General features: G+C 51.0%; 45 protein-coding genes (1 of these 45 running past the window's edge). 10 read left to right on the top strand and 35 right to left on the bottom strand.

What is annotated here, in order from left to right; translation table 11 throughout:
* The 3 genes from IEY46_RS30060 to IEY46_RS30050 all read left to right on the top strand — a co-directional run.
* Positions 1–1162, top strand: partial view of an AI-2E family transporter gene (locus IEY46_RS30060; RefSeq protein WP_188998191.1) — the 3' portion only. It extends 56 nt beyond the left edge of the window; 1162 of the gene's 1218 nt are visible here — the last part of the coding sequence; its start codon lies off the left edge, out of view; the stop codon is at positions 1160–1162.
* Between the two features lie 115 nt (positions 1163–1277).
* Positions 1278–2813 carry an MDR family MFS transporter gene (locus IEY46_RS30055; protein ID WP_188998188.1) on the top strand — a complete coding sequence of 512 codons (1536 nt, stop codon included), beginning with the start codon at positions 1278–1280 and terminating at the stop codon, positions 2811–2813.
* A 263-nt stretch (positions 2814–3076) separates the two neighbouring features.
* Positions 3077–5689 (top strand): winged helix-turn-helix domain-containing protein, encoded by a 2613-nt coding sequence (locus IEY46_RS30050; RefSeq protein WP_188998186.1) that lies wholly within the window; start codon positions 3077–3079, stop codon positions 5687–5689.
* 48 nt (positions 5690–5737) lie between these two features.
* On the opposite strand, the gene IEY46_RS30045 is transcribed toward IEY46_RS30050, so the two are convergent.
* The 3 genes from IEY46_RS30045 to IEY46_RS30035 all read right to left on the bottom strand — a co-directional run bounded on the left by IEY46_RS30045 (position 5738) and on the right by IEY46_RS30035 (position 9429).
* Positions 5738–6949: an MFS transporter gene (locus IEY46_RS30045; protein WP_188998183.1), complete on the bottom strand. Its 1212-nt coding sequence runs from the start codon at positions 6947–6949 to the stop codon at positions 5738–5740.
* A gap of 169 nt (positions 6950–7118) precedes the next feature.
* Complete coding sequence (locus IEY46_RS30040; RefSeq protein ID WP_188998180.1) at positions 7119–7985, bottom strand: MBL fold metallo-hydrolase; 867 nt, start codon at positions 7983–7985, stop codon at positions 7119–7121.
* Between the two features lie 118 nt (positions 7986–8103).
* Complete coding sequence (locus IEY46_RS30035) at positions 8104–9429, bottom strand: TrkH family potassium uptake protein (protein ID WP_188998178.1); 1326 nt, start codon at positions 9427–9429, stop codon at positions 8104–8106.
* Between the two features lie 245 nt (positions 9430–9674).
* Between IEY46_RS30035 and IEY46_RS30030 the strand changes: the two genes are divergently transcribed.
* Positions 9675–10100, top strand: a complete 426-nt coding sequence (locus tag IEY46_RS30030; protein WP_188998175.1) for a pyridoxamine 5'-phosphate oxidase family protein — start codon at positions 9675–9677, stop codon at positions 10098–10100.
* Positions 10101–10338: 238 nt separating this feature from the next.
* Here IEY46_RS30030 and IEY46_RS30025 read toward each other — a convergent pair whose 3' ends face one another.
* The 4 genes from IEY46_RS30025 to IEY46_RS30010 form a co-directional block, all read right to left on the bottom strand.
* Positions 10339–13881, bottom strand: a complete 3543-nt coding sequence (locus tag IEY46_RS30025) for an Npt1/Npt2 family nucleotide transporter (RefSeq protein ID WP_229750641.1) — start codon at positions 13879–13881, stop codon at positions 10339–10341.
* 107 nt (positions 13882–13988) lie between these two features.
* Positions 13989–14606: an NUDIX hydrolase gene (locus tag IEY46_RS30020; protein WP_188998170.1), complete on the bottom strand. Its 618-nt coding sequence runs from the start codon at positions 14604–14606 to the stop codon at positions 13989–13991.
* A gap of 13 nt (positions 14607–14619) precedes the next feature.
* Positions 14620–15210, bottom strand: coding sequence for a copper amine oxidase N-terminal domain-containing protein (locus tag IEY46_RS30015; RefSeq protein ID WP_188998167.1), 591 nt, complete (start codon positions 15208–15210; stop codon positions 14620–14622).
* A gap of 27 nt (positions 15211–15237) precedes the next feature.
* On the bottom strand, positions 15238–15786 hold the full coding sequence (locus IEY46_RS30010; protein ID WP_188998165.1) for a hypothetical protein: 549 nt from the start codon (positions 15784–15786) through the stop codon (positions 15238–15240).
* 426 nt (positions 15787–16212) lie between these two features.
* Between IEY46_RS30010 and IEY46_RS30005 the strand changes: the two genes are divergently transcribed.
* Positions 16213–17166 (top strand): acetylxylan esterase, encoded by a 954-nt coding sequence (locus IEY46_RS30005; RefSeq protein ID WP_188998164.1) that lies wholly within the window; start codon positions 16213–16215, stop codon positions 17164–17166.
* 193 nt (positions 17167–17359) lie between these two features.
* Here IEY46_RS30005 and IEY46_RS30000 read toward each other — a convergent pair whose 3' ends face one another.
* The 3 genes from IEY46_RS30000 to IEY46_RS29990 form a co-directional block, all read right to left on the bottom strand.
* Complete coding sequence (locus IEY46_RS30000; protein WP_188998162.1) at positions 17360–18268, bottom strand: phosphotransferase; 909 nt, start codon at positions 18266–18268, stop codon at positions 17360–17362.
* Positions 18269–18367: 99 nt separating this feature from the next.
* The gene (locus tag IEY46_RS29995; RefSeq protein WP_188998160.1) at positions 18368–18847 is read right to left on the bottom strand and encodes a GNAT family N-acetyltransferase; all 480 of its coding nucleotides are present in this window, start codon (positions 18845–18847) and stop codon (positions 18368–18370) included.
* 61 nt (positions 18848–18908) lie between these two features.
* Positions 18909–19784 (bottom strand): M15 family metallopeptidase, encoded by an 876-nt coding sequence (locus IEY46_RS29990; RefSeq protein WP_229750640.1) that lies wholly within the window; start codon positions 19782–19784, stop codon positions 18909–18911.
* A 229-nt stretch (positions 19785–20013) separates the two neighbouring features.
* Here IEY46_RS29990 and IEY46_RS29985 point away from each other — a divergent pair, with 229 nt between their 5' ends.
* Positions 20014–20931: a phosphotriesterase family protein gene (locus tag IEY46_RS29985; RefSeq protein WP_188998158.1), complete on the top strand. Its 918-nt coding sequence runs from the start codon at positions 20014–20016 to the stop codon at positions 20929–20931.
* Between the two features lie 200 nt (positions 20932–21131).
* Here IEY46_RS29985 and IEY46_RS29980 read toward each other — a convergent pair whose 3' ends face one another.
* The 5 genes from IEY46_RS29980 to IEY46_RS29960 all read right to left on the bottom strand — a co-directional run bounded on the left by IEY46_RS29980 (position 21132) and on the right by IEY46_RS29960 (position 24031).
* Entirely contained in the window at positions 21132–21812 is a 681-nt protein-coding gene (locus tag IEY46_RS29980; RefSeq protein ID WP_188998157.1) for a TIGR00266 family protein, read from the bottom strand.
* 128 nt (positions 21813–21940) lie between these two features.
* On the bottom strand, positions 21941–22420 hold the full coding sequence (locus tag IEY46_RS29975) for an anthrone oxygenase family protein (RefSeq protein ID WP_188998154.1): 480 nt from the start codon (positions 22418–22420) through the stop codon (positions 21941–21943).
* Positions 22417–22842, bottom strand: a complete 426-nt coding sequence (locus IEY46_RS29970) for an SDR family oxidoreductase (protein WP_188998152.1) — start codon at positions 22840–22842, stop codon at positions 22417–22419. Before IEY46_RS29970 ends, IEY46_RS29975 begins: the two co-directional genes overlap by 4 nt.
* 169 nt (positions 22843–23011) lie before the next feature.
* Positions 23012–23440, bottom strand: coding sequence for a MarR family winged helix-turn-helix transcriptional regulator (locus tag IEY46_RS29965; RefSeq protein ID WP_188998149.1), 429 nt, complete (start codon positions 23438–23440; stop codon positions 23012–23014).
* A gap of 213 nt (positions 23441–23653) precedes the next feature.
* Positions 23654–24031: a winged helix-turn-helix transcriptional regulator gene (locus tag IEY46_RS29960; RefSeq protein WP_188998146.1), complete on the bottom strand. Its 378-nt coding sequence runs from the start codon at positions 24029–24031 to the stop codon at positions 23654–23656.
* 169 nt (positions 24032–24200) lie between these two features.
* On the opposite strand from IEY46_RS29960, the gene IEY46_RS29955 reads away from it, so the two are divergent.
* Entirely contained in the window at positions 24201–24860 is a 660-nt protein-coding gene (locus IEY46_RS29955; protein WP_188998145.1) for an FMN-dependent NADH-azoreductase, read from the top strand.
* 175 nt (positions 24861–25035) lie between these two features.
* On the opposite strand, the gene IEY46_RS29950 is transcribed toward IEY46_RS29955, so the two are convergent.
* The 6 genes from IEY46_RS29950 to IEY46_RS29925 all read right to left on the bottom strand — a co-directional run bounded on the left by IEY46_RS29950 (position 25036) and on the right by IEY46_RS29925 (position 32942).
* Positions 25036–26388: a sulfatase family protein gene (locus IEY46_RS29950; RefSeq protein WP_188998142.1), complete on the bottom strand. Its 1353-nt coding sequence runs from the start codon at positions 26386–26388 to the stop codon at positions 25036–25038.
* Between the two features lie 28 nt (positions 26389–26416).
* Entirely contained in the window at positions 26417–27283 is an 867-nt protein-coding gene (locus tag IEY46_RS29945; RefSeq protein ID WP_229750639.1) for a carbohydrate ABC transporter permease, read from the bottom strand.
* A 13-nt stretch (positions 27284–27296) separates the two neighbouring features.
* Complete coding sequence (locus tag IEY46_RS29940) at positions 27297–28181, bottom strand: carbohydrate ABC transporter permease (RefSeq protein WP_188998136.1); 885 nt, start codon at positions 28179–28181, stop codon at positions 27297–27299.
* Positions 28182–28256: 75 nt separating this feature from the next.
* Positions 28257–29555, bottom strand: a complete 1299-nt coding sequence (locus IEY46_RS29935) for an ABC transporter substrate-binding protein (RefSeq protein WP_188998133.1) — start codon at positions 29553–29555, stop codon at positions 28257–28259.
* 138 nt (positions 29556–29693) lie between these two features.
* The gene (locus IEY46_RS29930) at positions 29694–31238 is read right to left on the bottom strand and encodes a response regulator transcription factor (RefSeq protein ID WP_188998130.1); all 1545 of its coding nucleotides are present in this window, start codon (positions 31236–31238) and stop codon (positions 29694–29696) included.
* Positions 31239–31250: 12 nt separating this feature from the next.
* A complete protein-coding gene (locus IEY46_RS29925) occupies positions 31251–32942 on the bottom strand; it encodes a cache domain-containing sensor histidine kinase (protein ID WP_188998127.1) in 1692 nt (563 codons plus the stop codon).
* Between the two features lie 838 nt (positions 32943–33780).
* Between IEY46_RS29925 and IEY46_RS29920 the strand changes: the two genes are divergently transcribed.
* The gene (locus tag IEY46_RS29920) at positions 33781–34170 is read left to right on the top strand and encodes a GNAT family N-acetyltransferase (protein WP_188998124.1); all 390 of its coding nucleotides are present in this window, start codon (positions 33781–33783) and stop codon (positions 34168–34170) included.
* A complete protein-coding gene (locus IEY46_RS37155; protein ID WP_188998618.1) occupies positions 34077–34322 on the top strand; it encodes a GNAT family N-acetyltransferase in 246 nt (81 codons plus the stop codon). Before IEY46_RS29920 ends, IEY46_RS37155 begins: the two co-directional genes overlap by 94 nt.
* 229 nt (positions 34323–34551) lie before the next feature.
* Here IEY46_RS37155 and IEY46_RS29910 read toward each other — a convergent pair whose 3' ends face one another.
* The 9 genes from IEY46_RS29910 to IEY46_RS29870 form a co-directional block, all read right to left on the bottom strand.
* Positions 34552–35907, bottom strand: coding sequence for a dipeptidase (locus IEY46_RS29910; protein WP_188998121.1), 1356 nt, complete (start codon positions 35905–35907; stop codon positions 34552–34554).
* Between the two features lie 73 nt (positions 35908–35980).
* On the bottom strand, positions 35981–36484 hold the full coding sequence (locus IEY46_RS29905) for a hypothetical protein (RefSeq protein WP_188998118.1): 504 nt from the start codon (positions 36482–36484) through the stop codon (positions 35981–35983).
* Between the two features lie 21 nt (positions 36485–36505).
* The gene (locus IEY46_RS29900) at positions 36506–37990 is read right to left on the bottom strand and encodes a nicotinate phosphoribosyltransferase (protein ID WP_188998115.1); all 1485 of its coding nucleotides are present in this window, start codon (positions 37988–37990) and stop codon (positions 36506–36508) included.
* Between the two features lies 1 nt (position 37991).
* Positions 37992–38801, bottom strand: a complete 810-nt coding sequence (locus IEY46_RS29895) for a phosphoribosyltransferase family protein (protein WP_188998112.1) — start codon at positions 38799–38801, stop codon at positions 37992–37994.
* A gap of 33 nt (positions 38802–38834) precedes the next feature.
* Positions 38835–39599 carry an NUDIX hydrolase gene (locus IEY46_RS29890; protein WP_188998109.1) on the bottom strand — a complete coding sequence of 255 codons (765 nt, stop codon included), beginning with the start codon at positions 39597–39599 and terminating at the stop codon, positions 38835–38837.
* Between the two features lie 260 nt (positions 39600–39859).
* Positions 39860–42790, bottom strand: coding sequence for a family 78 glycoside hydrolase catalytic domain (locus tag IEY46_RS29885; RefSeq protein ID WP_188998107.1), 2931 nt, complete (start codon positions 42788–42790; stop codon positions 39860–39862).
* Positions 42787–43611, bottom strand: a complete 825-nt coding sequence (locus tag IEY46_RS29880) for a carbohydrate ABC transporter permease (RefSeq protein WP_188998104.1) — start codon at positions 43609–43611, stop codon at positions 42787–42789. Before IEY46_RS29880 ends, IEY46_RS29885 begins: the two co-directional genes overlap by 4 nt.
* A gap of 1 nt (position 43612) precedes the next feature.
* Entirely contained in the window at positions 43613–44539 is a 927-nt protein-coding gene (locus tag IEY46_RS29875; RefSeq protein WP_188998102.1) for a carbohydrate ABC transporter permease, read from the bottom strand.
* 135 nt (positions 44540–44674) lie between these two features.
* On the bottom strand, positions 44675–45991 hold the full coding sequence (locus tag IEY46_RS29870) for an ABC transporter substrate-binding protein (protein WP_229750659.1): 1317 nt from the start codon (positions 45989–45991) through the stop codon (positions 44675–44677).
* Here IEY46_RS29870 and IEY46_RS29865 point away from each other — a divergent pair.
* A complete protein-coding gene (locus tag IEY46_RS29865; RefSeq protein WP_188998096.1) occupies positions 45990–46193 on the top strand; it encodes a hypothetical protein in 204 nt (67 codons plus the stop codon). The genes IEY46_RS29870 and IEY46_RS29865 overlap by 2 nt on opposite strands.
* On the opposite strand, the gene IEY46_RS29860 is transcribed toward IEY46_RS29865, so the two are convergent.
* From IEY46_RS29860 to IEY46_RS29840, 5 genes are all read right to left on the bottom strand, one after another.
* Positions 46169–47743, bottom strand: coding sequence for a response regulator transcription factor (locus tag IEY46_RS29860; RefSeq protein WP_188998093.1), 1575 nt, complete (start codon positions 47741–47743; stop codon positions 46169–46171). The two genes, IEY46_RS29865 and IEY46_RS29860, sit on opposite strands and share 25 nt — an antisense overlap.
* A gap of 32 nt (positions 47744–47775) precedes the next feature.
* Positions 47776–49503, bottom strand: coding sequence for a cache domain-containing sensor histidine kinase (locus IEY46_RS29855; protein ID WP_188998090.1), 1728 nt, complete (start codon positions 49501–49503; stop codon positions 47776–47778).
* Positions 49504–49657: 154 nt separating this feature from the next.
* A complete protein-coding gene (locus IEY46_RS29850; RefSeq protein WP_188998087.1) occupies positions 49658–50275 on the bottom strand; it encodes a nucleotidyltransferase domain-containing protein in 618 nt (205 codons plus the stop codon).
* Positions 50276–50717: 442 nt separating this feature from the next.
* The gene (locus IEY46_RS29845) at positions 50718–54686 is read right to left on the bottom strand and encodes a discoidin domain-containing protein (protein WP_188998085.1); all 3969 of its coding nucleotides are present in this window, start codon (positions 54684–54686) and stop codon (positions 50718–50720) included.
* Positions 54687–54865: 179 nt separating this feature from the next.
* On the bottom strand, positions 54866–57671 hold a 2806-nt coding region (locus tag IEY46_RS29840), incomplete at its 5' end, for an S-layer homology domain-containing protein (RefSeq protein ID WP_188998082.1).

The following is a 57671-nucleotide window of genomic DNA, read 5'->3' as shown; positions in this document are numbered from 1 at the left end:
CCGCTTTGTCCTGACTTTATTTGTTTTGCTGTTAATTGGATTGAATATTATGGTATTTAGTCATATTTCCTACATTTTCAATCCTCTGATCGCATTGGTCAAGACCGTGGTCCTGCCTCTTGTACTGACTGGCATCGTTTATTATCTGGTCAATCCGGTCGTCGACTTCATGGAGCGCAAGGGAATCGTAAGAGGATACGGGATACTGCTTCTTTATATCCTGATCATCAGCCTGATCGTAATCGCCGTTGTCGCCGTCATTCCGCTCATCCGCAACCAGATTACGAGTCTGATCGAAAACATACCCGAATATAGCGCGGATGCCCAGCAGCGGTTCAAGGAATGGACCGGCAGCGATTTCTTCAGCGAGGCTCAGGAAACAATCGGGTTCAATTCAGCCGATTTGATGAAGTCGATCACTTCACGGGCTTCCGAATTTGTCGGCAACGCCTGGAACGGAATCGGCGGCGTGCTTGGCGTCGTAACCGAAATTGTGCTTGCGGCTGTGGCGCTTCCTTTCATATTGTTCTATTTATTGCGTAATGGCCGGAACCTTCCGGGCTTTATTCTACAGTTCGTGCCTACTGCTTTACGCAAGGAAAGCCACCGGGTGATGATAGAGATGAATCAGCAAATCGCCTCTTATATCCGCGGTCAAATTATTGTGAGCTTCTGTATCGGGGGCCTCCTCTACATCGGATACCTCATTATCGGATTGGAATATTCGCTTGTTCTGGCGATTATTGCCGCATGCACAAGCATTGTTCCTTATCTGGGTCCGGTTATCGCCATCACGCCGGCGCTCATCGTAGCTATGGTCACCTCGCCGGCCATGCTGCTCAAGATGATTGTTGTCTGGACGGTCGTGCAGCTGATTGAGGGTAAATTCATCTCCCCCCAAATCATGGGCAAAACGCTGCGGATTCATCCGGTGACCATTATTTTCGTCATTCTCACAGCCGGCAACCTGTTCGGCATTCTCGGCATTATTGTCGCCGTCCCCGGTTACGCCGTATTAAAGGTTATTTGTTCCCATCTCTTTAACTGGATTCAATTGCGTTCAGGGCTATATCCGCCTGAGGATGCTCTGGCATCCCAAACCAAAAGCGGGATTGTTCTAACCGAGAACAGCCTCCCCCCCGACTCTGTCAAACCCGAATAAAAGACGAAAACTATTTTGATACTTCAGGGACCCTGACATACAGTTGTCAGGGTTCTTTACTTATAATAAAAAAGCAGTTGAATATTCTGAAGAGTGAGTGAGGAGTTAACGAACCATGACAACGAAAACGCAAGGAAATGTAGGTGTTGTTCTCGCCGGCCTGCTGCTTAGCATTCTTATGGCTTCCATGGACAATACGATTGTTGCCACTGCTATGGGAACCATTGTCGGACAACTGGGCGGTCTGGACAAATTTGTGTGGGTGACATCCGCCTACATGGTTGCCGAAATGGCCGGTATGCCAATCTTCGGCAAACTATCGGATATGTATGGCCGCAAGAAGTTTTTTATATTCGGTATTCTGGTATTTATGGCTGGCTCCATTCTATGCGGCACAGCAACTTCCATTGTCGAGCTCAGTATTTACCGCGCCATCCAGGGAATAGGCGGCGGAGCGCTGATCCCGATTGCTTTCACCATTATGTTCGACACCGTCCCTCTTGAAAAAAGGGGCAAGCTCGGCGGCTTGTTTGGAGCGGTGTTTGGCCTCTCCAGTATTTTCGGTCCGCTTCTAGGGGCTTACATAACCGATTATATCAAATGGGAATGGATTTTTTATATCAATCTCCCCATCGGCATCATTGCTTTCCTGATGGTTACGATCTTCTACAAAGAATCCCATGAGCATTCCCGGCAAAAAATCGACTGGCTGGGTGCCTTCACTCTGGTCGGCGGCATCGTCTGCCTGATGTTTGCCCTGGAGCTGGGAGGCAAACAGTTCGCCTGGGATTCCGCAACAATTCTCGGCTTGTTCGCTGGCTTCGCGGTGCTTGCCCTGTTGTTTCTATTTGCGGAGACTCGCGCCCAGGAGCCGATCATCTCCTTTAACATGTTCAAGGATAAGCTGTATGCCTCGAGCAATGTCATGGCACTGCTCAGCGGAGCGGCATTCATTACGGCATCTATTTATATCCCGATATTTATCCAGGGGGTGCTCGGGGGCAAAGCAACCAATTCCGGTCTGGTGCTTCTCCCTATGATGCTGGGCTCTGTCGTGACGGCGACGCTGGGCGGAGCGCTAATGACCAAAATCAGCTACCGATCCATCATGCTCCCGACCTTGGCCCTGCTTGCAGGCGGTGTTGCGCTGCTCACAACGATTGGCCCGGATTCCTCCAAACTCATCATCCGGTTATTCATGGTACTTGTGGGTCTTGGGATCGGCGCTTCCTTCTCTGTACTGAGCAACGCGGTGATTCATTCCGTCAGCGCCAGACAGCGCGGCTCCGCCAGCGCCACGCTCAATTTTCTCCGTTCGTTGGGCATGACGCTCGGGATTACGGTATTCGGCATTATCCAGAGCCACCTGTTCACGCGTAAGTTGGGCGATTCCTTTCCCGGAGGCACCGGGGAAGAAATACCCGCAGGTATCGATTTGAGCGATCCGCATGCTCTCCTCTCGCCAGTGGCGCGGGCGAGTATTCCGGAGCAGGCGCTGGACAAAATCTCGCTTGCGCTTTCGTCCTCCATTACGCACACCTTCGCCTGGGCGATTATTCCTGCCCTGCTGGCCTTCCTCGTCGCATTTGCGATGGGCCGCAGCAAGCTTGACCCCAGCAGCGAGGGTCAGGGCTCCCACGCCGCCCACTAGAGATTTCTAAGTTTAAGGCTTGACCACTGACGCTTTTCGCCGGCTTGTCCAGCGAAAAGCGTTTTTTTATTACAACTGACCGATTGGACCCTGGGTGCAAATCCAAATGAAAATCTATTAATCTCAATTAAAATTCCCATACAAATGCGTATCGCTTTTTTACAATTGACCATTGTCATGAAGTTAATGAAATACCTGTTTTCACCGATAAAGTAGATATAATTGAGACCATACCAATACGTACTGGCGATCACGGAGGAACGATGATTTCCGCAAACCTATTACTGAAAACAAAAACAAGCCTCCCCCCTTACCGGGAGAATCTGCTGCTTCGGTCCCGCCTTGTCGAGGCCATAGCCCGAAATCTTGATGGCAAGCTGACAACCGTCATCGCCCCGGCCGGATTCGGCAAAACGACACTGCTCATACAGACGGTTCATTATCATCGTTTGTCTGCGGGATGGGTTTCGCTGGATGAACGGGACAATGACCCTGTGCGCTTCTGGCGTTATATCATCCAGGCTCTGATTGCGGCCGGGCCGGGCCGGCTGTCAAAGCCGCTCTCCCCACTGGCTGAGCTGCTGCCGGGCATAAATATTCATACCTTTATCGATGCGCTCATCAATGAACTTGCCGGGAGCCCCGATCCGCTTGTTCTTGTGCTGGATGATTTCCAGTGTATTGCCGATGCGCGCATTCATGAGAGCTTGTCCTATTTCATTGAATACCTCCCTGGCTCTGTCCATGTGATCCTGGCCAGCCGCTCGCGGATTCCTTTTGCCACTTCCAAATGGAGAGCGGAGGAGCAGCATATAGAGCTTTCTATCGATCAACTCCAGTTCACCTTGGAGGAGACGCGGGAATTTTACCGTGAAATGTCCCCTCTTCCCTTGACTGCCAGGCAAGTCGGACAATTGTTCGATCAGACGGAAGGCTGGGTTACGGGACTTCAACTGGTCTCCATCTCGCTGCGCTCGACCAGGGACTATGAACATTTCATCAGCAGCTTCAACGGCCGTCACCGCAATATCGCCGATTATTTATTCAACGAGGTGCTTTCCCATCTCCCTTCCGACATCCACAGCTTTCTGCTGAAAACTTCGATCCTGGAGCGTATGAACGCCGCCGTCTGCAATGATGTGACCGCTCGGACCGACGGCCAGGAGATGCTGGGGAAGCTTAAAGCCATGAATTTATTTCTTATCCCGCTGGATGATACGGATACCTGGTTTCGCTACCACCATTTGTTCTCGGCATTTCTGCGCAGTCTGGTTCAACGCGGCCAGCCCATCCTGTGGAGCCAGGGACAGGCTCTGGCCAGCCCATCCTTTATGACGCAAGGAATGGCGGACGAAGCAATCCATCACGCGCTGCTCGGTGGAGATTATGACTATGCGGTACAACTGCTCGGCTACCACGCCATGGCCTTGTTCAATCGGGGTGAATTCCCCCTCTTGCTGGGCTGGTTTGAAGCCGCCGCTCCAAGCGGCAAGCTTACCGTCAATCTGTCCTTGCTGCATGCCTTCATGCTTGTCATATCTGGTCAAATAACACGCGCCGATATGGTTCTGCAGCAAATTGAGGAGCGTTTCCTGGCACATGCTGATGATGCAGAGCGCCGTCAAATCCAGAGCGGAATGCTTTTTGTAAAATCCAATCTGGTTTTTTACAATCATGATTTTAAAGGCTGGTACCGGTTCTCCGAGACGATCTCGGGTGAATTGCTGCCGGAGAATCCGATCTTTTACAATTTTAATTACAATCAGGGCGAGCCCCTGGTGAGGCGGACGGACTTTGGCCTGAAAGGGATGTTGTCTCCCCATACGGAAGCGATCGCCAACCAGTTTATGGGGTTAATCGAATCCCATGGCTGGAAGCATTCGTTGATTAATCTGTATGTGAACCAGTCGCTGGCTGAAGGGTTCTATGAATGGAATCGGTTGGAGGATTGCCATGCCTGCCTGCGCAAAGGCGAGCAGTCTTATCGATTTCACGAGGTTGCGGGTCTTCATATACCCGGTAGGATTACACTCGCCCGCTGTCATGCCGCACAAGGGGGCATGGAGCTGGCCATGGATACGATCCAACAGGCGATCGAACAGGCTGCGGACCGGTCGGAGTTCCGGTGGATTCGCCAGCTGCGCGCCTTTCTCAGCGGCCTGTATCTGAGAAACGGGCAAACGTCCCTGGCCAGACAGGAAATAAAGAGACTGCAGCTGTCCGCAGATGACCGGCCGGCACCTGATCGGCTGTTTGAGTTTCTGGCACTATGCCGCTATCTCGGAGCAGCGCGCAAGGAAGCCGATGCGCTTCGGCTTCTTGCCCTGATGAAGCCGCAGGCCGAGCGGGAGAAATGCCTGGTCAGCATAACGGAAATCTCCATTCTCCAGGCGCTGCTGGAAGCGCAGCGGGGGCAGCGGCTAAACGCGCTGCTGCATTTGCGGGAAGCCCTGATCATTGGCGAAGCTAACGGATATATCCGCAGTTTTGCCGACGAAGGCAAAGCCATGGCCTCGCTGCTGCAGACCTATCAGTACGAGCGCAGCAAGGACGCGGACGCGCCTCTTTGCCGTGGCGTTTCGGAAGCCTATGTGAGCAGGCTGCTGGATTTGTTCACAGCCCCCCGGAAATCCAGGCTTGCCAATGAGACACTGATCGAACCGCTGACCCGCCAGGAGCTGGTTATTATCCGGCTGATGAAGGGTGGGGCGGCAAACAAGTCCATTGCGGGCGAGCTTTCATTGACCGAAGGCACTGTGAAAGTGTATCTCTCGCGAATTTACGCCAAGCTAGGCGTCTCCTCGCGGACACAAGCTTTGGTCAGGGTGCAGGAACTGCAGCTGCTCGATCCGCCGGATCCGCCAGCCAAGCTTTAGGTAATACACTCCTTGCGCTTGCCCTTCCCATTGCTGTTCCTGGTCCTGTCATCCGGCCGTTCCGCTCTCGCGGATTGGAACCGGTCGGGGCTGTCCTTTGGCTCTGTAGAGCAGCGCGCAGAAGATAAGCGCGCTGCCGTTGATGATGAAAACCCAGCGGATCGGCATCCATGCGCCGAGCAGTCCGCCGATGATAGGGCCGGCCATCGTCGCAATCTGCGATGCGGACTGGTTCAGGCTGAAGGCCCGGCCGCGGAAGTCGGAGTCCGTGCTCTGCACAATCATCGCATTAATGGATGGATAGACCGCAGCGAAGAACAGGCCGTAGCCGAAACGCAGAATGCCGAATCCGATATAATTGGTTACAAAAAACTGCAGAAAGTTGCCGATTCCGCCGCCCAGAAGTCCGATAAACAACATCTTGCCATACCCGATGCGCGTTCCCCATCTGCCCCATCTTGGCGCCATGAGCACGGTCGCGATGCCTACGGATGAGAAAATAATGCCCGCGCTCAGCGATGCATTGGTTTTGGTTACCCCCATTTCCAGGACATAAACCGTTATAAGCGGCTCCAGAATCATGACGGAGAACGTGCTGACGGCGACCATGCCCAGAAGGGTCATGAAGGCTCGATTGGCCCAGGCCTGCTTCAAGTCGTCAAGCACATGCGATCTCGCCTTGGAGCGGTTGAAATTCTGTTCCTTGGCAAATACCGTTGCAATGATCGCCGAGAGCAGCACCACAGCGCTGGAAAATAGAAACGCGTTGCGGTTGCCGTAATAATGACTGACCACTCCCCCCACCAAAGGTCCGATGATGCTCCCTGTCGCCCCTGCGGTTGCCATGATGCCCAGCGCATAACCCGTTTTCTCCTCCGGTGTATTGGTAGCCACAAGCGCGATCGCAGCAGGCACGAAGCCGGCAAGCAAACCCTGGAACACGCGGACAATCAGAAACACATACGGATCATGGACAAAATAGCTGATCATATAGAGCACCGCCAGGCTGAAGCCGGAGCGGATCAGCATCGGTTTGCGTCCGTATTTGTCGGCCAGCGAACCCCAGAACGGAGAAATTAGGGCGCTAGCCAGAAAAGTAATGCCAAAAGCAAACCCTGACCAGATCTCCAGATGTCCCGTTACGCCAAGATCCGTACTTAGAAATATGGGCAGAAACGGGATCGAGATGGAATAGGCCGTACTGCAGAAGAAAACGCCTATCCACAATACAACCAGATTGCGTTCCCATGAATATTTCATCGACTTCAACATCCTTTCAGGAAAATATGGATAGAGTACATCACCTGGCAGATGCGGCAATAAGCGGTCTAACCGCGATGAGCCTTTGACTGCAATAAAAAGCCAACCCGGCATCTCTTAAGGAAACAAAGAGACACTGATTGGCTTTCCCCTGATCAAATCATAGGCTTTAGGTTTGTCTGAACGCCTGGCCGGAAACGTAGACAAAACGTTCCGCTTGGGCCAGCACATGAGATTTCTGCCCCGGAAAATGCTTATAAAGATAGTCCACGAAATAACCGGGGTTCTCCGCATTGCCGGTAAAAATATCGTAATGGAGAGGTATAACGGTTTCCGCTCCGGTTACAGCCGCAAATTCCGCTGCTTCCCGATAATCCATATTGCCAATAATACCTCGGCTGGTCCGGAAGTAGTCCCGTCCATTAATGGGGAGCATGGCTAAATCCACCTGTTGGCTTTGTATGTGCTCCACCAGCTCCGGATAAACAATCGTATCACCGGCGTGATAAAGCTTAACGCCATTAAGTTCAATCAAATAGCCCACATACCGGTGGTTGCCTTCACTGTCCGCTTCAAGCTCCTCGTGGGCAGCCGCGACTGGCATAATCCGCAGCTTGGATTGCAAGCTCTGCCAGTTCTCTGTCTTCGCATCGACCAGCGAGGAAGGAGCAACTCCCAGCTCCAGCATCTGCGCCCGGCAAGCCGCCGGGGCAATGAACACGGCATCGGGATTATTGGCAGCCAAATGGGGGATCGTGCCGGGATCGAGATGATCCCCATGCTCGTGGGTAATCAGGCACACATCCGCATTCGTAATGTCGGTAGGGACAATCGGAGCCGGATAGGTACGTTTCAGGCCGCTGTTAACCTCCAGATAGTCCGATACAAAAGGATCCACATAAATCGTGATTCCGTCACCTTTGATGATGACACTTTCCTGGCCCAGGTACCATACTGCTAGGCATCCGTAAGGCACCTGCGTCTCTTTCACTTCCTTAATGAACGATTCTCCACTGCGTACATTCGGTTTATTCATGCTCCTGTTAAGCCTCCCGCGGCGGTTGCACCATCATAATTATGAGCCCTATAGAATAATTGGCAGCTATCTTGTCTTTATTCTACTCCTAATTAACCGGAATTTCTAACCATTTACACTAACCGATAATAATTTTCCCTTCCGGATGGCGGTACAGCTCTTTGTGAATCCTTGGTTGAAGGGCGTAAGCGAGCGTTAATGCCCCTAGCCTCCCGATAAACATCATCACAATAATTACGATCTTGCCGCTGGTGGTCAACTCCGGCGTGAGCCCCACACTTAGCCCTACCGTACCGAAAGCGGAGGTCGTTTCAAACAGCAGCTTCAGAAAAGAATGCGATTGTGTCGTCGACATGATCATTGCACCGGATACGACAAGCGCAAGCCCGATAAAGGTGATCATGATCGCTTTGTACGTATGCTCTTTGGACAGACGATTGCGGAACAGGACGACATCCTCTCTGCCCCGCAGCATCGTAATGACGGAACCGATCAAAATAACAAAGGTGGTTACTTTGATCCCGCCGCCGGTTGAACCGGGAGCAGCGCCGATGAACATCAGAATGATCATGAAAAACTGCGTGCTCTCCCTTAGGCCGGTGATATCGATCGTGCTTGTCCCGGCGGAGCGCAGACTGACGGACTGAAAGATGGAAGCCAGCACCTTCCCTCCCCCATGGAGCGGGCCCAGCGTCTGGACGTTGTTGAATTCCATCAGGAATATAACCAGCGCGCCAAAGACGATCAGCATCCCGGAAGCCGAAAGCACAACCTTACTGTGCAAGGAAAGAGTCCGTGTCCGCCGGTATTCGATTAAATCGGATAACACGATGAAGCCGATCCCGCCGAGAATGATCAGGATGACGGTAATCACATTTATAAAAAGATCATCCGCATACGCGGCAAAGCTGCCTTCGATCAGCACGAAGCCGGCATTATTAAAGATCGATATGGAGTGAAATACGCCATAATAAACCGCTTGACCGACCGGCATTTCGGTCGCCCAGCGCAGCGAGAGCAGAATGGCTGCAACAAACTCCACAGTAAGCGAGTATATAATAACCCGCCGGGAAAGACGGACTATCCCCTCCATGTAGTGCTGATTCATAGCTTCCTTGAGAATAAGCCGCTCTCTCAGCGAGACCCTCTTGCCCCATGCCAAAGCAAACCAGGTCGCCATGGTCATAAAGCCGAGTCCCCCGAGCTGGACCAATATCAAGATGACAATATGGCCAAAAAAGGTAAAGTGCGACGTTGTATCCACAACCGAAAGACCGGTAACGCAGGTTGCCGAAGTGGCCATGAACAGCGCGTCGATAAAGGACAGCCGTTGACCGGGAATAGAAGCAACGGGCAGCCAAAGCAATATTGTCCCGATCACGATAATGGACGTGAAGCCCATCGCCAGAAACTGGGGAGGCGATATTTTCGATTTTTTTGGCATCAAGCTCAACTGATTCATCTCCGCTCCGATTATTAAAACGGCCGCCGTCTTGGCATGCCAGATGCAGGCAATCCTTATCCTTATTCCCTACAGTGTATCAAAGTCTCCGCTGCCCGACAAAGCTTTCATGAAATCAGTTGATCAAGGGTGAATCCGGCAAGGGTCGCGGTTCGCCTGGGTAATAATTGGGTATTATATTCACTAGGCATATTCCACATTTTCGAACAGGACAGGAGCGATGAGAAATGGCAGCAATTGAGAAGCAGAAGTTGGAGCAGCGCATTACCGCTGCATTGGACAAGCATCATTTTGGCTCTTTTTCCACAGTAGAGAATAACAAACCTAAATCGCGTTATATGGCGATTTTCCATGATGGCATGAATGTATACCTGGCTACCGACCGCAAAACCCATAAGGTTGAAGAACTGCAGCATAACAGTAACATCTCGCTGCTGTTGGGATTCGATGGAAAATCATGGGCAGAAATTGTGGAGATTGAAGGAACAGCTTCCATCACCAAGGACGAATCCCTTCGCCAAAAGTTCTGGAACGACCAGTTGAAGCCGTGGTTCAATGGCCCGGATGACCCGGACTATGTGATTTTGGAAATTGACGCGGAGCGGATTCAATACTCCGACGAGGAAGTCAAAGAGCAGGTTTGGGAGAAATAAAAGCCCGACATCTTAGGTGTGACATTCAGACCAAACCGAAGGGCGAATTCCCCCAATAAGCGCGATGGTGTCCGTTATCATACCCCACCGGGCTGATAATCTGGAAATAGCAGCCGTGGTGTCCAAAGCATCATGTATGGGCCTTGACGAAGCTGCATCACGGAGCTGAATATTCTATTCGAGAAATAAAGCCATACCAGGTAACACCAGGTATGGCTTTATTTCTGCCTCCGTCCGTTCAGCCCATATCCCGCAAACGCGCTGACAGTACCTGCATCATGCTTTTGAGTACCTCAATTTGCTGGAAGCAGAAGGAGAATACCTGATCGCGGTGAAGCTGGAGCAGGACGGTCCGCTGCTCGGCCGAACAATCTGCCGAACGGGGTCCGCTGTCGATGATCGCCATTTCCCCAAAACATTGGCCCTCTTCCAGAATAGCCAGCGTCTCGCTGCCAAGATGGACGCGGATGCTGCCCGAGATAATGCCAAACATGGTGTCCCCATACTCCTGGGCTTTGCAAATAACCTCGCCGGCTTCATAGACGACCTCGTCCACCTGCTTGGCCAGCCGGATGAAATCCTCCTGTCCCAGGTGAGAGAATAGCTCGATCTTCTGCAAAACCAGCACCCGCCGAAGGATGCTGTCATTGGAGATATCCACATCCTGCAGCGGTCTGATATTTTGCACCTGTTCGTCCATACCCGTCTGCTCTGACGTTCGCGGGGCCTGCGCGCTTTTGCCAAGCTCCGCCCGCAGCCTCCGCGAGAGATGCTTCATCATGGCCAGAGCCATATCCGTCCGGTCGAACATCGCTTCATAGAAATCCGCGGAATCCAGGCGCAGCAGCCGCATGTCCTCTTCCGCCCGCACAGCAGCACTGCGCAGCCGGCGGGTGAGGATGGCGGTTTGTCCGAAGCCCTCTCCGGGCATTCTTTCATCCACCTTCACGCCCCCGCGATAAATGCCCGCCCGGCCAGCTTCGACCAAATAAAGCGCATCGCCGGGATCGCCCTCCTTAAATACGGTTTCCCCAAGCTTATAGCTTACCTCCTGCAAATATTCGGTAATGACGTTTAATTCCTTGTCATCCAGCCCTTCAAACAGCTCGACGCCACGAAGCATATGAATACGCGCCATCCGCCTTCTCAGCGCTTCGTCTGCGGTGGTCCCAGCCAGAATAACCTGACGGAGCCAATCGTCACCATGCTCGTAGAACCATGCAAGCGATTGTTTGGCCGCGGACGGCGAGAAGGGTTGTACGGGCAGAGGAGCAACCAATATCAGCTTGGTCATCTCCAGACGCAGCGGGCCATGGAGCAGCTGATCCAGCACTTCGGCCGCGTTGGCTTGCCCCCGGGCATCTCCCTCCGACCAGTTGATATAAACCGCCTCAATCGTCCGGGTTTCATAGATCAGCCCAAGATGTCCAAATATGCGGCGGATCAGGGAGGCCCGGAACTCTGAAGCCGCCGCCGCCGCTTCTCTGTAAGCATCGCCGCCGGCAAGCACGGTAAGATGCTCCCCTGCCCGTGCGGTAAGCTCCATGTCCTGAAGGATCAACTGCTCGACCAGCGCCACCGGCGCCCGTCTTGCGGTCCGGCGCATCCGGGTGAGTGATTCCACCAGCTTGTTGCGAAGCTCATGCCGCGCATCGCCGACCTGCTGCAGCAGCATGTCGAAAGCCGCCTGTGTGGCGATCCGCTCGAACACCGCCGGCAGATGCAGCGGCGTGGGCTCCTGGCTGAAATATGGAACCAGCAGCGGGAGCAGAACCGTCTCTTCATAAGATGCCAGCGCATCGATAGCCGCCCGCCGCGTTCCGCTTTTCTGAAGGTGGGGAAGCACATAAGGGACAAGCTCCGGCACACGCAGCTCGCCTGCGGACTGAAGCGCGCACTGCGCCACCTGGTCGGAGGAATCCTCCAGCAGGGCAATGAGCGGTTTATAGAACTCCCTGATGCCCATCCTGCCGAACAGACTGGCCATGGCCGTACGGTCTTCATCGCTGGCGCTTCCGATCAATGCTTTAAGGGTACCGACTGCACGGAACATGCCCTCAATGCCGTAATATTTGATCAATCCGGCAATTGCGCCTGCTTTAACCTCTACATCTGCCGCTTCCAGTCCATCCGAGAGTATAGCCAGGTCGCCCTCTCCGCTATAAGCGGCCAATGTCATAAAAGCCTGTGCTTTCACTCGGCTGTCTCCGTTTGCATGCAGCAGCTCCACAATCTCATCATGGAGGCCTGCAGGCTTGGCTTGTTCGATCCAGACCAGGGCAGCGATGCGGACGTCGGATGCGGGATGCGCGAGCAGACCGGGAATATGCGGCCCCAGATCAAATTCATCCAGACCGCCCAGCACGCGCAGCGCATACAGCGCCTGCTGGCGGTCCGGACTTTGCAGTGCTTCTACCAGTACCATACGGCTGGCCGGATCCATCCAGTCCAGCTCGGATTCCGTCTCGTCGTGCCCTTTTCCCTTCAAAGTGGAAAGAAGCATCTCCAGATAAGCGCCTTTGACCTTAATCGCAGCGAATAAACAAACCAGCAGCAGCGCAATCGTCATATAGCTGAACGCTTTGGCATCCAGAAGCGGAGACAGGACAAGCAGGCTGATGGCAGCTAGGCCTTTGGCGCCGTTGCGGACGATGCCGTCCAGAAAGCTTTTTGCCCGGTTCCTCCATTCAGGAGGAATCGGGAACATGATAAGCTGGCTGACGGAGGAATAGATGGTATCCCCCAGCACCTTGTCGCTCCCCTTCACCAGCACCGCCATCGCCAGCACCGGAAGAAACAGGATGCCAATGCTTCCCGCAAGCAGGGCAACGGGAAATACCAGGATCGACGTCATGACGCCGAAGCGGGTAACCAGCTTGCCGGCGACGAAGAGCTGGACAAGCAGCGCGCAAATTCCCGAGAAGCCATAGAAGCTGCCCATAAACCCGGCCAACTCGTCATTTTGCAAGGTGCTTCTGAGGATGACCTTGAACTGGTAATCAATCAGCGTCAGCGACAGGACGAGCGCCGCTGACAGAATCGCCACATATTTCAGATGGGGAACGCTGCGGAATAAACCGGAGTCAGCCTGAACCGCACTCCCTGATCCAACTGCCGGCTTGACGGACCTGGTGCGTTTATCTGCGCCGAAGGATTCGGCTGGACTTGCGCACATCCGGATGACCGGATAGATCATAGCCAGCGCCAGCAGTTGAAGACCGGCATAACCGTATATCAAATTCGCCGTCCCGGTAAGTGGCACGATCAGCTTCAGCCCGAAGCCGCTGACAATGCCGCCAATCAGGCCACCACTGCCGACAAGTGGAATCATCCGTTTGACCTTGCGCTGGTCCAATACGGATGCGGCAAATTGCCAGAAGCACACGATCATCAGGAAATTAAACACATCATAAGCCACATAAATAACAGGGTATACCCATGAAAGCTGCAGCCCGATCCCCAACCGCGAGAGTATGGCGAGAACCGAGACGACGGGAATCAGAAATTGGATCAGCCGGTCAAGCCGGAACCGGCTGCCGAACCGCTGGAAGAGGAAACCTGCAAGGATCAGCGATACCGCCTGGGGCAGATACATTTTGGATAACATCGAAGAATCATATCGGGAGAGAAACAGCGCATCCGCCGCCGTTCTTCCCACTGTCGATGCGGAAACAACAAAGAACAGGTACAGTAATAACCAGAATACACGCTTGTATTCCTCCCTGTCCTGTTCAAATCTTGCCAATCTATTGCCGAGCGTCTTACCCAACTTCGCCAGCATTCCCCAAAACCCCGTCTCTACGATGAACTAGGTCCATTCTACTATAAAATGGGAAATCTGAATACGATTGCGGGTATTGTTTTTAATAGAAACGATGACGGCCAGCGTCAGTCGAACATGATTTCCCCGCTTGGCTCGCGGTACAGCTCAAACAGCTTGCGCAGCTGTTTCTCTGTATTGCGTTCAGTTGATAATTCCGGCAGCTCCTGTTCGCCGAAGAAACCAACATCCAGCGTCTCCATGCCAGCCAGCGCCTGGCCGCCTGTTATTTCGCACTGTATAAAAATCTTGTACACATGCCAGGGCGATGGCGGATGATCATGGAACTTTTTGTCAACCATTCCGAGCAGCCGCACGGCCCGTACCTCATAGCCGGACTCTTCCAGCGTTTCCTTCACCGCGACTTCCTTCGGCGACAAGCCAATATCCGCCCATCCGCCGGGCAAAGCCCAAGAATCATCGAGACGTTCTTTCACCAGCAGAATCCGGTCATTGCGAAAAACAACGGCGCGTATATCCACTTTGGGTGTCGCGTATCCCGATTCGCTGGCGAACAGTTCCCTGATCTTCCCGCTCTCAACGCCGGTATACTCATTAAGAATCTCAATGCTCAAGGCTCTTAATTGTTCAAACCGGTCCAGGTCATAGATATCCTTGGAATAAGCAAGCCCCGCTTGGCTGATCGCCTGAATCTGCTTGGCCCATTCCAGCCATTTGAGCTGCATCTTTAATCACTCCTTACTCTTCTTTATCCGTAAACGTTGCGGTTCTTGTTTTTCCATCCCAGACAGCTTCAACACCAAGTATTTCGGCAAGCTGTCTGACGGGTAAGAAGGTCACATTGTTCTTAATCACAGGTACAGCCTCCTTCAAATTCACCTTTTTGCCGTCAACCAGCATCTCCGATTGTCCGATATGCATAATGATACTCGTATTCTCTTTTTTCAGCGTAATTTTATCATCACTTTGTTCCCAAACGGCTTCAAACCCGAATCCATCCGCAAGTGCCCTTAATGGTATCATAGTCCGGCCTTTCTCGATATACGGCTCTGCTCCGGTTCCGGCTATGATTTGCAGATATTTCCCTTTCACAAGAACGATAACATGCGTTTTCTTCGCTTCTTCACAAGAGGGAAGATTCAGGCTGACTTTCTTGCCATCTACCACCATCCCCATTTCATTAGACTCCCCGTCCCGGCTTGTGTAACAGGATGGGACAGGTTCAATATCCGACCAAAAGAAATTCTCAGCCGCATACGTGAAATTTCCGTTCATTATGACAATAAATAAACTGAACACGGCAACAAATTTCCATTTCGTTTTTAACAAGCGTATCATCTCCAGCTTTTTAATATCTTACTTTGTTTTTTGCAGCTTCAAGCTATAAGACTTATTGATCGCATCCAGGTTTTTTTGCGGAAGTTCTTCTATATATCCCTGCGGTACAGCAAGTCCCTTTTCAATATGTTTTTTAATGCGATCGACGATCTCATAAGTGGTCAGTTTCCTCGGTGTAAAGCTTTCTTTCGGCTTCGTTGGTACTTGATTACCATCTTTATCGAATGATATAACGAATCCGTCCGGACTTGTAACAGTCACATTATACCCCTCAAGTTCCTTTGAACCAGCAGTTGGCATAGCCGAACCAGCAGCATATGCTGCAAGTCCTCCGCTTCCCAGCATTACGATTGTTGCAACAAGAGACAGCATTATCATGGACTTCTTTGTTTTCTTTACAGTCATAAGGTTTAATAGTCTCCTTTTCATATATTTCTTGGAGTTGCATAAACTGCTGGTGCACACCACGTTTCTCTGCATTACTGGACAAGAACCGGCTTCCACAAACCCATAACCATGGGCGTTGCCATCCATCTCCGTTTCAGATAATCTTCCTACATTTTTCATTGGGCGCGCACCCCTGAAATTTGATGCGACAACTTGTCGCAGGTAAAATATACGACAACTTGTCGCACTTGTCAATAAATTATATTAACGCTCGCCCTGACTTGGATATGGCACTGCGGCGCTGGTCATCCGGAGATCGTCCAAATACATTCTGAATGTCATCCATGGTTCAATATGAAGGCTCGTCAACCGGCGACCTCTCTACGAAGCGGAACAGCAATTCATATCCCTTATGGCTAAACAGCAGGTCATGATTCGTCTGCAAGCCGGATGGTGATGGAAGCAGAATAGGTTAATGGGCGGAAACTATATTTTAAAGCAATTAGCTCTGTAAACGCATTCCCTGACGCGTTTGTGTTGTATGATGAGGATAGGGTTTGAGTTTCTGGTAGATTGGAAATTGAACAGATTCAGGAGGAGTTAGCGATGGGGGTATTGCATAATCGGCTGGCCGAGCTTAACAGCTATATGCCGCCTTTGACGGCAAAGAAAGACTTTGATTCGTTTTGGGAAAACAATTTGCTTCACTTCAAGAATAAGCCTTTGCATGCAATGAAGACCAGACAGGATTCGGTTATGTGGAACACGGAGGTTTACCATGTCACCTATGAAGGCTTCGACCATACGCCGATCCATGGCTGGTATATGGTTCCTACCTTTGTCAAACAGGCGAGAATCCCGTGCATTGTCATCTATCATGGATACTCGGCTCAACGCGGGATACCCGAGGATTATGCAAAGTGGATTATGCTGGGATTCGCGGTCTTAACTGTGGATACGCGCGGACAAACGGGAGAAAGCGGAAATCGCTTGGCTCAGCAATCCGGCATAATCAAAGGCTGGGTTACGCAAGGAATTCTCGATAAGGATCAGGCTTACTATAAAGCGATGACCTTCGATTGTTTGAAGGCATTGGATTGGTTAGCCGAGCAGCCCGAAATTGACTTGGAGCGAATTTGCGTTTATGGCAGCAGTCAGGGGGGAGGCATCGTGCTGCAAATGGCTGCTTTAAGCCCTCTTCCATCACTCGCGATTGCTAACATCCCTAACATGTGCAACATGGAATTCGGTCTGTACAATTCCACCGGTTCCTTATCGGAAATTTCTGCATTCGTTAATACATATCCCGATACGTTGGATCAGGTTCTGGACACGCTAAGTTATTTTGACAATATGAATCTGGCATCGCGAATTAAAGCGCCAGTTCATTTCTCAGTGGGCTTAAAGGATACAATTTGCTGCCCGGAGACGATCTTTGCGGCCTATAATCGCGTTTCGTCGGAGAAAACCATACACGTTTATCCATTCATGGGGCATGAAGACGGCAGCAATTTGCATAAATCAAAGATTATGAATTTGCTCTCGCAATTCGCGAGGTAATTTTCACGTAAGTTGCTTTGTGGGATGGATATCAAACAAATCAAAATAGAAAAATGGTGGCGCAGCTAATTCCCCTACACCACCATTCTCCTCGGTCCGCATCATGGGTCAGATCAATCCTCTGGGAATAACGGCCGTTATTCGGATTGAGAGAATCCAGACTGTAATGAGACCAGGCTCCGAAACTCTTCAACTATCGATATGCGCCAGTTGCTCTATCGATCTGGCGCAGAAAATTTTCTGCACGTTCCAGTTGTCCCGTTGCAAATTCCAAATCCCCGTGACCTGCAAGGGCGAAATCCAAATTACCTAATGTAGACATGAGGATACGTGCGGTAATCGCAAATCCAAAAGCTTTTAGATTGGCTCCACTGGCGGGATGTTCCAATATGTATCTAAAGGTGGGCTCCTGAATGCCACCGAATAATGCAAGATTACCTACAAATGAAGCCAGATCCCAGTAAGCGGGCATCAGAGATACATCCTCAAAGTCCGTCCAGATCCAGCCTTCAGGACTCGGCAATAAGTTTCTCATATGGGCATCTCCATGACACGGTTCCAGCAATCTCGTTTCGTCCCGCATCTGTTCATCAACCTGTTGAAACACGTTTAACAGTGCTTTTATGCGTTGATCGGAGTGATTCCTTAATCTAACGGCCGATTGACATGCACGCTCCCAAACTCCCAACACGGGAAGCTCGTTAGGGAAGGCTTTCATTGCTATGGAGAGTCTATTGACGAGTTCAACAGTTTCGCCCGGTGAAGGAGATTCTATTTGTGTAGGAGGAACATAGTTCCACAACGTCATCCAGGTTCCATCAACATCGTGCGGTCCTGCGTCAACAAGGTCAGCAGGCCGCAGCACGGGGATGCCTTGCGATTGGAGGTGACGTGCTACTAGCAGTTCACGATTAAGTATCTTGTAGGCATGCTCCGAATTTCCTTCTGAAAGAACAGTCGCAAGCCGGGCAACAATTGGATGAGGATATAAATGAATGATCAGGTTCCCACCAACGTTAAGCACAATAGGTGTGATAGCAGTTAAACCAGCTTTCCCGGCAGATAATACGACTTGATTAATGAGTTTGTCATTTTGCGGCACCCCAACAACTCCTAACCTTATTTCTCCTAAAAGACCTTCAGAAAAGGTTCCGGAATTTGAATAAACGTCTTTCGGAATCCATGTTATTACACTTTCGAATTATAAGTCCCGCTCCATCTTAATCGCTATATACTTGACGGGTTCTGTCTTGCTTATGTTCAGACCAACAGGCTTGAAGCCATGTTTATCATAAAAAGCCAATCCTTTGGAGTTCGTGTTATGGCAGAAGAGCTGCATTTTTTTCAACCCGTAATTCACTTTGGCTTTCTCCATCATGGTGAACAATAAAAAGTCCGAAACTCCTTTACCCCGGTGACGGGGCGACACGATGACATTGCCTAGCCAGCAGGTGCCCTCCTGATCATCTTTATCATACAAATTGGCATACGCAAGTACGTCATCCGATTCATCGTCACGCACCACGGTTGGTTCGACTCGATTTTCCAATAGGGCCAGAATTTGCTCGGGGGTAAGCGGATAGACGAACTTGGGGCTTACATAGAACAATTCCTCTTTGGACTCCGGGAAAGTAATGATGGTTGCCAAGTCGTCATGGGACAGGGTTCGGTGATAAAGCATGATTGTTCCGCCTTTCTATTAAGAGTTTCACTTTTACTTTTCCACAGCGGTTTCGCGCATTCTATTCTACCGTAAAATCAAAATACTTCTTCGGGTAGGGCTCCTTCTTCAGTGTGTAATGCCACCATTCCTTGCTGTAAGGCTCAAAGCCCTGCCTGACCATAGCGTTCTTCAGCAGATTGCGGTTCTTGGTCTGTGCAGCGGTAATCTTCTTGCTGCCATGCGAGGAGATATCACCCAGAAAATCAAATCCGCTGCCCATATCCAGCTCTTCGCCTGTCTTCGCAGACACAATCGTCAGATCTACGGTGCTGCCCCTGGAATGACCAGATTTTTTGGCCAAATAACCTTTAAACAGATCCTGCTTGGCCACATCGGGATAGAAAATCTCCTTCATCGCGATGTCCTTGCTGTCCTTGGACCAGCGTACAAAATGATTCACAGCCTTTTGCGGACGGTAGGCATCGAAGATTTTGAGCCGATATCCTTTGGAGGCAAGGTCTTTGCTGACAGCCTTCAGCGCCTTCGCCCCTTCTGCTGACATAATGGCAAGCGGCGCGTTATAGCCGTCGATCCGCGTCCCGATAAAATTATAATCGCTATAATAACGGATATCGTATTCGGCAGAGGGAATCACTTCGTCCAGATAAACAAATCCTTTGGGCAAATTCTGTTTCTTAACTACGGCTTCGGGCTCCGGCTTACCCGTCTTCATCTTCACATCTGCTTGCTGCGCAGGCTTGGCAGAGACGGAAACCTGCGTCTGGCTGGACGACGCAACCTCCTCCTGTTCTTCTATTTGTATCACGGGCTGCGGCTGGGTTTCTTGCTGCCCAGGCTTGTGCGAATCCGTGGCACAGCCAGACAGCAGCAGGACCATGATAAGAAAAAGAGCCACGGCTTCCAGCCCCAAGTTATTTCCCGGAGATCTCTTCAATTTGTTATCCTCCCTTACCGTCCTTTAAGGCCAATCTGACAACGAGTAAATAAGGCCAAATACAAGCATCCATATATAAATCCATATCTCCCAGCGGAGTAATGCCCGGAATCTGCCCGGATACTGGATAAATTAATCATACTATATTACCGCTCCAATAATCGGTATAATTTTCTTTATACCAGGATCAAATTCATTATTAACTAGGTGAAAAAGGGGAGTGCTGTCGATGCTTCAAACGGTTACCCATTCCATCGATGAACAAGCGGCCGGCCGGATACTCGTGCATGAGCATATCATGGTCGGCTTTGTGGAGGACGGCAAGCTGTCGGCGGCTGACTATGACAATGAAGAGGTCGTCTCCGCCATCCTTCCTCTGCTGCTTGCGCTCAAAGCAAGCGGCTGCTCCACCTTTGTCGACTGCGCCCCCCTTTACCTGGGCCGTGATCCTTACATACTGAAGCAGCTGTCGGTGCAATCCGGACTGCATATCATCACCAATACCGGGTTATACAAATGTCCCTATTTGCCGGATTTCGCCTATGAAGCGAGCGAGAGGGAGCTCTCCGCGATGTGGATACGGGAAGCCCGGGACGGCATCGGGGACAGCGGCGTTTACCCCGGCTTTATCAAAATCGCCTTGAATGACGGCACCACTATCAATGACACGCAGCAAAAAATCCTGCGCGCGGCCATGCGTACATCACTGGAGACGGGCCTGCCCATTCAATGCCATACCATAGGCGGCGATATCGCCCTCCATGCCAACGAAATCATGAGGCGGGAGCATTTTGAGCGGAGCCGTTTCATCTGGGTCCATGCGCAGACAGGGACCGATCTGAATGTCCATCGGCAGCTTGCGGAAGCGGGCATGTGGATTTCCATTGATTCGATCCTGCCAGGCACATATGAGAAGCACGCCGGGATGCTTCGGCAGCTAATTGAACATGGCGCGGGAGAACGGATTTTGCTATCTCAGGATACCGGCTGGTACACTGTGGGAGAGGAACGGGGCGGAGTTCTGAATCCGTATCACCGCTTATTCACGGATTTTATCCCCTATGCGGTTGAGCAGGGATTGGATGCGCAGTGGCTGGAGCGATGCGTCACCCGTCATCCCTTTGAGGCCATGAGCAGGCGGGGCTAATAAGGCGGCAGGAATGGCTCCCCTATGCTTGCAGAATACCGGGGCATTTGGAGCCCACTGGAGAAAAGGTTTAGGGGCGGTAAAAAGCATAAAAAAGCGGCTGCCTGAGCGACCGCTTACTTTAGGAATGTTCAGCTTGCGGTATGGTTGATTGCCAACACGTGTCACCCCACCGCGCGCGGGGTAGCGGCGCGTTGTTTCTAACCGCTTGTCGGAATAAACCGTTTAATCCAGCTGCCGAAGCCCGCCGCATTGCGGCTTTGAATCAGCACGACACCTTCGCCGCGGAATCGGCATACAATGCCTTCGCCGCTGGTAACGCTGGATAGCCATCCCTTGGAGGCTTTCTCAATTTTGTAATCCATGTAATCCGGCCAGGCGACCAGATGTCCGTTATCGATGATCATCTCCTCGCCGGGAGCGAGGTTGACTGCGTGAATGGCCCCGAAAGAGGACAGAAAGACCGTCCCTCTGCCGCTGATTTCAATGATGAAGAATCCTTCGCCAGACAGGAAGCCGCGCGCCAGATTTTGCATTTTGGTATTGACTTCAATGCCTGATGTGCCGGCAAGAAATCCATCCTTCTGGACCAGCAGCTTGTAAGTACCGTCCAGTTCAATGGACTGAATGTCTCCCATGGAGGAAGGGGCAAGCAGCGCCTCCGCCCGCCCGCGGGTGGCAACCAGCTCCTGAAAGAAAAATTTCTCCCCGCTCAGCATCCGTCCGAGGCCCCTCATAATACCGCCGTCCACGGTTCCTTTCAAATCAATGGTCGGCGACATCGACACCATGGCGCCCGACTCCGCCTTCACGCTTTCGCCTTTCTCCATCTCTACCTGCAGGAGTGCGAATGCGCCTTCATACAATACTCTATGCTTCATAATGATAACCTCCGTGTTATTCGCAATGGCTGATCCGTTGCTGCTAGTCCTATTATAAATCAGATTAATCCCATTAATAGTACAGCAAGCTAAAAATCTTGTAAAATGACCACGCCATTGACGACTGATTATCGGAGCGCATAGATGAATAATGCCAATGCGACAAGGGATGCTGCGGTACGGATATGGTTCCATGTGGTCCATACAGTTAAATACCGTGTCCACAGATTGGCGCCTTCGGCACTGCCGGGCTCTACGAGCGCCAGCGCGTCATTCAGCGGCACATTGAACACAATCGTGACCAGGAAGCTGCCAATAAGATAAATCAGACTTCCGGCGAGCAGATAGCCCATGCCGGGTTGGTCCCACCTGAAGAAGGAAGTGATGATAAATCCGGCACATAAGGAGGCCGTTCCGAAGAAAACAAGAGAAAACAACGGATTGAGCACGGTAATGTTGATGGACTGCATGGCGGCGATACCCTGCTGCGACGGGAGGCGGCCAAGAGCGTTCATCACGAAGGAAGAAAAAGCGAAGAACAGTCCTGCGGCAAGCCCCGATCCCAGCGCCGCAGCAAAAATCAGACTAAACAGCAGGCGGCTGGTCATATGGAACCGCCCCAGACACCCGCTGCCGAAGCGGCACGCGCATAATCTGCGAAATCCCGCGGCTCCCGGCCCAGCGCACGCTGAATGCCATCAGTCAGGTGGGAGTTGAAGCCGTCCAAAACCTTGGTGAAAGGATCAGTCAGCAGCACCAGCCGCTTTACGCCATGGCTCACTGCCAGTTCGGCGAACGAGCCAATTGCGGTGGCCGCTCCCGGCACCGCCAAATCAGGGAAATAGGTGATATATACAGCCGAAACACCGCTCAGTGACGGAGCCCATGAAGCCTGTTTCTCCCAATTGAAGAAATTCTCTCCAGTGCGGGAACCGATTCTCACCGGCAGGCCTCGCGAAAGCAGTCGTTCGGCGACACGGCGTCCTGTTTTCCCCGTACCGCCAACAATCAAAATGGGTTTCGTGTTCATTGATCATCCCTCCTCATTTCATCCTTATATTTGTTTGTGCAAGCAAATATTAATACAAGAAGAACCGGCTTCCACTATCCGCGGCGGCGGCGCCAAGGCTGAGCGCCGACCGTGCTTTTTTACGTTGGCTGACCACCCCATGCACCATAACAGGTGGATAAACCAGGAATCAGTCTTTATGTTCTAGTTGATCACTGACCTGATAGAGATGGAGCGTTAGTTCGTCGCCTTCCTGTTGGCCCAGAATGGCGGAATAACGGTCGCGCAGGTTATTCCAGCACTGGTTAATCACATCATCCAACGCTTTGCCTTTATCCGTCGCATAAATAAACGACATCCGCCCTTCAACACGGTTATACAGCAGCCCTTTAACAGTAAGCTTCTCAATCAGACGGGTCACCGTGGAAGGCTGGAGGTGGAGGATATCGCCTAACTCCTTCTGTGAAATGCCTTCCTTCTCGTACACAGCCATCAGTAAAAACCCGGAAGTGGGAGACAAGCCGCTGACGGCAAATTCGTCTTCCGCCATTTTGGTAATCACTCTGCTGAGCCTGTTGGCCGTGAAGTATAGACATTCTTTCAAATAAGTGCCCAGCATCCGCCTGCCACCTCATTTCTCCAAATGAATTTATTCAATAATTGTTTGTACATACAACTATAATATATTCCCATTATGAAGTAAAGTCCCCCTTTCACAAAAAGAAACCCATTACCTACAGGGTAATGGGCAGCCGGCTTATATAGCATGTCCAGCTTATGCAAGAGTTCGCCCGTGAGGAGAAGCTCCAAGTCAGTTATTCGCAATGGCTGATCAGCTGTTGCTAGTCCTATTATCAATCCGTTTAATCCCTTTAATAGTCCCTTCTTGTTCTCTCCATTTTTGCCCCCAAGCACGCATTGCAATAAGTACAGTTTGAAAGTCCTTTCCTTTATCGGTTAAGGAGTATTCCACCGTTACAGGCACAGTGGGATATACTTTTCGATGAATGACTTTATTTTGTTCTAAGTGACGTAAGGAATCTGTTAGCGACTTTGTGCTAATGTCACCTACATTTCTTCTTAATTGATTAAACCGCTGCGCTCCATTATGCAGATGACCAAGTATCAGGAATGCCCACTTTCCACCAATTATTTCAAGAGATGCGCAAATAGAGGACAAACACAGTTCTTCTTCGGAATCTTTATACATGTACTCACCTCCACTTACATAAAGTTAGTAAGATTAATAATGGAAATCATATATAAATAAATTGCCTTCTTCAAAATTTTTTATCCTCTATTTACAATAGCAATGAGGTAGATTGTATGCTACCCAAAAATAGAATTCATTTCAAGGGCAGATAGAAGGAGGTTATTAAATGTCTACTGTATTACTGATCAAAGCCAATAATCGCTCTGCTGAACAAGCCGTTAGTGTACAACTATACGATTCTTTTTTAGAAAGCTATAAGGAAGCACATCCCGATGATACCATACTTGAACTGGATCTATTCAAACAACATCTCCCTTATTTGGATGCTAATTTAGCCGATGGTTTGACGAAAGTAAAACATGGGGTACAACTCACTGCTGAGGAACAGAAGGCAATTTCAATTGCAGATCAGTATTTAGACCAATTTTTGAACGCAGACAAAGTAGTGATTGCTTTTCCTCTATGGAATATGACGATACCCGCAGTCTTGCACACGTACCTTGATTATTTGAATCGGGCCGGTAAAACATTTCGATATACCCCGCCAGAAGATATAAAAGATAAAAATGATCCATTTGCATCGTCTACAGGGCTTTTGCCTGATAAGAAAATCGCAATACTTAATGCAAGGGGAGGCGTCTATTCCCAGGAACCAACCGCTATTTTAGAAATGGGTGTGAATTATGTAAAAAACACCTTTGGGTTTTATGGGGTCAAACACATAGAAACCGTTATTGTAGAAGGACATCACCAGTTTCCGGAACAAGCGGAAGAAATGATTAAAGAAGGAATAGAAAAAGCTAAAATAATAGCGAAAAATTTCTAATCACGATTACTTTTACACCCGGGTCTAGCGACGGGATACGGGACATTGTTGTCACATAACAGAAACCGGATCAAGGACTTGTCATCGTGTACTGACAAGAGCTTGATCCGGCAACTCAACAAGCCCGTCATTTACGCGGCTTGTTATGGGCTATGCTGTTGATTTTCTGCTGGGCTTAGTTCGCGGGAAGCAGGAACGAATCTCCTGTTCGTTCCACCCACTCCCTGAGCTTGCCGAGCAGTTCCTTTCTTTTATCCGCATATACACTATTGTGAGCCACATTCATCAATTCGTACGGATCTTCATTCAGATTGAACATGAGCCAGGAGATGCCCTCGAAGCATACATACTTCCATCCGTCATTCGTTATGATGCCTCTCCACGGCTTGTCCACACTGTGGCCATGCCCGGTCGGAATAACCGACTGCAAATAGGCGGAATCCGGTTCGACTGTACGCACATTTTCCGGAAGCCGATGGGACGAATAATCCGTGCCATCCATCCAGGCCGGCACCTCTAACCCGCATAGCCCAAGCGTCGTCGGGGCCACATCCACATGATTGAGCAGGGCGGCCGATGTCCCGGTCTTCCGGTCGTAGAATGGACGTTCACCGCCAATAATGAAAGGAACGCGGATGGCCTCCTCCAGCGGACTCGTCTTGTTGAACTGTCCATGACTGCCGTGCAGATCGCCATGATCACTGAAGAAAACGATATGGGTGTTGAAATCGAGATCGGCTTCGCGCAAACTATCCCGAATCCGCCCCAAATTCCAATCCAGGTTCTCGATCATCGCGTAATATCCGGCAAGATCCCTGCCTGCCTGGCTCCTGATATTTTCAATAGGCGGTACGTTAGGACGCAGCTCTATCTTCCCGGGGGTGTGCTTGCCTTGGAAAGCCTCCGGAGCCATATAAGGATTATGAGGTGGCTGCACCGACAGGACCGCGAAGAAAGGCTGGTCGCTTCCGGACTCTGCTTGCAAGCTGCGTTCATGTATATGCCCGATCAGCAGATTCGTCAGCTCATCGGTTTCAAATCCGGGGAGCCTGTAATGGAAGGATTCATCTCCTTCTCCGCCATGCACCCAACAATCCCAAGGGCTATTGTTATTCTCATAACCGACCCAATGCTTGAAGCCCCCTCTTCGTTCCGGGGGCACGATATGAAAAGCAGCCCTTCCGTTGCGTTCCTCGTAGCCGTCAAGATGCCACTTCCCGAAATACGCCGTGGAATAACCCTCCTCGTTAAAAACATCAGCTATGGTCGGCTGCCCCTCCGGAAGACGGTGCTCATGTCCGGGAACGCAGCGATGGGGATAACGCCCGGTGAGCAGTGACCCCCTGGTCGGACAGCAGAGCGGGAAGCCGGATAAAGCACGGTTAAAATAAACGCCGCTTGCCGCCAAATTGTCGATATTCGGCGTATGAACATTCGGATCCCCGCTGCACCCCAAAGCTTGCGCCCGATGCTGATCGCCAAAAACCCATATCACATTGGGCCGATCTGTTTTTTTCCTATCACCCATGGCCGTTTTCTCCTCCTTTATATTTGGTTTATCCTTTCACACCTGACGTCACGATGCCCTGGACATAATACTTTTGCAGCAGTAGGAACAGCAGCAAAACCGGTAAAGCAATCAATGTCGTTGCCGCCAAAATGTAATTCCACTGGACTGCGTATTCCGTCTTGAATATACTCAGCGCCAATTGCACCGTTCTCATGTTGTCGGCATTGCTGATAACCAATGGCCAGGTATATTGATTCCATGAACCGATGGACTTAAGCAGTGCCAATGTGGCAAACACCGGAAGACTTGCAGGCACATAGATTTTAAGCAGCGTCCGCAAACGGGAGCAGCCGTCAATTTTCGCCGCTTCATCCAGCGCCTTCGGGAATTGAAGAAAAAACTGCCGGAACAGGAACACACCAAAAGGATGTGCGATTTGGGGAATGATGAGACCCCAATAGGAGTTCAGGAAGCCAATTCCGCCATTCCCCCACAAATCGTTGCCTCCGACTAATGGAAACTCCTTGATCTTCAGAAATACCGGTACCAGAATAACCTGCTCCGGAATCATCAAGCCGATCAAAGAGAAGAAGAAAAGAAGATCCCGTCCTTTAAAATTCAGCCTGGCAAAGGCATAACCCGCCAAAGACATCGTCAGGAGGCCAAGGCTGACTGTAATCGCCGTAATGATGAATGAATTTGAAAAGTAACGCGCCCAATTGCCCTGCCTCATCGCCTCCCAGTAGTTGTCAAAAGAGAACGATTCCGGAAGGATTCGAAAAACAGGCGATTGGATTTCCGCCATCGTTTTGAAAGAGCTTAGAATCATCATAACAAAAGGCAGTGCTACGATCACTGATATGAGTGCGATTCCGACCAACAGTATGATCTTGCGATGCAGTACCCGTTTCAACAGCCCGCTCCTCCTAATCTTCTCCATACTTTTTACGGGAGCCTCCGAAACGGTAGTTCAAAATTGTAATGAACAGAACCCCGCACAGCAGAATAACCGATTGAGCGGAAGCATAACCCATCTTGAATTCCGTAAACGCCCGCAAATAGATTTGATGTACCATCGTCGTCGTCGAATTGACCGGGCCGCCCGAGGTCATGATATTGATTTGTTCAAATACGTTAAACGAATTGATGACGCCCGTTACGAACAGGAAGAATGTCGCCGGGGCAAGCAGCGGAACCGTTATACGAAGAAACTGCTGAAATACGTTCGCGCCGTCTACCTCCGCAGCCTCATAATAATCTCTTGAAATACCCTGCAGTCCCGCCAGGAAGATAATCATGTTGTAGCCGATGCCTTTCCAGATACCCATCAAAATTACGGAAGGCATGGCGGTTTTAGGGTCGATCAGCCACTGCAGCGCATCGATTCCCAGAGCCTCCAGGATCCGGTTGAACATACCGGTGCTCGGGTCGTATAACCACATCCATACCATGGATACCGATACCATGGAAACGATATGAGGCATAAATATGAGCGTTCGCGCCCAACTGGTATTAAGCAGCTTCGTATTTAACAAGACAGCGGTAAGCAAGCCGATTGCCATCGTGGGGATGAGCGTGAACAGCAGATAAACCAATGTATTCCTGATGGAACGCAAGAACACCTGGTCATGCCAAAGCTCGCTGAAATTGCGAAATCCGATAAACTTGAGTCCGGAAAACATATTGAAATCCGTCAAGCTGTAATAAATCACTTCAATGATCGGGATCAGCAGAAAATAGGCAAACAAGATATAAAACGGAAGGATGAATAAATAACCGGATCGGTCTGCAAAAATGTTTTTCTTCCACATGTTGATACCTCTCCCTCGCATGATTTACGAAAACGGATTCCTCCCGGGGGGCGCCCGTTTTCGTTATTCATCTCGTTACTGTCCGATTTCTTTTTTCAAATCGTTGACGGCATCCGTGAGGGCTTGTTCCACGGGCTTCACCCCGAACATTGCTTCTTCATACCCTTGGTTCGAATATTTCTCGAAAAGCGGCGACCAAGTGACATTCGGTCTTCCCGACCCAATCTGAACCGCTTCCACGATAGCACCATTCATCTCGGGGTTCATCTCGATGAAACGGTCCGCGAGCGATTTATTGACCACAGGCACCATCAAATCTTCCATCCTTTTTTCCGCCCGTTCCTTGCTCAAGATAAATTCAATCAATTGCCACGCTTCGTCTTTAAGCTTGCTGGTGTTTGAGATGGAGAATAGTCTGAGCCCGTTGAAGGTGGAAGGAACTTTGCCCGGCACATTGCTGGCTACCCCGATCTTGCCTTCCAGTTCCGGATTGCTCTTGATCATTTCTCCAATCGCATCCGGCGAAATATAGGTCATCGCCGACTTGCCCATACGAAACGGTCCTGTCTCCGATTTGCTTTGGTCGTACGGTATTGAAAATTTCGCCAGTTCCTTCAAATACTCCAACGCTTCAACAGCCGCAGGCTCGTTGAACACAGGGATCCCCTTGTCTTCATCGACGATGGCACTGTTATTCTGGTGGCCGAACATCTCCAGCCAGAACGAGCCGTTCTGCTTCGGAACATCGAATCCTCCCCTCACCACCTTGCCGTTCTCGACAATCGCAAGCTTTTCTGAATACGTTTTTAATTCTTCCCAGTTTTGCGGTGCGCGCTCCGGGTCCAGATTAGCTTCAGCAAAGTAGTCCTTCCGGTAGGCAAATACATTGGGTGCCGGAATATATCCCATCCCGTACGTTTTTCCTTTGTAACTTCCCAGCTTGTAAATATTGTCGATGATATCATCCTTGCCTGCCCAGCCGTTGATGTAATCATCCAGCGGAATAAATTGCTCCAGATTGGCACGGCTTGCAATATTAATGATGCCAACCTCAAACAGATCCGGGGCTGTCCCCCCCGCAAAAGCGGTATTCCATTTGGCTTCCACATCCGCATAAGGGATATAGTCGGTTTCAACCTTGATATCGGGATGAAGCTTCTCGAAAGCTTCGATATCGGAGGCAATGCTCCGCGTCAACGCTTCATTCGGTCCGGATCCTCTCATCCAGAACTTAAGCACCTTCTGCTTCTTCCCCCCCGAATCCGCTTCTTCGCCTTTGTTCATTTGATCGCCGTTCGTCGCACCTGAGCAAGCGCTCATCAAGAGCGACAACGCTACGACCATTGCCAGAATCCACCCCATACTTTTTTTCATCTTAACTCTCCTTATGTTATGAAATCGCTACCAATCACTATGTTAAAGGAGAAAGATGAAGCGATCCATACTGCCGGATTAGGCATTGTTTCGTTTAAAACAGCCCATCTCATTATCTTCTTGCAGCCAGCTTAGGTTTTATTTCGGAATTCTTAGGGATTCCACATATTGGGAGGGGGATACTCCAAAATGCGTTTTGAATGCAGTGCTGAAATGCGCCTCGCTGGCATAACCTACTTCAGCCGCTGCTTCGTTCACTTTGTATCCGAGCGTTGTCAGCAGTTTCTTCGCCTGCTCCATCCTGAGCCCGATCAAGAAGCGGGTGAGGGTCATCCCGGTGTCTTTCTTGAATAGCTGAGACAAATAATTCTCGTTCAAATGAACCTGTTCGGCCAAAATCGTCATGGTTATTTTCTCGGCATAATGCTCACGGATATAAGCGATAACCCGATTGGTCGGTGCGCTGTAGACAAAGGTATGGTTGTAGGCCAAAACCTGCATGGAGCGAATATGGTGCAGAACAGTATCGCGCAGCTCCTCCCAGAATGACAGTTTGTTCACCTCGAAGGCTGGCCGGGATTCATCTCCGCCGAACATCCTTGCTGTTTCCGGCAGCTGCGCGTCCATCCGCCCGAGCATTAATTTGAACGCATCCGCCGCGTCTGCCGGGTCGAACCGGCAGTGTTTCAGCTCGTCCAATTTTTGCAGCACCCGTTCAATCAGGTCCGGATCCAGCAGCTCCGCGGACTTTAACGGCCGCATAAATTCAATCAATGCCGCCGCGCTGTCCGCGCTCTCTGCAGTATTCGGACCGGCAGGATTCACGCTGTTCATGCCTGTATAAAATTTATGGCGGTAAGCCCGCTTTGCTTCCCAAAATTCAGTCTTCATCCTGGCAAAGGTCCCGAATGATTCACTGATTCCGAATGAAACCGACATTTGACAGCTTTCTTTGACCTCTTTGCTGAATGACAGGCATTTGTCGGTCAGATCGATGCAGGGCGGTGCCGGGTGTTCGGCGGAACAACCGGCCAACAGGACGATATGGTCCTGTTCGTCCGCAAAAAGAAAATGTTGTACGAACATCTCTTCCGCCCATTTCCCACACTTCTCAAACAGAATTTGCTGTACATGTTGCGGGATTTCCCCGTGTGCCGCAGCATCCAGTCCGCAATATATCCAGCGCATTGGCCCTTGCGTCATAGACGGCGGCAGCCATTCTGCCGGCTGGTTCAGTACGTCGCGAAGAAGCCACGGGCCATCCTGCCGTTTGGTCTCCGGCTTCCATGCTCCAGCGGCCGTCCGCTCTCCATGCTCGCTTGCAATCTTGCGCAGCACCGCGATGATGTCCTGATCATCCGTCTCGGCTTTAAGCAGATAATCCTTGACGCCGATTCTCAAGCCCCTGCGGACAAACTCAAATTCGTCATAATTGCTAAGGATAAGAAACGAGGTGTCCGCATTCAGCTTCATGACCTTCTCGATCAGCTCCAAACCGCTCATGACAGGCATCTTGATATCCGTAATAATGATGTCCGGGTTGGCGGACAGACAGAGCTCAAGCGCTTCCTTCCCGTTCGCGGCTAATCCCGCAATCTGAAATTCTGCGGCATATTGTCTGATGACATGCTCAAACCACTGACGAATCGGCTTCTCGTCATCGACGATAAGTATCTTCAACATGATGCATCGCTCCTATCTGTTCTCCTTGATGACCGGTATCCATAGAGTGACGCGTGTCCCCGTACCTATCCGGCTGTCTACCTTCAGTCCATATTTTTCACCGAAATGCAGTTTGATTCGCTGCTCGGCGCTGCGAATGCCTAGTCCGTTTCTGCCTTTGTCGGGATCCATACCCACACCGTCGTCTTCAATGGAAACCATGATCTGCCCCCCTTGCATCCGGGCCTCCACCCGGATCATACCATTGCCGTCTTTTGGCTCAATCCCATGGAAAATGGCATTCTCAAGCAGCGGCTGGATCAGCAGCTTTACTGTCATGCACGCCCTCACATCTTCCTCGATATCAAAGATGACATCAAATTTATCTCCATAGCGGACTTTCTGAATCAGAATATAGTCTTCAAGAAACTTCAATTCCTCGTCGAAGGCAATCCACTCCTGGCCTTGGCTGAGACTCTGCCGGAGCAGACGCACGAGCGATATAATCATCTTGTTGACCATCCCGGTATTGTTGATTTTCGCCATCCATCGGATCGAGTTTAAGGTATTGTACAGAAAATGAGGATTGATTTGCGACTGCAGCGCTTGTATTTCCGCTTTCCGCTTCAATTCGTTCTCGTTTTGCACTTCAACCAGCAGCTGTGCGATCCGCATGAGCATCGTATTGTACTTTTTCATCAGGATGCCGATTTCGTCCTTCCGGTCGACCGTAACCAGCATCTTGAAATCGCCGCTCTGAGCCTGCTGCATGGATCGGACCAATCTTTTGAGCGGAGAGGAAATGCGGTAAGAAAAATAATAAGTCAGCGCAAACAGAGCAATAAGAATGCCAAATGCCGAAAGAAAGATAAGCTCTCTCACATTGTTCATGTCCTTCAACAATATCGAAAGAGGTATTCTCTCCACCAAATACCAGTTCATTGACGGAACTTTGCGGAAGGTAACAAGAGACTTCGCACCCTCATCCTCCATCATAAAGCTGCCTTTTTCGTACGGCTGCAGCTTCCGGAAAAAAGAATCGTCGCCGAAGCTTTCCCCGATCATCGCCTGGTCGCGGTCAGAGAGGACACCGCCGTCGGCATTCATAATCATCAGATTAATACCGGTCAGATTTTTATAGGCGTCAAACAGCACACGCTCCTCAAAATCGAGAATCAATAAGCCCAGATCTTCCCCGGTATAAACATCCCGCAAATACCGCATGGCCGAAAAAACGTATTTCCCGTGATGAAGGTACGTATCGCTCCAATGCATTTTGTTAATGTCGGTGATCTCGCGGGTCATCTTCAGTTCCTGAGCAAAGTCATAGTCCCCCTGCTCGTCAGCGGAGCTCGAATAGGAAATTCCGTTAAAACCGATGAAAGCGGTTGTATATTTCAGATGCTTAAAATAGTTCCCTGTTTGATTGACCGCATCATTAACTTCCGCAAGTGATTTGTACTTTTCGTATTCAGATGAACGGTCATCATTGCGAAGCCAGTCACGTATTTTGGAATCCAGAAAATAAATATTCGATACCGACAGCATGTTCTGATTGATCGCCTCCAGCTTCTCGGAAACCTGCTGTAAAATAAGCTGCTTCGATTCCCTCACCTGGCGTACGATGCTTCGCTCTGCCACCTGGTAGGCGATAGAAGTGAGAAGCACGATTCCGATCAGAAACAAAGGCGCGATCGTCATAAACAGCTTGTTTTGAATTTTCATATTGTTAAAGAATCGTGTTAAAAAAATGGATGACCGCCCCCATGCCCATCATGATCTGATCTTCTTTATATCCGGCTGCGCACGGCCAATAACGCGGAATGAACCCGCGTTCGGTTTTGTGCCCTCTTATCGTACCACATACGTCAATCAACAAATTTTAAACGTTATTATATGGGATTGCGTCCAAATTAAAGATATTTTCAGGGCATCGACAGCTGATTCTCGAAACCATTAGAATAGAATGGGCAGGCGCTTTCGGGTCGTAGAAGGAGAATCTGCAATGCGGGGAAGCGGGAGATCTCTTAGAATGATTTGTACAATGGGGGCTGCAAACGACGAATAACCGAAGCTCTTACGCTCTCGCGGGTGGAACATTCTTCCGATCGTTTCTTGCTCCCAGATTTCTTTTTATCAAATAAGGTCTTTAGCTGTAGAAATCCCAGGGCAAAGGCGAACACCTCCGTTTCTCCAGAACGTTTCCTCCCGCTGACGCGTGAATCATGTAGACCTTTTTTCAGACCTGATAATTGATTGGATTTCGCAGGCTTAGCAAGCTAACGCTCTCGCGGGTGGAACATTCTTCCGATCGCTTCTTGCTCCCAGATTTCTTTTGATCATATAAGGTCTTTAGTGGTAGAAATCCCAGGGCAAAGGCGAACACTTCCGTTTCTCCAGAACGTTTCCTCCCGCTGACGCGTGAATCATTGTTTCACTATTCCAGGAAGCATTCTGCTCCAATGGACGAAATTGTTTGAATATCAACGAATATAACCCCGCTTGTACATTCAAATCAGGTGTTATTGCATCACTGAAAATATGTGGAGAGAGGTGTTGCTTCATGAGCGGCTTAAACAAAGTTTATATCAAAACAGAAAGATTGATTGTCAGAACATTTGACGAAAGTGATTTTGAACAGTTTAAAAAACTTTTGGATATGCCTGAGTATGGAGGATGGCAAATGCAGAAGCCAAGGGCAAAAGAATTTTTTAACTGGCAGCTTTCAAATTATGAAATGATGGATATTGTAACCGGAGCAATATGCCTAGGAATCTTTGAAAAGGCAACAGGTGATATTGTGGGGCAGGTTGCTGCACAAGAACATGATGACCTCATGAACCTGAGTTTGGTTATGGAATACTTCCCTTCGCAAGAGGGCATGGTTATGCCAAGGAGGCTGCAAAAGCAGCTCTTGAATGGATCGAGAAGTATTTTGATATTCCTTATTTAATAGGAACGGTTGAGGTTGATAACATTCCATCTCAGAAGGTTTTGGAATATTGTGGATTCCAGCTTATTGATGTACGTAATTTGCTTGTTCATATTATGAATGAGCAACTTGATTTTAAATATTATAGATATCGCTTGGACAAGTCTCTTTAACGGATACAATGTGGGCAGTCATCCTTCCAATATGTCGCCTCGATAAGCAACTTTTCACGGAGAACGAAAGCGGAAGGGGCATTTGAATCTGGAGAAGCGGAGCGTTCGCCTTTGCAGCCGGATGATAACCCCTTTCAGGGTTTATCTAATTAGAAATCATCTGGCTGCAACAGCGATCGGAAGATCAAATGACGCCTTCAGCGGCTCCTTTGTCGCCGCATCGAAGCAATCAGATCGAATTCAGAAATTCCACGATCGTCAGCAGCCCTTTGTCGAAATTCTCCAAATGGAAATGCTCATTGGGAGCGTGGAGATTCTCATCCGGAAGCCCGAAGCCCATCAGGACGACCGGCACGGACAATACACGGGACAATGCCTCGACAATGGGAATCGAACCGCCATCCTTGGTGAAGACGGGACGGGTGCCGTATACCCGCTCGTAGGCGTCGGCCGCCTTCTGCAGCAGGGGAGTGGACGGGTCGATCGTAAACGGATTGCCTTTCTCCCGCTGGGTAACCGTCACCCTCGCGCCTGGCGGCGTATGGCTGCGGATATGACGTTCGATTTTGTCCAGAATATCCTGGGGATTCTGCTGCCCGACGAGCCGGCAGGTGATTTTGGCGTGGGCCTGGCAGGGGATAACCGTCTTGGTGCCTTCCCCCTGGAAACCGCCGTACATGCCGTTGATTTCCAGCGTCGGCCGTGCGCCGGTCCGTTCAACATAGGAATAACCTTCCTCGCCATAAAGCGCATCGAGATCAAGCGTGAGCTTCTGCTGCTCCTCGTCGAAGCTTTTACGCGCAAGCTCCGCTCTCATTTCTGGCGTGAGATCCGGCACATCGTCATAGAACCCTTCCACCGCAATGCGCCCTTTCTCATCATGGAGCGACGCCAGCAGGGAAACCAGCGCATGCAGCGCGTTGGGAACGCCTCCCCCGAAGGTTCCGGAGTGCAGATCCGACTTGGCTGTGCGCACGGATACGTCAAGCGAGCATAGTCCGCGAAGCCCGGTGCTGATCGCGGGTTTGCCCGGAGCAAGCAGCTCCGTATCGGAAATCACGACAACATCGGCAGCCAGCTTGTCCTTGTATGTATCGATGAAGGGATGGAGATTCGTGCTGGACACTTCCTCCTCGCCTTCAATGCACAGCTTGATGTTGACCGGAAGCGGCGTTCCCTGCTGAATCAAGGCCTCAACGGCCTTAAGATGCAGGAAGAGCTGGCCTTTATCATCCGTCGCTCCCCTTGCATACAGCTTGTTGTCCCGGATCTGCGGTTCGAACGGCGGCGTTTCCCACAGATGAAGGGGGTCCACCGGCTGTACGTCATAATGGCCATAGACCAGAACGGTCGGCCTTCCCGGCGCATGCAGATGGTCGGCATAGACGATGGGATGTCCTTGCGTCTGGTGAACCTCAACGTTCTCCAAGCCTGCTTTCTTCAGCGTTTCCGCCAGCCAGTTTGCCGCCCTGTTCACATCTTCCTTATGCTCGGACAATGCCGAAATGCTGGGAATGGAGATCCATTCCTTGAGCTGGTTCAGATGTTCTTCTCTTCGCTGCTCGAAATACGCTTTGTAATCCATGGGAAGCCTCCTTGTTTTCTTTTCCACATTATAACCCTACCGGAGCAAAAATAAAAAAATGCAGGGCTTGGCACTAGGCCGAGCCGCCTGCACTTGCCGACTGTCTTCTGCGGATTGCCTGAACGCCCATCACGACTGCCGCCAGCTCGTAATCATTAAGGTCGTCCGAATGGTTCTCCAGGCAATAGGCGCCGGAATGAAGCCATCCGCTTGTTCGCTCGAAGCTGGCTACCTGCTCCTGTGTATCGATGCGCTGAATGCTGTATTCCTTGGAAAATGCCGGTGACGTGATCTCGTAAGTCCCCCGTCCCTCCGCCTCATACTCAAAGCGCTTGGACAGGAAGCTCATCCTGACCCGAAGCACCCCGACCAGGCTGTCATGGCCCTGCGTAACCTCCCACTTGTTGGAGAAGAAGCGGAATTTGCCGCCATACATCCGCCTTCCGCCCGCATCATAGATATCCAGAGAAGAGCCGAAAGCGCTCTTCAAATCCAGCTCTCCCAGCTTCTCTCCCTTCTCATTCATCATTTCGGTTATTCCCGTACTAAAGAAGTTGTCGCGAACATATATAGCCATTCGAATCGCCTCTCTTTCCTCCTACAGATGCGCCAGCAGATTGGCGCGGATATCCGCAATGCTCTGATCCACAAGCAGCTTCCCATCCTCGAAAACAACCGCCAGCTCATCATCCGCCTGCTTCGCCGTATACTCGGCCATGCTCAGATTATCGGTATAGGTCAGCACGCCGTCCTTCTCTTCCACAAGCACAAGCCCCGTCTGCGATTTCTTGACTCCGCTGTCGGTCTTGGGGTCCTTGTAGATCTTCCGCTCTTCGCCGTTTACGATCGTGAAGGTCGATTTCAGCGCAAAACCGAAGGTGTCACGGGTATTATATTGGTACGTATAGGATCCGATGCCAAATACCATATTCGTCGAAGCAAAACCCTTGGCCGCCAGCTTCTCGCAAATTTCCCGGCAGCGCGCGATTGTAATGGCATCGCCATAAATGGCTCCAATATGGCTGTCGAGCTGCTTGAAGCCTTTCTCTGTCGTCGTCCCGCCGAAAATGTCCCAGAGGATTTCGATCACGCCCTTGCGCTCGAACTCATGCGTGGAATCCGGGTCGCCGCAGATGATCTTCACCGGGTCCCCGCTGTCCGGACGGATCACTACACGGCCGTCCCGGCTGAGAATATCCTCCTTCAGTCCGCGGATGACCACATCCAGCACGCTCCATAAATCCCAGGTGTCCGACACAATGGATACAAACCCGCTCGGGTACACCTCTTTGATCAGGTAACGGTAGGAAGCCATCTCGTCCGTGCCATGCGCGCACATGACGCTGTGCTCGGTCGCCGGAATCGAGGTGCCGACCAGCTCCTTCTCCAGATTGGCACGGTAATAATCCTCCAGGAACAGAATCGACGGGATCGTGTCCGTGCCTGTGAACGAAATCAGATGCCCCGCGCCGCTGCCTTTGGCAGCTTCCAGCGAGCCCATGCCGCGCATCGAGAAATCATGTCCCTGGAAAGGGACGCCGGATGTATCCCCATTCGTTTCCTTCGCGAAATGCTCCAGTATTTTACGGTATTCAAAAGCAAGCGTCGCGCTGGTTGTCGGCATCCACAGCTGGCAGGACATCAGCGTTTCCAAATAATTCGTCAGCCAGAAGAACGTCGGCTTCGTATTCTCGATCGTCAGCATCGGCACCTTGACCGGTACCAGCGTCCCTTCCTTAATGGCTTTAATCTTGATGGGCAAATAGCCCAAATCATGCAATTCTTCAATATGCGAGGCATCGGGGTCCTGCGTGCCCAGCGCGAAATGGAGCACCCGTTTATATTCCTGGACCACTTCTTCTTTGCTTCTGCCAAAAAAATGCTCATCGAAATAGTGGATCAGATATTCCTTGATAAAAGCTTGAAAGCCAAAGGCCACAACCCGGTCAATCGTCTCCAGACGGCTGGTGCGTGCGGTCCAGGTGGAATAGACCAGCTCCGTCCCTTTGGGATATTGGTTTTTGTGGCTGACTTTATAGAAATCGCAAAGCAGCGTAGCAGGATAAATGAATGGCTGTGTCATATTAAAAACCTCCGATTTCATATCGTGTAATTTTGTCATGGCCGGTCTGATCAAGGATCGTATCGGTGGTGAATACCCGGTCGATCAGATCGGTCGTGAGGATCTTACCCTGATGAATGGAATTCTCGCAGTGGCCGACAAGCAGATAAACAGCGGACGCGCCAATCTCTCTCAGCTTCTCCGCGCTTCTGATGAACGTTCCGCCGTAGGAGCACAAATCGTCTACAATAATGGCCTTGAACGGCTTCTCAGGGATCTTACCAACGATATCCAGACTTTGAATCTGTCCCGTCTGAAAATCCCTGGACTTGAAGCCAACCAGCTGCTTATAGCCTTTCACCTTGCTGTAGCGCTTCTGGGCGCCCGCATCCGGGAAGAACAGATAATCCTGCTCCCGGTCGAAGCCAACCTCCTTCGTTACCCGCTCCAGCAGTTCAATGGTCGGATAGGTGGCGGTACTCCGGTTAAGCAGCGCCAAGGTCACATCCGAATGCGGCTCGATGACCGTAACGTCATGAAATTGCAGCGAGTTGATCAGATTGGCGGCAACTTTCAGGGTGAATACAGACAGCCCCTCCACCCGGTCCATGCGGCTGTAAGGCATGTAATAGATGAGGAGCGAAGCGGGCTTGCTGCGCTCATCCAGCACATTTTTCACAAACATCAGCTTGATAAGATCGCTGTCATTCTCATATTTGAAAGAGATGGTGTTGAAGTCCTTCATATTGCTGCCAATAGCCTCTCCATTCACAAGTGTCTCACCGTTGGGAAAGGTCTGGAATTCCAGTTCCACGCCGTTTAACAGAATCATCTTGATCACGCCCTTTGCTTCATAGTGTTCAAACTAACCATATATCGACAGCCGCGGCGCAAGCTCCCTGAACCGGTACAGTTGAGCAGCCCGCTGGGAATACAGATTCGACTGTTTGGGCCGGCCATCCTCGTCTGTGACTTCTTCAATGATGCCTTGACGGCTCTGGGTCGAGGTAATCTTGCGGGTAAAGTTCTGCTCGGCGAATTCCGGCACTACGGTCTGAATGACCTGGTAAAGCTCACTGATCGTAAACTCCTCCGGCAGGAACTCTCTGGCTATCGTTGTGGTCAGCATTTTGTCGCGGATGATACGCAGCGCGTCCTCCAGAATGACGCGGTGGTCGAAAGCCAGGTTCATCTTCAAGGCTTCCTCGACCGGAAACAATTGCACATCGGCGGCATCAACCGATGCTCTCCGCTTGAGCAGCAGCTGCTCATTCACAAGCGCCAGGAAAGCGTGGGAGATGATCCAGCCGCGGGGATCGCGTCCCGGCTCGCTGTATACGTTGAAATATTCAATATGCACATCATCCACGCCGGTTTCTTCCTTCAGCTCGCGCCGGGCACAATCATATACGGTTTCCGTATCGAGCGTAAAACCTCCCGGAAGTGCCCAAGCCCCTTCGAACGGCCACACTTTGCGCTCAATCAGCAGCACCTGCAAATCCCGCTTTGGCAAAGATTTCTTGAGACTGCTTCGTTCCGTGGTTACAATGGTGAATATAACAATATCTGTAGGTGCCCCATCCGGTGTCCGGTAGTTACCCACTTCGTAGTTAAATTCATTTTCTTTCATAAAAGGTCCTCGTCCCCCTTCCATATCTTCAATTCGATATTATCATTATGACATATTTAAAAAGAATGTCAAGGGACTGACTGATTTTCTCCTCCGGAATGCAAAAAGAAAAAATCAGCTTCCATTATCCGTATACATTTCCGCACACAAAAAGCCGGACGCGGTTGTTTATCCGCGCTCGGCTTATATGTGGTGCGTGCTTTGCAGCAATCTGCCTTATTTTTTATGTGGATACATGAATGAGCAGCATCCGAAAGGCTTCATCCCTGCCGCACCGTCACCTCTGCATCCCATGCGGGATCCAGTGCCTCCAGATTTACTTTGACTCCGGCAGGAACCTGAATGGTCAACCGGCGGCTCCCTGCTTCCCGGGTCCACGCGATTTCAATCAGACCTGCAGGGGTCGGCACGCTGCCTTCCGCCCAGGTCAAATCCGTCTCCTGCGGAGGAACGACGGCGATTGTACGGTAGGCAGGCTCCATCAGCTGCAAGCCGAGCACATATTTAGCCGCCGCATAAGCGGGAGCCGCCGACCAGCCTTGGGCATAGCTGCGGGTGAGCCGCGTTTTGTAGAAGCCGGGGAACGTTTCCCAGCAGGTGGTGGAGCCGTGGCGCAGCATCATGCCCCATTCCTTGCGCATCGTATCCAGAATCCGCTGCGTCTGCCCTAGCTCGCTGTAGACCTGGAACAGATAGAAGGACATGAACGGAGAGCCGATTTTGACCCAATGCTCCGGCGGCGACAGCAGCTGCCGCTCCACCCATGGCCTGGTCTCTTCCGACAGCGCGTTGTGGGTATGAAGCAGGACATGCGTCTGCATGCTGAAGGTCGTGGAACGTCCCGTCTCCCGGGATATTCCGTCAATGAAGGCCTTGCGCTCTTCATCCCAGAGATGGCGATTCATTGCCGCAAGAAGACGCGAGCGTACGGCCTCATAATGAAGACCATCCTCCGCCGCATCGGCATGTTCCGCCAGCCTGCAAGCCAGCTGGAAGCAGTACGCCAGCAGACCCTGCTGCGCAGTGACGACACCCTTGTTGCTAATATCGAGCTCCGCCCAGTCGAGCAGGTTCCAGGAGCTGATATCAAACAGCCCCTCTTCATTTATGAAAGATTCATACACCGCCACCGTTTGTTTAATGGACGGATATAGCTTGGCGGCTAATGATGTGTCTCCGGTATGTTCGGTATACTGCTGGACGGCAATGATCCAGTTAAACGTCCAGAACGGAATCGAAGCCTGCCAATCCGTCGGCATCAGCGCCGGGATCAGCTTGCTCTGGGCCGCCGAATCCGCCGCCAGCTCCAGGCAGTGGCGCACAAGCTCATAGCTGCCGAACAGCTGGTAATTAATCAGCATGCTGGTATTGGCATCGCCCAGCCAATAAACTTGCTCGAATGTCGGACAGTCGACGAACGTATCCTCCATGCACAAATGATGCGTGTGCCGCGAGATGCGCCAGATTTCCGTCAGCTGGTCGTCTGAACAGCGGAATTGCCCCGCTCCACTGACGGGATAGGCGTTCTTGACCATCCGGATGCCATAGACCGATATGGGCTGCTTCTGGCCCCGCACCGTCATCATCAAATACCGGAAGCCCATGCGGTTTATGCTGCGGTAGCTTTGCCGGCCTTCGCGGCAGATGTACCGCACGGAGTTGTTCAGACCTTCCGTAAACTCGATTACGCCGCCGGGCATGCTTTCAAACCCGTACCAGTCAATAACCGTTCCCGCCTGCGCTTCCAGCTCGAATTCCAGAAAACCGGCATGGATGGTGCCGAAATCCACGATGATCTCCATGTCTCCCGTATCCGGTCTCTCAAGTTGAGCCGCATCGGGAGTGGCATGCAGCAGGACTTCATCCCCGCGAAGCACCGGATATCGCTGAAGCACTTTCTTGTTGCGCATCAGGGAATAAATATGCTCATCGCGGTATACATATTCCGCCGGGACTTGGATCGCCTTCTCCGCGTATTGCGCCAACGCTTCGGCCGAAGTGCATACGCCAATCGCCAGCATTTCCGGCAGATTGGCGTCCAGTCCCGAATCCCCTTCCAGTCCCCCGTAAACCGGACGGATGCCGTCCGCGGCGGGAACGATCGTCTCGAAAGGCCCGAACACGACAAAAGGCGAAACCTGCTGCGCCTGATCAGGGGCCACTTTATCCGGGAATGGGTGCCCGAAGGCAAGCTCGCCGGGGAAACGAAACTCCAAATGCACGAACAGATCGTCATGGATGCCGAATAGGCGCATCAGAAACAACTGCCGGCCCGGCAGCAGGGATACCTCCACCGTCCGGCTGTCCGGATGAACGGAATAAGCCTGTCCCCCGATGGCGAAATTGCCGTACACGCCATTCCAGGAAGGATGGGGAAAGGAAATCACCCCTTCCATTTCCTCTTGGACGATGAGTTCAACGGCCAGATAAGCGCTGAATATATTTGCATTCGCATCCCGTCGTCCCGGATACAGCGCCTCCCGCAGATTGAGGGAAAGCACCATCCCCTCCGGACGGACAGCCTGCTTGGACACGATCCGCTGCGGCTCCACAAAGGTATTCTGCATCGGAAGGATGTCGCGGGGACGAAGCTCTCCCCAGGGTCCGCTGCCGCCAGCAGCAATTTTGACCGCCTGAGTCCAGCTTTCCTCGGCAAACTCCGGCTTCGTCCAATCTCCCTGCCAGGCGGCGGAAGCATCATAAGCCTCCATCCAGCCGAGGTTTACATTGCGCTTCACCGTCTGCCGCTTATAACCGGGATGGATGGAGCAGGACCAGGATTCGTCCGAAGCAATAACACGCTCCACCGCTCCGCCCAGCAGCTCAAGCTGGACGAGCAGGCCCGCTTCATGCTCGATATATTGATAATTGGAATGCCCGAAGTGGGCAACCCGCACGGCGATGTTATTTTTCCCTGCACGGAGCAGATGTCGGACATCGTATTCATCGTAATACCAGGCATGCGGCATGGAACGGACCGGCCCTGTTCCAAGCTCGGTCCCGTTCAGGTAAACCTGGTATCTGCTGTCGGCGGTAACTGCAAGCATCGCCTTTGTCCAGCCCGAATCCTCCTCCAGCTCGAAGGACTTCCGGAAACACATTTGCGCATTCACAGGTGTGCGGTCGCCTGCCGCCCAGATCCAATCCGCCGACCATTGTTTTGCTGCTGCTGCCATAGAGGAACTGCTCATCCTTTCACACCGCCCGCCGCTACGCCGTCCATAATCCGTTTGGAGAAGAAGAAGAACGCAATCAGAATCGGCACAGTGGATATAACGGAAGCGCCCAAGGCCAGATCGACCGTATAGAGCAGGTTAGTCGTATATTTCATAATCATCAGCGGAATGGTTTTGTTCGCTTCGGATTGCAGAAAGATCAGCGGAACAAAAAACTGATTCCAGATTTGGACGGACATGATAATGCAAATACTGAATACAACGGGACTCGCCAGCGGGAACATGACACGCATGAAAGTCGTCCATTCCCCTGCTCCGTCCACCTTGGCCGATTCATAGATTTCCTTGGGCAGCCGCTGGAAGAACACCGTCAGCAGAAACACCGCCATGGACAGTCCCGCCGATAGAATCAGAATGATCGCCGCATGCGTGTCCAGCAGCCCCATGCTGCGGATGATGATAAAGATCGGCACGATCCCCAGCTGTACGGGAAACATCATACCAAGCAGAAAATAAATCAGCAGCCCTTTCTTGAAGCGGAACTGGAACCGTCCGATGCCGTAAGCGACCATCGAAGAAAGCATGACCACGATCAGCAGCGAGATACAAACAATAATGACGCTGTTCATAAAATAAATATGAAAATGCCCTTCGCTGAACAAACGCGCATACGTGCCGAAGGATAAGGTATCCGGCAGCCCGAAGGTTTTGGACAGAATCTCCGACTTGGGCCGAAGTGACTGGTACGTCATATAAGCCAGAACAAACAAAGCAAACAGCGAGTAGAGCCATAGAATCAAGGAAGAAACCGTGATGGGTTTGCGTTGGTGGTCCATTTTAGTAGTCCTCCGTCTGCCGGTAAGTAAGCATAATTTGTACGAGAGCCACAATAAACACCATTGCGAACATGACACAGGCGATCGTCGTGCCCATTCCCATCGCATTCGTGTTCAAGGTGCCGCCCACGGCGCTGTTGTCGCCAAACGATATGCGGTAGAAGAACAGGGCCATGACATCCACGCTGCGGTCGATGCCCCCCGAGACCCCGCCGAGAATAAAGCTGAAATCAAACACGGTCATCGAATAGATATACGTCAGAATCAGCATATTCATAATCGTCGTTTTGAGCTGGGGAAGGATAATATACAGGAATCGTTTCCAGCTTCCGGCACCGTCCAGATAAGCCGCCTCGAGCATTTCCTCCTGAATCATCTTCATCGCGCCAAGGAAGAACACCATCCCTACGCCGACGCCAGACCAGGCCGCCATTATCCAGACGATATAGATGCCGTATTCCGGAATGCCCATCCACGGCTTCGTATGGTCGCCCAGACCGACCCATTCCAGCACCTTGTTCACCACGCCGATATTGCCGTCCAGAAGGAGCGCTCCCATAAAGACAATAACGGGTGTTGAGATAAACTGCGGAGAGAAAATCATCGACTGAAAGAACTGATGGCCTTTCACCTTCAGATAAATCGTATAAGCCATATATAGTTGGACCGGCATCAGGATAAACACATTGAGCGCGAAAATGGTCAAGCTGTTGGTCAATGCGTTTGTCCATTGCTCCAGCAAGTTGGCGTTAGTAAATAGTTCACGGTAATTGTCAAAGCCGACAAAGGTTTTCTCGCCAATGCCGTCCCAATGATTCAAGCTCAGCTGAATGGCGGAGAAGATCGGATATACAACAAACAGGGAATACAGGATAAATCCGGGTATAATAAACAGCATGTAAGGCCTTTTACGTAGCCAGATGGCCATAAAGCTCTCTCACCTCTTTCTACTGAAGCTTAACCGCACCCGCGTTAGCCCTTCCTTTCTAACGGGAAGGGCATCAGCAGGCAGAAGAAACGGCTGCCGCCGGGCTACGGCAATGCAGCTCGTTTCTTCTTTTGCTTAATCGGTGTAAGTCGCCGATTCGTCGAGTAATTTCACGGCTTCCTCACCTGTAATTTTGCTTGTAAACAGCTTCGGAATAACATCCTTCATCAGAATATCGGCCGTATTGGAATCGGTCGAAGCCAAGGCGGACATGACCGCATAAATCGCAGGACCGGCCTCGTCGAAATTACCCAGCTCCTTCACTTCATCATTCTTCGCCGTGATATCCTTCAGGGTCGGAACGAGCCCTGTCGCATCCTCAAGAATTTGCTGAGCCTCCAGGCTGTTCAGGAACTCGATATATTTGACAGCTTGATCCGGATGCTCGGATTTGGCGGATACCGCATAAGTCATAAAGTTGCTGAAGCTGGCGGCGGCGATTTTCTTGCCTTCCGCGTTTGGCAGAATGAAGCGGCCGACATTCAGACCGGATGAGGCATAGGTCTGATTATTCCAGGTGCCGTCCACGATCATAGCGGCTTTCCCGTTGGTGAACGCAAACTGTGCGCCTGCCATGTCGTTGGCGATAAAGTCTTTGCCGAAGTAGCCTTTCTCAGCGAAATCGCGGTAATTCTGCAGCGCTTTGGCAAGTGCGGGATCCGTTACTTTGCCGCCGCTTTTGAGGACGGCGTTCAGCGCATCGTTAGCGAGCGCCGAGCTCATGGCATAAACGAGCCAGGAGCGGTCCCATTCCGATTTGCCCGGCATGGAGATTGGGGTAACGCCAGCCGCTTTCAGCTTATCGAGCGCCTGTACGAACTCGTCCCAGTTGGCCGGCTCGCCGATGCCGTTCTTCTCGAAAAGCTCCTTGTTGTAGTAGACCAACTGCGTATCCGTGAAGGACGGCAACGCCGAATACATTTTTCCATCGACTGTGGCATAGTCAATTTCACCCTCTGCAAAACGGCTCGTATCCAGCTTGTAATCGTCCAGCGGAAGCAGGAAACCCTGGCCTACCATCTCCTTCATCCGCGGCGTTTTGTTGCCCTGCACAACGAACAGATCGGGCAGCTCATTGGCTTGCAGCGCCACGTTCAGACTCTGGTCATTCTGGGCAAAATCGTATTGGATTTTGATGTCGGGGTTTTTGGCCATGAAGGCTTCGTTTATTTTTTTGTACGGCTCTTCAAGCACGGCCTGATTGCCCAGGTCACCCCACACCTTCAAGGTCACCGGGCCGCCCTTTGGAGCGCTTTCATTTTCGCCCTTTTCCGTCGTGCTGCCCGACGTATTGCCGTTGTCGTTCTTGGCGTTCGAACCGCAGCCCTGAAGCAGCAGCGCAGCGCTCAGAAACAAGGTAAGCAGCACAAGCAGGGAGCGTCTTTTTTTCATGTTCAAAATCAATCCCACCTTTTTATCATTTATGGTTCAGCCCGGCAAAAACGGGACTACATTGATCGTAAAGCAAACCGCTGCCTCCTTCCATGCAGCGGTTTACGGGTCTGATTCCATTATTTCAGGGAGTGCGGGCGGGGTCATTCCAAATTTGTATATTCTGCTATCGGATATTCAGCTTTCCGGCTCCTTCGCCTGATTCTTGAACTCGGAGAGCGTGCGGCCCGTTACCTTCTTGAACACGCGGACAAAATAATTGGCGTTGACGAAGCCTACCCGGTGCGCGATCTCTTCCGTCGAATAGCCGGTTGTGCGCATCAAGTCGATCGCTTTGCGAATACGGAGCTGCGCGACATAATCGGTGAAAACCATGCCGGTCTCCTGATGAAACCGCTGACTGAAATAACCCGTGCTGAAATTAACGCATTCGGCGGCGTCTTCCAGACGGACGGGGCCGGTATAACGCGACTCCAGCCATTCCGAAATTTTCCGTATCCAGCCCCGCTCCTGCTGCAGCTCCGCCGATACGGCCTTCATGCCTGTGATCATTTCCATCATGCCCGCTCCAAAGCCGTTGAAGGTCTGCGCCCCCTTGATCTTCGCCAGAGAAACCTGCAAACGCTCCATATGACTCTGAATCGCAGCTTCTTGAAGCTGGTATTTATCGATCAGCATGTCAAGCAGCAATGTGTGCATCATATCGGCAAAACCATGCCACTCGCTAAGCGTCGGCTGCGCGCCCGCTTCTTCCTTCACCCGGCGGAACCAGGCTTCGTTAAATGCCTCGAAACGATCCGAAGCAATCAGCTGCTTGGCGGTTTTGTACAACGCATAACGTTTCTCCTCCGTTAAGGTACCCGCAGCTGCGTCCTCCGCCCGATAGACGCCGCTGCCATCGTAGAAGAATCTTCCGGAGGCTGCTTCCGCTTCCTGCCTGGCCAGCAGCGGCTGGAATCCGGCCAGCGCAAACCGCCGGCTTGCCCCGAGCACCGTACGAAGATTCAGCTTCTCCCGGATATTCTGATCCAGCTCGTTGAACAACCTGCCCGTCAGCTCCTCGGGCGGTTCTTCACCCATTTCCGGATAAACGGCAAGCCCCTCCAGCGCATCCCCCCTGATGCCCAGCAGCTCCACCTGCTTCCATCGTCCCAGCAGCTCGGCTGCCAGCGCATGGAACGCTTTTCGGACCGATGCGCCGATGGTCTTGTCCTCTGACATGCAGGTCATGCGGATCCATCGGATCTCGCCGCCTTTTGCCATCAGAGAGTTGTACAACAGCGGGAAATGAGCGGCATTAAGCACGCAGCCCGGCTCACCCGCCTTCTCCAGCAGCTCTTCTTTCTCTGCAAGAAGCGGGTCCACAGCAGGGCCGGTTTCTTCTTTATACGTCAACGAGTTCAGGATTTGCAGGAGATCTGCAGGCTCCATCCGGTGCTTGGGGATATAGTCATGAACGCCTTTGCGGATTGCCTGCCGGGTGTATTCAAAATCCTCGTAGCTGCTCAAAATAATAAACTGCACTCGGGGATATTTTTTCTTCACGGCGTCAATTAACGCGAAACCGTCCATTCCTTTCATCCGGATATCGGTCATGATCACATCGGGCGGATGGGCATGGACCGCCTCCAGCGCCTCTTCCCCGCTGCTGTATACCCCTGTAAGCAGGTACCCTTCTTTCTCCCAATCGATAATCGTCTGCATGCCGATCCTGACGAGCGTCTCGTCATCCACAATCATGATTTTGCGCATTGCCTCTTACCTCCAGCTAGAATGGTCCTGACTTAAAGCGCGGTTTCCGGCAAACCGGATATTTCCTGAAAAGGGAGCCGCAGACGCACCTTCGTACCGTGATCCGGCACGCTCTCGATTTCCAGACCGTAACGTTTGCCGTAATGAAGCTGGATCCGCTCATGAATATTCCGCAGCCCCAGATGGACGGCATTCTCCGTGCTGTGATGTAGCTCCTCCTGCAAGGCTGCCAGCTTGGCAGCCTTCATGCCCGCCCCGTTATCGGCAACGCTCAGCTCCAGCGTATCCTTGTCCAGCAAAGCGCCGATCCGGATTTCACCTTGCTCCACTTTATTGGAAATGCCATGAATAAGGGCATTCTCGATTAAAGGCTGCAGCAGAAATTTCAATACCTCCGTATTCAGCAGCGGTTCTTCCACATCCATAATCAGCCGGAAATGCTGATAACGCACCTGCTGGATTTTGGCATAGTCCTCCATCACCGCCAGCTCCTCGCGCAGCTTAACCGGCTGGCCTGTGCCTCTGATCGAGTAGGAGAGCAGATGATTCAGCGAATCAATCATCTCCTTGATATGATCCTGTTTCTCGATCATCGCCATCCAGCGGATGGAGTTCAGCGTATTGTACAGAAAATGGGGCGACAGCTGATTCTGCAGTACACGGATTTCCGCGGACTGCTTGATTTGCTGCTCCTTCACCACCTGCCGGATCAACTGCTCGATTTCGTACATGACGGAAATAAATGTATCATTCATTTCCACAATTTCAACCGCTCCCCTGAAGCGGCGCAGGCTCTTCGGGTTCACGCCCTTGACGCCAAGCTTCATATTGCGCATCAGAATACGGATCGGAATGACCAGATCGACGGCAATAAAATGGGTAACCGCGAGTCCTACCGCGATACAGCCGGCGACAATAAACAAAGCCTGCCGGCTCACCTGATAGATCGGTTTGTAGATCGGCTCCAGGGACATGATCGCACCCAGAGACCAGTTATTTTTCAAGCTTTTCTCTTGGTAGGTGATGACCTTCTTGTCTTCTTTGGGAACCGTAACGCCGTTGTCGAGCAGGATACGCCCGCCGGGAGCAAGCAATTGCAGCTGCACCCGGTCGCGGAACTGGGTCTGGTCGAAGATGGAGGTGACCGCCTGAGCGTCCACCGCTACCGTCAAATATCCGAGCGGAGACAGATTGGTGCTGCGGATGACGCGACCCAGCCTGAACGCCACGGTCTCCCGGTAACCATCCGAGAACGTCTCCGGGTAGAACCATGCGCTGCCGCCTGCCGCCTGCTCCAGGCCTTTGATATACGCCGGGTCCTCCGTGCGGTAGCCGTCCACCATATTTTTCCCGTATGTGTAAACTTCCTGGCCCGCAGACAGCTTGATGCTCAGCACATATTTATTTTGCTCGTCCCCCTGCCAAATGACGTTCAGCTTCTTATTGATTTCATTCTGGATCTGCAGCTTCTCAAACGACGACTCCGGTTCCGTCAGAATCAGCTTCTGCAGGCTTTCATCGGTCATAATCTGCCGGCTCAAATGCTCGTAACCGCTCAGGCGGTCATTGATTTTGAGCACCATCAGGCTGAGCAAATCCTTGGAATAATCGGCGGAAATCTGCTTACTGGAGCTTGTATAGCTCTGCGTCATCAAATAAATTCCGGCCGCTGCCGGAAGAATAATTAATGGCATATAAACCATTAGCAGCTTCTGGGGAAGCCGGATTGTTCGCCAGAGCGAGAACCATTTCCAGAACAAGAGGATGATCCCCTTTCGAAGTTGTTTGAAGCGCTTTCAATGAATGAAGGGTTTTCTATAGGTGAGCATATCACAAATGGCGGGGATGTGGGGGAACGGCTCATGGAGTGAAAGGCTGGAAATACCGGCTGCCCATTCTTCGGCAAGGAGCCCGTCAGAAATTTTTATTTTCAATCGAATCCGCCCATGGATGTCCATTTGGGAATTGAATGTTCAATGATGATTTCAGCCATTCTTTTGCTTGCGGCAATAAAGAAGGCCATACTTTCAGAAAGTCTTTTTGATCCTTTTCTCTAATTTCAGCACTCCCGCCTTTATAAAGTAGCTGAATTTCCGGTTTCAGGTATGGCGTTCCTCCCCCTGTCTCTGTGAATATATCCTTCACTTCTCTCCGAATGGATTTCTCTCTCTTGTAGATCCAAAAGTCATGTTCCGTATCTACAAACATGATTTGGAATGCCCAAGGCGATTCATCGTCCCTGCATACCCATATATCATTGGTGCTCGCCAGGAATTCTCCTTCATTCCATAGAGTCAGCTTCCCGTTCTCCGCTTTATATAATATCCAATCTTTCGATAAATAAGCGAAGGCCGTTAATTGCTCCTCCCGAAACAGGATGACATCGATATCGGCATGTGCCCTCGACTGCTTGCCCAGGTACAAATCTAATGCCCACCCCCCGCCTATGCCCCACTTAACAGGAATATCCGAGAAAATTCCACTCACTTCAGATACCGTAATCGGCACCCAATTATAGATGTCCGTCCGCAATATGATCCTCTCCTTCATCCGTTCGCTTATTGGAAAAACGACAACTCTGTAGAGAAAAAGGGGCACACACTGTTGTCAGTTTGAATGTCCATTTTATCGTTATTCCGTATATTTTGCACTCATGAAGGAGCCTTTTTCTTTAATTTTAGTTGTGACCAAGGACAGCTGCTTTGGCAGGGCGCGTTCATCTTCGCTTTGCTTTTTCAATCACAATCAGGCAAGTGCTGTCCGGAAGCGGGACCTCGCGGCCTTCCTCGTCCGTAAGCTCCACCATGAAATACTCGTGTGATTACGAACAACAGAGCGTCTCTCCCCTGCCTTTCAAAAAAAAAGAAAGCCGCCTAAGGATCGGCGGCTTTCTTCCCGTGATGAACAATCCGTTCCCATTGCCTCGCACACGCACATCCCAGCGACTGTTTACTGACTTGCCTGCATGTGCATATTAATAGCCAAACACTTGCAACTCCGAGATAAAGAAATACTCATTGTATGTTTTAACAATACGAATGTAGCGATAGTCGGAAGCATTGTTATAAACGGGCGTGATCCATGTCGATTTGTACGGCAAAACTGATGATGATTGAGTTGCCATTACGGCATAGGTTCCGAAATTAGGATCATTGGAGGCCCTTACCTCAAAATTTTTCCTTGTCGAAGGCTGGTCTACGTCTTGTCTTGTGACAACATTGACCTGCTTAATCGTCCGGGAAGCCCCCAAATCCACTTGCCACCAATGATTCGGTGTTCCGGTTGTTCCTGCCGGAGCCCACCCCGTACTGTTGTTTCCATCTACCGCCGTGCCAGGTCCGTACCCTGGATTGGAAGTGGAAGCCGTTGCCGTTTTCCCCTGTGCAAGCTCGGTCGGCGCGTTGCCCGATTTGATATCTTGATAGGCGGACTCGATTCCCGAATTGCTGATCGTCGTCGCAGAAGTACCATCGTTATTCGAGAATGTATTCGGAAGAGCCGGCACTCCGTTACCCAAATTGATTTTATTAGGCACGTTGACTATCACATTATTATTCACGCTCATGCCGCTGCTTTCTTGATCCATATAAATACCGGCAATCGGATAGCAGGCCGGGATAGGCGTTCCGAAATCGCACGCCCGCGGCTCGTGATAGGAGCCTTTAATATTATCGTGAATATAATTCTCGTCAATAAGCGTGCCTGGCGCTTTGGAAAGCGTATAGATGCCGGCACCGTCGTCCTGGTGTTGCAAGTTGTGATGAACATTATTGTACCGGATCCGATTGTTTTTCAGCCCGGTATCCTGATTGGTCCATCCCCAGCCTATGCTGATGCCCGTATACGGATTGTATGCCACCTCGTTATGCTCGATTGTCATACTGTCTACATAGCCTGCGAAAATACCTACGCCACCCGTATAATATTGGCCTATCGATGTAATATAGTTGTTCTGTACCGTATCGTTTTTACTGTTTTCCCGGTAATCGGCGGGGCTTTGCGAGATCGAGGCGCCGACTTGAATGCCATTGCCTCCGATGTTCTTAAATACGTTTCCGATAATGGAGTTATTGTGCGTGCCCGAAACCAGGGAGAGTCCCGAAGCGCTCATTTTTTGGAATGTATTCCTTTCAAACCGAATCGATTCCGCATTTTTCAATTCTACTCCACCCGGCAGCATGTTAAGCTCCACGGAATGTCCCGCTTGGATCCCTACATAACCGTTATTGGACGGCCCGGTATATGTGGACCCTTCGAAACGGATTCCCTGGAATTGTACATTGTGAATCGGATTATTCAGCGACGAACCTTGCAGACGCATAACGGTTTGCAAATTCGGCGCCTGAACCCATGCCGATGCCATCGATTCTCCCTCTCGCGGCATATAGAACAATTCGTTGGTGCTGTTGTTGATATAAAATTCGCCTGGAGCATCCAGAAATTCCATTGCATTCTCAAAGAAGTAATTCTGTTGGTAGTCGCTTGCGGTTTCCATGTTCGGCCATGATAAACCGAAATTGTTGGCTTGTTCCGGACTTTTGACGGTAACGGAAGCGACACTCCCGCTCACCGTATACGAAGACAGCCTCAATTTGGATTCGTTCCAATGTTTCTTGACCACCAGCATCACATCGCCAAAGTTGTTCCAGTTCGAAATTTCACTGCTGTTCAGTAAAACCTTTTGACCCGGAATATCCCAGTTTTTCACATAGTTATAGCTGCCGACATTGGGCGTTCTGGCCCGAACGGCCGGATTTCCATTGACATATAGACTTAGAGGACGGACAGAGCCGTAACTGGCAAGACTGGCTTTGTAGATGCCGTTCCCAACCGCTGTCCATCCTGACACGTTGTACGCGCCATTAATGATCGGTGAGGCGCCTTGCGCGGCTTGATAAATGATGTTGTGGCCGTTATTTCCCGAGTCGGCTTCCGTCAAGCTGAAGGTAGAGCCCAGCGTATAGGTGCCGCCCAATAGGTTTATGACAATATCTCCTGTCATGCTCCCGTTCACCGTACGCGCCTTATCCCTTGCCCCCGTAAGTGAACACGGCGCTGACAGCGAGCAAGCCGACCCGCTTCCGTTCGCCGATGCGTAGAATGTATGCTGAACGCTGCCCTGTCCGCTTGCAGTCAGCTTAACATCCGCATTTGTGACTGCTGCCGCTGGGACGATTATCGTTGATTGACCGTTCTGATAGGATGCTTTTTCTGCAGATACGCCATATTTACCTGACAGTTGCGAGGGGGAAATGGTATACGATCCGTCCGCCCCCGAGGTAGCCGTCCCCAGTAAAGACGCCGGATTCCCGATTTCATGCAGCTTCACCGCCGCGCCCGAGATTGGATTGTTGTTAACGTCAACAATCTTGCCGCTGACCGGGTACTCCCCCTTCGCAGTTCCGAAAACCCGCATTTCCGTTAAGAACACGTAATCCGTAGCCATTTTTTGATACCTGATATATCGATATGTGGTTGCCGTCGTCAGATCAATCCCCCATGTGAGACTGGTAAATGCCGTTCCTCCTACGCTGCCAAGTACGTCATAGGATGCAAAAGTGGGGTCATTGGAGGCTCTAATCTGGAAATTTTTCCGTTCCCCGTCGTAAGTGCTGTTCGGGCGGGCATCAACTTCAACCCGTTTGATCAATGATTTAGCCCCGAGATCGATCTGAAACCAAGCGCTGCTGGTTGACGATGACTTGGAGTTCCATCCGTTGGTGAAATTTATCCCGCCATCAACGGCTTGCTGAGGCGTATGGGCCTGGTCGATATTCGAACCGTCCGAGGTGGAAACGGATTGATGGAGCGCAATATTGGTAACCGCATTTCGGGATTTGATAAATACGGTCTTGGCCTTCCTCAGGTCCATCAGGGCAGTCCCCAAATCCGCTTTGGGAGTGCTTGGAATCGTGAGAAGCGTACTCAAGCGGGTGATCGCCTGCTGCAAATTATCCGCCGCCCAGTTAGGAAACTGATTCGCACCTCCCCCGATATCCGAACCGCTAAGCAGGGCATTCGCGTTTGTGACATTCTGCTGCAGGGACGACACATTTAACACCGTGGGGACCGTTCCTGTCCAGGTAACATTATTCGTAGGGATATTAATCCCCTTTATATCCACCTTATCGTTATTTACTTCAAACAGCATCATCTGTTCTGTGGAGCCTCCCGAAGGTTTAACAGGCCCCGCATTGACATAAGTGGCCTCTGAGGTAAACAGATGTGCCGGATTATGCTTATGTCCCGATGTAAAAATAACCTGTGGATATTTCGCCAGAATGCTCTTCACCTGCACCCACTGTCTGACGCCATCCGGCCAGCCCTTAAGTCCATAATTATCATTAATATAGGTTCCATTTACCGTCTCCTGCAGCGGCTGGTGCAGGAAGACAAAGATCGGTTTATCATAATCCGCATTCTCCGCCAGCTTATTTTCAAACCAGCTCAGTTGAGTGTCGGATAGATAGGCTTCGTCGCTTCCTATATTTTGCTCCATTCCCAGAAAGATAAAATGATAACCCTCAATCCATTGGTCATAATAGAGGCTTGGCGCGCCTGTTTTCTGCTTAAAACGCTGCTCCATCTGGGGAAAGGTATATGTTGTATCTTGGAACTCATGGTTTCCGACAACATAGTAGGCTGGTGGATGCGGGTTCCCGTTCATGATCGTCATCAGACTATCATACTGTTCATTGGTAGCATCATTCGTCAGATCTCCGGTAAAGATAATAGCTTTGCAAGCTTCGTTCACCGATATTTGCAGTGCTTTCGTGAGATTTGTCGAGCCCGTCGGGATATGCGTGTCGCTGGTCAAACAAAATTTGAAATTCAAGACGGAATTCGATTCTGCCGCCGTCTTCGTTATGAAAGGCGACAGCATACTTGCAAAAATGGCGATTATGGCGATCGCGCTGACCATGTTCATCTTTTTCATTTTCATCCTCATTCTCCCTCATTTCACATTAATGTTGGAATGATCGGAACCATCGGACGCCTCCACTTCATATTGATCTATTGCATTCATCACCCCCCTTCAGCTTTGTCATGCTATGCAGATATCGGAAGCCGGGCTCTGTCCATTAACGAATGAGCCCGGCTTCCGGACATGCAAAGGAGCTTCTATTGATCGCCCATAAATCCGACAAGCGTCAGGAACCGTTTCATAATCGCGGCTGTTTCCGCCCGGGTAGCATACGCTTTCGGATGAAACGAGAGCGAGGGGTCGCCAGTCATAATGCCGGCCTGCCCGGCAACCGCCACTGCCGCTTGTGCCCAGGAAGAAATCTGGTCATGGTCTTGGAAGCTTGGCGAATCGCTGCCGCTGTTAACCGATTGATCGAGGAATTGCAACGCCCTGTAGACCATCAAAGCCATTTCTTCCCGCTTGATCGCTCCCTCCGGATAGAACTTATCGCTGCTGACGCCATTCACAATACCTGCTTCGACAGCCGCACCGATCGCACTGGAATACCACTTATCCGCAGATACGTCATCGAACTGCGCCGTGCTTTGTGTTGTGTCGAGGGCCAATGCTCTGACGAGCAGTGCGGCAAATTCGGCGCGGGTAATGCTTCTTTGCGGAGCAAACATGTTGGCAGACGTGCCTTTGATCAGTAATTTGGAAGCCAGCAGCTCAATATCGCTTTGAGCCCAATGATCTTGAATGTCGGCGAACGTCGCACTGTAAGAGACCGCTGCATACAGACTGTTATGCGGCACCATGATTTCCAGTTGGACTATTCCGTTCACCATCTTCTTCATTGCAGGAACAAAGGTCATCTCCCCTGTATCCGAATCGATTGTCACTGCGCTCAAGTGCTGCGTATCGGCATGATCGCCGAGGATAAGCATGTGAGACAGATACTTGTTTCCAAATGAGCGTATTTCCAGCGACTTGCCGCCGCCTTCCACCGTCAATCGGAAGCTCACAATCTGACCCTGAATCGTTACACCGGCATCACGAGCACGCTTCGTAATCAACTCCGCTTCGGTACTGGTAACGGGCCCGAAATCGACATTCAGTTTCAAGTCGGTTTTGCTTACGCCCAATTCGTCAGCGGCCGCATCATAATCAATGGCAGACAATGGCAACCGGAAAGCGGCAGTATTCGATCTGAACAAAATGTTGGCGTCTTCCACTTCATTCGCCAGCTTCGACAGTGTGGATAGCTGCAGCAGTACGTTCACCGGCTTGCCTGAGGTGTTGTCGGCTTCAATTGTCAGCGTCCGTTGTGATGATGAGTTTTGTTTCAGCTTGTCAAATACTTGTCTGAGCAGCTGCTCCGAAACCTCGACAAGCGTCACTGTCTTGCCGTTCTCCGTTTTCAGTTGCAGTTGATCTCCGGAAGGCTTCCAAACCAGCCCCGTATCATTGGGATTCAATTGCTTATTCTCTTCATTTCCGCTACTCTCTGGATTACCTGGATTCCCCGGATTCCCCGGATTACCTGGATTCCCCGGATTCCCCGGATTTCCTGGATTACCCGGATTCCCCGGATTCCCCGGATTACCCGGATTACCCGGATTACCTGGATTACCCGGATTATCTGGATTACCTGGATTACCTGGATTACCCGGATTATCTGGATTACCTGGATTCCCCGGATTATCTGGATTACCTGGATTCCCCGGATTATCCGGATTCCCTGGATTACCTGGATTATCCGGATTCCCTGGATTTTGATTTTGTGGTGTCCACTGAGCGTACAGCGTGACGTTGGCCGCGCCTAGGGTAAAACGATCGCCTGCAACGTAACTTGTTCCGCTTCCGTCCGCCGCTGTGTTCCAGCCTGCAAACGTGTAGTCCTTCTTATCCAGATTTCCTGTGTTGCCCAAGACGGTTACCATATCGCCTTGCTTATAGATATTGACATCAATTGGGACCATTCCTCCCGTGCTGCCGTAGACGGCGTATGTCACCGTGTAGGTAGAAGGCGGAACGACATTCGTTCCGAACGCCCGCAATTCAGAAATCCATAAATATTCATTGATTGTTTTGGCGACGCGGATGTAGCGGTATTTTTCCTTATCACTCACCGAAGTGGACCAGGTTGCTTTAAAATCCAGCGGCGGGCTTTTCTGTTCACCCAACACGGTGTAGCTTGCAAAATCAGGGTCATTCGATGCCCGCACTTCAAAATTCCCTCTGGTGGACGGTTGATCAACATCTTGTCTCGTCACTAACTCGATTTGTATAAGGGGATATTCAATGCCCAGATCGACCTGCCACCAATGATTTCCGACTTCGGTGGTGCCGATCGGAGCCCAGCCCGAGTTAGGATCTCCGTCAATAGCATTTGCCGGGACAAATCCCGGATTATACGATGATGCCGTGGACGACTTGCCAAGCGCCAGGTTGACAGGGGTCGTTTCCCTGAACGTATTAATCGCCAATTCCAAAGCTGACCACGCTTCGCGAAGACTCTCTACAGATCTGCCCGTATCGTTCAAAGCAGCCTGACTCGCCGCAATCACTTTGGATAAGTCGTCTTTTGCCCACTGCGGGTATTGATTAACACCTTCCCCGGTCTCCGTGTTGTCGACAAGATCCTGCGCTTTGCCGATCGAATCGGCCAGCAATTGGATATAGCCGTCAATTGGATCAGTGCCGGAATCGGAACCGGTGCCGCTTATGAACGCATTGCCAAGCATGACGGGACCTTGCTGCGCGTACACGCTGAAATAGCCTGGCGCGGTGATTTTCCCGGCGCCTGTATCCACATAATCAAATACTTTGGTTCCATTCACAATAAGAACCAGTCGGACCCCTTCGTCCACGTTCAGCGCCCCGAACTGCACCAGGCTCGTTTTCCCGAACTCGAACACCGTATTGGGCACGGCATGACCCGCAATTCCCGGTTCTGCGCCAATATCTCCGTAGAAGACCGTTCGTTTTCCTTGATTGAACCGCTGCAGCTCAATCACG

Source organism: Paenibacillus nasutitermitis (genome assembly GCF_014641075.1).
In the GTDB taxonomy this organism is placed as follows: domain Bacteria; phylum Bacillota; class Bacilli; order Paenibacillales; family Paenibacillaceae; genus Paenibacillus_Z; species Paenibacillus_Z nasutitermitis.
The sequence above is the reverse complement of the archived record's forward strand: the minus strand, read 5'-3'. Positions and strand labels throughout refer to the sequence as shown.

What these genes read in the sequence shown, in the direction of transcription:
- IEY46_RS30055 (WP_188998188.1), top strand. Translation starts at nt 1,278, where the DNA reads ATGACAACGAAAACGCAAGGAAATGTAGGTGTTGTTCTCGCCGGCCTG.
- IEY46_RS30050 (WP_188998186.1), top strand. Translation starts at nt 3,077, where the DNA reads ATGATTTCCGCAAACCTATTACTGAAAACAAAAACAAGCCTCCCCCCT.
- IEY46_RS30045 (WP_188998183.1), bottom strand. Translation starts at nt 6,949, where the DNA reads ATGAAATATTCATGGGAACGCAATCTGGTTGTATTGTGGATAGGCGTT.
- IEY46_RS30040 (WP_188998180.1), bottom strand. Translation starts at nt 7,985, where the DNA reads ATGAATAAACCGAATGTACGCAGTGGAGAATCGTTCATTAAGGAAGTG.
- IEY46_RS30035 (WP_188998178.1), bottom strand. Translation starts at nt 9,429, where the DNA reads ATGCCAAAAAAATCGAAAATATCGCCTCCCCAGTTTCTGGCGATGGGC.
- IEY46_RS30030 (WP_188998175.1), top strand. Translation starts at nt 9,675, where the DNA reads ATGGCAGCAATTGAGAAGCAGAAGTTGGAGCAGCGCATTACCGCTGCA.
- IEY46_RS30025 (WP_229750641.1), bottom strand. Translation starts at nt 13,881, where the DNA reads ATGCTGGCGAAGTTGGGTAAGACGCTCGGCAATAGATTGGCAAGATTT.
- IEY46_RS30020 (WP_188998170.1), bottom strand. Translation starts at nt 14,606, where the DNA reads ATGCAGCTCAAATGGCTGGAATGGGCCAAGCAGATTCAGGCGATCAGC.
- IEY46_RS30010 (WP_188998165.1), bottom strand. Translation starts at nt 15,786, where the DNA reads ATGAAAAATGTAGGAAGATTATCTGAAACGGAGATGGATGGCAACGCC.
- IEY46_RS30005 (WP_188998164.1), top strand. Translation starts at nt 16,213, where the DNA reads ATGGGGGTATTGCATAATCGGCTGGCCGAGCTTAACAGCTATATGCCG.
- IEY46_RS29995 (WP_188998160.1), bottom strand. Translation starts at nt 18,847, where the DNA reads ATGCTTTATCACCGAACCCTGTCCCATGACGACTTGGCAACCATCATT.
- IEY46_RS29985 (WP_188998158.1), top strand. Translation starts at nt 20,014, where the DNA reads ATGCTTCAAACGGTTACCCATTCCATCGATGAACAAGCGGCCGGCCGG.
- IEY46_RS29980 (WP_188998157.1), bottom strand. Translation starts at nt 21,812, where the DNA reads ATGAAGCATAGAGTATTGTATGAAGGCGCATTCGCACTCCTGCAGGTA.
- IEY46_RS29975 (WP_188998154.1), bottom strand. Translation starts at nt 22,420, where the DNA reads ATGACCAGCCGCCTGCTGTTTAGTCTGATTTTTGCTGCGGCGCTGGGA.
- IEY46_RS29970 (WP_188998152.1), bottom strand. Translation starts at nt 22,842, where the DNA reads ATGAACACGAAACCCATTTTGATTGTTGGCGGTACGGGGAAAACAGGA.
- IEY46_RS29965 (WP_188998149.1), bottom strand. Translation starts at nt 23,440, where the DNA reads ATGCTGGGCACTTATTTGAAAGAATGTCTATACTTCACGGCCAACAGG.
- IEY46_RS29960 (WP_188998146.1), bottom strand. Translation starts at nt 24,031, where the DNA reads ATGTATAAAGATTCCGAAGAAGAACTGTGTTTGTCCTCTATTTGCGCA.
- IEY46_RS29955 (WP_188998145.1), top strand. Translation starts at nt 24,201, where the DNA reads ATGTCTACTGTATTACTGATCAAAGCCAATAATCGCTCTGCTGAACAA.
- IEY46_RS29950 (WP_188998142.1), bottom strand. Translation starts at nt 26,388, where the DNA reads ATGGGTGATAGGAAAAAAACAGATCGGCCCAATGTGATATGGGTTTTT.
- IEY46_RS29940 (WP_188998136.1), bottom strand. Translation starts at nt 28,181, where the DNA reads ATGTGGAAGAAAAACATTTTTGCAGACCGATCCGGTTATTTATTCATC.
- IEY46_RS29935 (WP_188998133.1), bottom strand. Translation starts at nt 29,555, where the DNA reads ATGAAAAAAAGTATGGGGTGGATTCTGGCAATGGTCGTAGCGTTGTCG.
- IEY46_RS29930 (WP_188998130.1), bottom strand. Translation starts at nt 31,238, where the DNA reads ATGTTGAAGATACTTATCGTCGATGACGAGAAGCCGATTCGTCAGTGG.
- IEY46_RS29925 (WP_188998127.1), bottom strand. Translation starts at nt 32,942, where the DNA reads ATGAAAATTCAAAACAAGCTGTTTATGACGATCGCGCCTTTGTTTCTG.
- IEY46_RS29920 (WP_188998124.1), top strand. Translation starts at nt 33,781, where the DNA reads ATGAGCGGCTTAAACAAAGTTTATATCAAAACAGAAAGATTGATTGTC.
- IEY46_RS29910 (WP_188998121.1), bottom strand. Translation starts at nt 35,907, where the DNA reads ATGGATTACAAAGCGTATTTCGAGCAGCGAAGAGAAGAACATCTGAAC.
- IEY46_RS29905 (WP_188998118.1), bottom strand. Translation starts at nt 36,484, where the DNA reads ATGGCTATATATGTTCGCGACAACTTCTTTAGTACGGGAATAACCGAA.
- IEY46_RS29900 (WP_188998115.1), bottom strand. Translation starts at nt 37,990, where the DNA reads ATGACACAGCCATTCATTTATCCTGCTACGCTGCTTTGCGATTTCTAT.
- IEY46_RS29895 (WP_188998112.1), bottom strand. Translation starts at nt 38,801, where the DNA reads ATGATTCTGTTAAACGGCGTGGAACTGGAATTCCAGACCTTTCCCAAC.
- IEY46_RS29890 (WP_188998109.1), bottom strand. Translation starts at nt 39,599, where the DNA reads ATGAAAGAAAATGAATTTAACTACGAAGTGGGTAACTACCGGACACCG.
- IEY46_RS29885 (WP_188998107.1), bottom strand. Translation starts at nt 42,790, where the DNA reads ATGAGCAGTTCCTCTATGGCAGCAGCAGCAAAACAATGGTCGGCGGAT.
- IEY46_RS29880 (WP_188998104.1), bottom strand. Translation starts at nt 43,611, where the DNA reads ATGGACCACCAACGCAAACCCATCACGGTTTCTTCCTTGATTCTATGG.
- IEY46_RS29875 (WP_188998102.1), bottom strand. Translation starts at nt 44,539, where the DNA reads ATGGCCATCTGGCTACGTAAAAGGCCTTACATGCTGTTTATTATACCC.
- IEY46_RS29865 (WP_188998096.1), top strand. Translation starts at nt 45,990, where the DNA reads ATGTTCAAAATCAATCCCACCTTTTTATCATTTATGGTTCAGCCCGGC.
- IEY46_RS29870 (WP_229750659.1), bottom strand. Translation starts at nt 45,991, where the DNA reads ATGAAAAAAAGACGCTCCCTGCTTGTGCTGCTTACCTTGTTTCTGAGC.
- IEY46_RS29860 (WP_188998093.1), bottom strand. Translation starts at nt 47,743, where the DNA reads ATGCGCAAAATCATGATTGTGGATGACGAGACGCTCGTCAGGATCGGC.
- IEY46_RS29845 (WP_188998085.1), bottom strand. Translation starts at nt 54,686, where the DNA reads ATGAAAATGAAAAAGATGAACATGGTCAGCGCGATCGCCATAATCGCC.